Below are 40,841 nucleotides of genomic sequence, written 5' to 3' on the forward strand. Positions count from 1 at the left end.
CTGCGATCATTTGTCCGTGCATTCCTGCTACCATTACAACCTCATAACAACCACTTAATGCAGCATTAACTTGAATCACGCGAGGATCAATCCTACGTGCTTCCTTATCGATTGCTTCTAATAAAGCGATTTTTTCATGTTTACTCATACCTTCAATGGGATTTAAACCTTGATAACGGTTTACCGCGGCACTTTTTACATGGATGGATTGAGTTGGCATAGAACCCGTCAGTGCAATGGAACGTGCTGCATCAGCTGCTCGCAACATCGACGGCAATAAAATATCATCGCAATAAGCGAAGCCTGTTTTATCACCACTAACTGCCCGAATACCTACCCCTTTATCCAAAGAAAAACTACCACTTTTCACTACTGAATCCTCTAGATACCAAGACTCATAATGGCAACTTTGAAAATAAAGATCTGCATCATCAATATGATGATTCATCATGGTTTTAAATAATTTTTCAATCCCTGTCTCATCCAAAGCAGCAGGAGCCAATAAAATTTTTTTCGCTGTAATCAGTGCTTCTGTCATTTAATTACCTATAATAAAATATTTATCAAATTTAAACTGTACTAAGCAGGCTTTATATCTATAAGTTTAATACATGATGGTCTAAACAAGGGAATTTTTGGCGTAAATCTTGCTGATTTTTTAAATCAATATCTGCAGTAACAATACCAACACCTGTTTCTTTTTGTACAAGTACCTTACCCCAAGAATCAACAATCATGCTATGACCATAGGTAGATCGTCCATTTTCATGGACCCCACCTTGGTTTGCTGCCAATACATAACACAGATTTTCAATGGCTCTTGCCCGTAATAAGATATCCCAATGCGCAAGACCTGTTGCTGCTGTAAATGCAGAGGGAACAGTAAACAACTGAGCCCCATGAAACATTAATTGCTGATAAAGTTCAGGGAAACGTAAATCATAACAAACAGTTAAACCTATTTTTCCAATTGGCGTATCAACAAGAGCAAGCTCATGCCCACGCTCAATAGATGAAGATTCCATGTAAGATTCGTGGGGTGATACGTGAACATCAAATAAATGAATTTTATCATAACGCGCGGCGCATTTACCTTGTTCATCATAAACAAGGCAACTGGCGCGAACCTTAGATCCTGAACTTTTCAGAGGAATAGTCCCGGCAATTATCCATAAACCTAACTGCTTTGCTAATTGGCTAATTTTTTGTTGGATTGGGCCTTGGCCATAGACTTCCCCTATCTCCAATTTGTCCGCCTCATGTAATCCCATAAATGCAAAATTTTCAGGCAAAAGAATAAGATCAGATTGAGCCTCATGTGCTTGGAGTACCAGTTTTTCTACTTGTTGCAAGTTATCAGTGACTTTTGCTGAGGAAACCATTTGTATTAATGCTGCCCGCGCCATATAAATCCCCAATTTATGACATCAAACTGTCGAACTAATGCCTATTGTAGACATAGGATACAATAATGTAAAACATAGCAAAACTGAGCGTTGCTTGTTTTGAGTTATACTGTATGCCTGAATTTATAATTTATTTCACTTTATAAATAGACAATTATTTATTCACTAGCCTATCCTCTAAATTTTGTCTGGCGCAAAATAGTTCGCTAAGTTCCGTGATTTACTTAAAGAGTCTTAGAATTAATGAGTATTATTGAATTTAAAATAAAAATAATAGGTTTTAGACTTGAAATATGGGAAACTTACCCTTAGATATGCTAGACTAAATATATAGAAAAAGAGGAGATCTAAACAATGAATCAAAATAATGTCACTGTACTTACGAGACGTAATGAATCTGTACTCGCAAGCAACAAAGTATTGCGTAATACTTATCTATTACTGAGTCTAACCTTTTTCTTCAGTGCTTTTATGGCCTATATCTCCCTTACAAGTGGCGCTCGGCCGATGAACCCCCTACTTATGATAGTTGGCGTTTATGGGTTAATGTTTTTAACTCAAGCATTGCGCAATAGTGTTTGGGGCTTAGTAAGTGTTTTTGCTTTCACCGGATTTCTAGGTTATACGCTAGGTCCAGTGCTTAATTTTTACATCAGTAGTTTTACAAACGGGCCGCAATTAATCGCTACTGCTTTAGGCGGTACGGGTATGATTTTCTTTGCATTATCAGGTTATGCACTAACTACTAGAAAAGATTTTAGTTTTCTTGGTGGATTTCTTTTTGTAGGTGTAATGGTAGCATTTTTAGCAATGATTGCAGGAATTTTCATTCATATTCCCGCATTACAACTAGCTATTTCTGCCGCTTTTATTCTCATTTCTTCCGGATTAATTTTGCTACAAACCAGTGAAATTATTCATGGAGGAGAAACAAATTATATTTCAGCTACAGTAGGTCTTTTCGTATCTATATACAACTTATTTGTGAGCTTGCTTAACATATTAAGCGCCTTTTCTGGTCGCGACTAGTTATCAGTCTCCTCTACCTGAATCCCGGTTGTTTATCGCCGGGATTTTTTTTATCTGAATAGTTCATTTGGAAATACTAAATATAAAATTATAGATTAATTGCACTGAAAGAGTTCGTTAAGAACTTTTCTAAACGCCCCATTATCTTCTCAAAATCAGCTTCATTGTTACTTAGTATCGCTATTGTAAAATCATATTCAGAGGAAATACCCTATTGCTCACGATATTTTTAATAAAACCGTCTAATTGGACTTATATTAAACAACTCGATCAGATTAAATTGTTTAGAAATACTTATCGTATAATAATCCTTATGCTAGACGTTAGTGGAAAATATACACGTGATTTGCTGAGATGAAATCAGTATTGATTAATTGATAACATTTTAATACGATGAAATAGATGGTGATCTTTTTATTTATCATTTTTAACATCTAAGAGCCGTTGACAACAGCCCTTAATATATTTAATAGGACAACATGTGAAAAAAATAATCTCGTTCTTTTTATATAGCATAACAATACTAGGCTATGCTCAAACCTGCCCAACAGTAAATGAGTTATTGGTGAAAGGAGGTACAAATTATTATGTTGTTCCACCACCTGGATGGAACCTTGTAGTAAATGATAAAAGCCCTGGACAGAAAGATTTAGTTTTCAGAGTGGCAGCATGGGGTGATCATAAACATCCAAGCGATAAAGTTAGATGTCATTATTACCACAGCGTTTCAGCGGAGCATGTTCAGCTCGAAACTGTAGCGTTTATAGAAGAATCAAGAGTTCCATGGGGTGGAAACGATCACTATCAATTATGTGTTAGCCGTTCTGATAATGTAAATGAATGCCGATTTGGTTAGGTACTGAATCTTAACCATTCAAATAACGAAAATATCCCGAAAATACGCACAGAGCCACCTACTATGCTCCGTATATTTTAGCCTGGGTACAGCGTAGAAAAACCTTAAGTTCGGCTGTACCCAGGCTATCAATGCATCCAAACAAAGTGAAAAATCCTGCAGAGATCTGTTCTCTGTAATTTAACCCCAAATTTGACACCTATACGTAAAAATGGAGGGTTTAAAAAGCAACAGACATTGCTACTAGAGGCTTCTTCTTATAACATAATCTTTAATAGATCCATCCGCTGCTAATTGAAAACCAGCGACTCCCGCTACTGTACCTGCCGGAGCCCTGATTTCTGCAGGAAAATCGGGTAAAGTTCGTACATCACGTCCAGTAAGTGCGGCACTAAGAGTAAGTTGTTCACCAACCAATTGCACTCCATCGCCAGAATCCCCAGTAATCCGAATTACAATCACGTCAGTTGTTGACATAAAGTCTTGCTTCTTGCATTAATTGGCGCATGTGCCTTACTGCCTCTTTCATTCCACAAAATAAAGCCCTAGCAATAATAGCATGGCCTATGTTAAGTTCATGCAACTCTTTTATAGCTGCAATAGACTGCACGTTATGATAGTTGAGCCCATGACCCGCATTGACAATCAGATTTAAGTCTGCTGCATATTCTGCGGCGCGCTTAATTCGCTCTAATTCATACTGTTGCTGCTCAACCCCTGTTGCATCTGCATAACATCCTGTATGTAATTCAATTACAGGAGCACCTATTTCTGCAGCGGCCTTAATCTGTTCCAAATCAGGATCAATAAATAAAGATACTTCACTGCCCATCCCTTGCAAACGCCTCACGGCCTGTTCTACGATTTTTTGATGAGTAATAATATCTAAACCACCTTCAGTGGTTAACTCTTCTCGTTTTTCAGGAACTAAGCACGTGTGTTCAGGAGAAATCTCTTCGGCAAAATGAAGCATTGCCTCAGTAACTGCTAATTCAAGATTCATTCGCGTTTGTAGCACTTGTCTAATTAAACGAACATCGCGGGCTTGTATATGCCGTAAATCCTCTCTCATATGCAAGGTGATCCCATCTGCGCCCGCTTCTTCTGCATCAATCGCGGCTTGAACAGGATCTGGATAACGAGTACCACGCGCCTGACGTACAGTAGCGATATGATCAATATTAACACCCAATAATATCGGCTTATTCATTCTACACCTTAGCTATTAAAATTAAGAGTATACGGTCCATCCGGAGTTAAAGACAAGTTGATTCAATATCAGCTGCACGCTTCGTGACGTGATAACTTATTTAGCTTCAGCAAAATACAAAGCCCGCGATTTAATCTCACGCCCTCCTACGAGATGATCTATAGCCTGACGCATAATTATTTTTGCTGATTTAAGATAAGTTGCTTCACTTAAATCATCTTGTGCCAACGCAAGAATATGATCACCAGGGATGCCTCCACTATCGATAACAAATCCTTCACCTGCAACAAATTGATAATATAAATCAGCAACAATTAAATTTTCGGTTCTAGCTTCCTGTGTTAATGAAAAAGAATAACCACAAGTTCGCAGCAAGGTCCATTCAAAACGTCTTAACAGAGCTTCTAACACCAATCTATCTTTTGTTGAGACCAAGTTATTTAAAGTAAATAAATAAGCATCAAACAACATCGAGTCAGAATAATTGGGACTTAGAGCATAATAAAGAACTTCATTGATATATAAACCTGCAAAAAGAGCATTGCCTATAAGTGGCAATGTTGGTGAAATGCTTTCAATAGATTGTATGTAATATCGCTCATAACGCTCAGTAATATTGAGCCATAAAGGAGTAAAAGCTTGTAAAAGTGCCTGTTTTTTAGGAGCACGCCCCCCTTTACAAAGGCATTGAATTACCCCCAATTCACGCGTCAAAAAACTAACTCGGGCACTGGTGTCTCCAGACCATTGTTTGTGTAACACCCATGCCTGTATCGTTCTAATGGTCATAGCCGAGTTGTTTTAAAATCCGCTCATCATCTGACCAGCCCGACTTCACCTTACACCAGCATTGAAGAAAAACCTTCTTGCCTAATAATTTTTCCATATCTATTCTGGCAGTGGTTGCTATTTCTTTTAACTTTTGCCCTTTATCACCAATAATCATGCGTTTATGATTATCTTTATCAACTAATATCAATGCATGAATACGTATAAGCGTACCCTCATCCTTAAACGATTCAATATCTACAGTGACAGAATAAGGCAATTCTTGCCCACAGAAGCGGAATATTTTTTCACGTATAAGCTCCGCACACAAAAATTTTGTGGATCGATCAGTTAATTGATCATCTGGAAACAAATGCGGCCCTTCAGGTAAATAAGCCTGTAATTTTGCCTGTAATTCATCAACCTGCATCCCTGTTTTTGCCGATATAGGAATAATTGCTGCAAACTCGTGTTTTGCACTCATTTGCTCCATCCAGGGCAACAATTGATCTTTGTCATCAATTTTATCCACTTTATTTACCACCAACAGGCTGGGTACTTTGGCTTGTTTCACCAAACTTAGAACATATTCATCTTCGTCCTTCCAATGAGTACCATCAACTAAAAAAGCGATCACATCTACATCACGTAATACACTAATCGCTGTTTTATTCATCATACGATTCATTGCTTTCTTGTTTCCTTGGTGAATACCAGGTGTATCCACGTAAACAAATTGATAATCACCTTCAGTACATATACCTAAAATACTGTGCCGCGTTGTTTGCGGCTTTCTTGAGGTAATGCTTAGCTTTTGCTGCAAAATACAATTAAGTAATGTTGATTTGCCCACGTTAGGCCTACCAACTAAGGCGATATAGCCACAATAACTTGTCATTAATTAGATCCCTACTCGTATAACCATTCTGTTTGTCCTACATTACTATTAAGTAAAGAGGTACACTTTTTTAAATCTACATCCCACAGCAGCTCTAAGCAATCCTTTTTATCTCTCAGGACTTGTCTGCAAAATGTCAATCATAAAAAGAACAGCTATTCTGTTTATTTTTAAAACATTGTATCAGTGACCCTATAAAATTTCTAGTTATACGGTTTGAGCCCACTTGATATTTCACTAAAAAACCAAGTATCCTGTGCACTATGTGAACAACGGAAAGTTCTATGCCTGATTTTGTAACTACGAATGGCCACACTCAAATTATTGTTCCCTTAACTATTACGCCCCATCGCCATCAGGCATTGCCTACGCTAACAGGCAGTCCCTTTAGCTATGAAGCAGGAACAGTATTATATGGCCATTATAATATGGAATACCTTCTCCCTCGAGGCGACATACTTCGTTTAATCGCCAACCATAATCAAAAAACTGTACAGCTTATGTTATTCACACATCAACCGGACTTAATTCAACTTCTTCCGGGAGATCGACCTTCTTCATTAGTAGCAAATGTAATAAGTAAAATTCATCGCTACTGTATACGATCTGCAAGTTACAGCCATCCCCTGACATCGATACAAGAACAAAAACTGAAACTCGCTAATGAATGCATTAACTCATTGAAAAAATTGTTGAAAAAAGAACGGCGATTAAACAGTCAAGATCATGAGGGTCACGAAGCATTAAGAAGAAAAGTAATTGAAATTATAGGATATTGTTCCGATCAAAATCGCTTATTAGCAACATATCCTTTAATATCAGAAGGATATCTAGGCAACATTCTTTATGAGGCTCATAAAACAGCGCAACATTATTCCTTTAATCGTGTTTATTCAGTATCACGACAAGATCAAATGGATTTTAGCAAAATAATAAAATCAGGTACACAACAAGAATTACCCTGTCTTGTTTGGGATAGTGAGCTCCATATAGGACATAATAATAAAGATTTAGATGATGCTTTAAGAGTGATTTGTGATTACTATAAATTACCCCCAGCAACCAAGCTAAGTGATGTTCCAGCAAACAGATTTGCACAACTCACAACATTTTTCAGTAAATTATGGGATGATGGTCATGATTGGATCAATTACTTGGCTATGGACACTAAACCCGAGCATAAAACAGAAATACAACAACGCCTGGATGGGGTTACTATAACTCAGATAAGTCCTTACTATCGATTACAAGGATTTCCACAAATAGGTTATCTTGATTTAAAAAGCCTAATCTACAGACTCACCAATATTTCCAGCGAACCAATTCTTGCAAAAAACATGAAACATGCAAAAAAAATAATAAGTCAATATCCTCATGGCAGCTGGGCAATTATTCCAAACCAAGAGCTTATTCTGATAAGACTAGAAAACAAAGTGGTGGAATTACGCTATTTTGTTCACGATAAACTTTTCTATCCATTACCAGAGGGACAAGATCTCTATACTCTGGGACAAATTAGTAAACGTCATCTCTATTTACCTGAGCGGGCGAGTCTAAAGCTCAAAGCATTTATTTCACGTATTCCAGGATTTTTCAATAAATTTTACAAAAATATGCACCAATTTATTGCCCATGATTTACAGGATGATTTTTTCAATCATATTCATGAAACACACATCCCAAAACCGATGAAACAAGATTCAGACGAACTCAATGAGCAAAGAGTTAAAATACGAAACTCGCTTATTTTAGCCCTTGAAAATAAAGGATTTTTAACCACAGGCCAAACTTTGGAACAGTTTATTAAGGAGCAAATTAGCAAAAGTCCCTATGTAATTGCTCGGCCCAATCATCCTCCAAGCCCCCATCCTTATGATAATCCTATACATCGAGTTTTAGGAGTGATACGCCATGCCGCAGGCTTTTTTATAGATATCAGTGAACAAAATCCCTTAATCGGCACTTTAGCAATGGCTGCATATGCATATGGCGGCGGCGCAATACTTGCTCCTGAATTACTCAAATCAATTTTAACGAAACTTCATTTACATGGTTTAATTGCTGGCATTGAACCCACCCAAAAATTAGCGCATTGGATGAGTCATGGTACCATTTCTGAAGCAATTTCGGCATCAGCAATCTACTGGCAAACTACGGTAGCGGGAGGTAATCTCGATAAGTTTTTTATTGAAGCAATCAGTGTACTCAAAGAAGATCCTGGAGAAATTGCGATTATTGCATCCTTAGCTCTTGGCTTAGGATATAGTTTGACCAAGCTTATACCCTCCTTAGGAGAAGAAATGGGTGATTTTCCTTATACCAACTATGCAGCCTTAGGTGGAAAAGGCGGTGCTGCTCTATATGATACTATTATGCATCCAGGAGATGATTGGTTTCTTGGTACCTGTAAATGGTTATGCAAAGGCTTTGTTACTTTAGGTAAATTATGCATCGCTCCTTTTTTTGAAGGCTATTATTATGGTTTGGATAACGGTTTTCTTAATGGATGGAAAAAAAGTGGGATTCTTCTTAAGAGTTTAAGCAAACAAATATTAGCGGCTAGTATTGATTTTGTTTTGGCCTTATTGACTATTCCACTACTTGAGTTAAGTGCTCTTTTAATTCACGTACCATTTCGCGGCATTACTAATTTATTTACAAAAACTCTTGCTATTCTTGGTAATATTAGTGCATCTGGTGAGCTATTAATCTCTTTTTCTACAAGAAAACCATCAGAAAACTTAATTGCTAATTTTAGATTTTCACCGCTTTATGGTTTTACCTGGCCTTTTGGACATTTTTCAGATAATCCATTTGTCAATGTTAGTATCAATCTCATTCGTGCGCTCTATTTACCACCATTACAATTAATTAAAAACCTAGTTATGCTACCTATTCTTGATGTTATTTCTTTCTCCACTCGATTATTTCTTACTGTTCTAGATCCGATAACTCGAATAATTACCTATGCTTTAGGCAGCGTATTAATTACAATAGGCGAAGCTTGGGATAATTCTTTCGGTATATTATTTGCAGCAAGTTCAAAAGGAATAGTCTCTGCATGTAATTGGATTGATAATAAGGCAAGCGCAGCAAAACAAACTGTATTATCATTCATTGAAAATCAAAGAGGTCAATTATATCACTGGGCTTTTGCACAAGAAGATCTTAAATCACACACTATGTTGGATGATGCAAAATATTATTCCAGCGATCCTAGACGCTACGAACTGATTCCTCATTCAAACAGTCATTGTTTATTACATGCATTATTAAATACCAATAATGAGATCCCGTTTAAAGATGAATGCCATCATACTCCATCTCATTATCAAAGGTTATTCGCAATAAAAAAATCGAGTAGAGAACAAATCACTAACGCTCAAAATCAATCAGTTAATAGTTGTACTTAGGGTGTTATTCTCAGTAAACACCACAGGGAGCTCATGTTTTATCGAGCAATATTGTGTATAATTAGATCAAGATGATGTGAATAGGATATAAAACTTATGACAACCGAACTTTTAGAAATCGCTTCTGAAGCTCCTCAGCTGACACCATTGGAACTAGAAACCATCAATCAAAAATTGGATAATGCGATACAATTAAAACAAGACTCTGGTGAGCTTCAATTAAAGCAAGATGCTAGTGAACTTCGATTGTCTTTGTCAGAAAGTGATATGGATCCTAATCCTTCAAGTATCGATCTGAGTAAATATGGTTTAAAAAATCCTGAGGATATAAAAATTTTTTTATTAACACCCGCAGGCGAAACAGTAATTCATGAAATTGGTACTGAAATATCTCTTGAGCGGTCTCGTGAAGAAGAGCTGCAATTTGAAATCCAGCAACAAATTATGGAGCAGGAACGGATAAGAGCTTTTTTATTTCATTGGCTATTAGAAGAAAAAGCTGAAGCCCAAAAAATCAAAGAAGAAATTATAATGGAACAACAAGAAAAGGTGCTTAATAAAGACGAACATAGCCCTTCAAGTCCACCTCCTAAACCTAAATCGGATTTTAATACTACATTAAAAGGTTATGATACCTCTATAGACCAACTATCAAAAGAACAACGGATACTTAGTGAACGTATAGAAAAGTTAGAAAAGGAACAACAGTTACTTGGCGAAAAATATGATGATTATGAAAAAAGTCTTGATGAGTTTTATGAGTCCTCCCATATATATACAACGGGTACTGAAGAACAAATCAATGAAGAAATAGCCAAACTTAATAAAGAAAAAGATGATCTTACTGAAACAATTAATGCCACAGATAACCAACAGGAAAAACGCCCCTTAGAACACAAGTTAAAAAAATGCGATCACAAAATAAGAAACCTAGAAGATATACGATCGGTTCTAAAAGGTGAAAAACGATTTGCTGATGCGGATGGACGTTTTGAGGATGAAAATGGAAACCCAATTACCTTCAAAAACGCAGCTTTCGTTCTTTCTAAAAATCAAAGGGTAGAAAAAGAGAACAATAAATGTTATCTCCTGGAAGAGGGACAAACATTGAGTGCGATGAGTGAAGTGGAAAAAACGAAATCCCACCAAATGTATACACATGCAAAAAAAGATCTCCAAATTGTTAGACATGGCCTACATGATGCCAAAAAAGAAGAATTGCAACTAAATGCATTACAACTCGCAAGAGATAAAGCAGAGCATAGAATGCTCCAAAATCAAATTAATTTAATGCAATCGGCTCGGGCAAAGTTAATACAACAAGCACTAACGCCAAATCCTCATTTAAATGTCCCACAATCAACCATGACCCCACAAAAAGTAGCGTCAATTTCTAAGAGTCATCCTACTACAGCACCCAAACCTTCACCAACGCCCCCTCGCCCCATGGATGAGGTCTTTGGTAATTTTGTAAGGAACTCTCCGAAGCCTATGACTTGGGGAATGTTATTCAAGTTTGTGGAAGAAATTCCTAATCCCAATGCTAAAAATGAAGCAACTAAAGTTTTAGTCGATCAGTACCAAAAGGATAAGGATCTGGATGAAAATCCTCAAAATACCCCCCAGAAAGAAAATTTAGCAGATATATTGAAACATCCAGAAAAATTTAAATCATGGTTAAAAAACACATTAAGTGCAGCCCCAGTCCCTGATGCAACGATGCAAGATCTATTGAAAAATATGGCTAGTAGCTCCCAAAACCCATATGATCCTGACGTAACCTCATTAAAGAGTCCATTAGAATTACAACAAGAACCACAACAAGAACCAAGCAACGCGCCTATGAAGCAATAAAGAGAATCATGTAGCCTACAAAAACAAAATCTAGGCTACAACTAATTTTGTGGCCTAGAAAATTTACTTATTTTTTATAAAATGAATGAATTTGTTAATTTATTTGAATAAGAATAACAATATACTTGCCATTACAAGCCAACTCTTCTAACATTGGGTTTTGTGTCTTAACCAATATGAAATATTGTTTACTACAAATATAATTATCGGCGGAATTCACCATGATCTTAGATAAATTACTGGGCAATCAATCTGTAATCATATCACTGGATGTAGACAATTTTTTATTTGAAAGGTTAGAACAAATTCGAGATGCCGGATTTAGTTTAGTAGAAATTAACTCTACAGATCAAAAATTATTGGAACAGGCAATCAAACATTGCCCATCAATTAGAATTGGCGCTGGTAATATTATTGATACACAGCAATTGGAAAACGCTTATCAGGCAGGTGTACACTTTGCTACAAGCCCTGGTTATTTACCCGCGATAGCACAAACAGCAAATGTTTATTCAATGAATTATTTACCTGGAGTTGCAACAATTTCCGAAGCGATGGCGGCAATGAGCCTAGGGTATATGCATGTTCGTCCTTTTCCAGCCGATCTGACTTTTTGCTCACTCTTAAATAAATGCCTCCCTAACTTAAGATTATTCCCAGCCGAAATTGAATGGGAAGAAGCAGAACATTTCTTAAACTTACCCGCTGTAGCCGCAGTAAGTATCCATAATCCTGATGCCAAACAACTAAGTGCGCTTACAACAAGCATTTTAGCATAAAAAGGGTATTATATAAATCCGGGGTCCAACATTGTGCACATAGCCTATTGGACATATAAGTGATTAAATAACACTTGGTAATGACTAGTGCATTTGTTTTTTGATGTTTTGTTTGAAATTCACAGTTAATGTAGAGATCTCATTTTTATTAATTCTCAGAAGTAAAAGTGCTTAACTCACTTGATTTATTAACCCAATTTACTAAATTATCAACAAAGATACGGATCAGTCGTTCGTCCGCACGCTTTTTTAAAAAGTGACAATAGAAATCAATCGTGGGTGTATAATTAGCTAGTGTTAATGGAATAAGATTAGGATTCAACAATCTTTCAAAAATAATACACCAGCCCATTCCATGCTCCACAAGAGCAATATTATTATAAATAATGTTGGCCTCGGATCTTATTTTCAGTGTCAAATTTTGTTTTTCAACTTCTTTATCGACAATTTTACGTATCATAAAATTTCTTTCCATAAGTATTGCATCAAACTCTACCAATTCCGCCAAGGATAACGCCTCTTTGATCTTTGCCAATGGATGTGATTGCCCAACTACAAATATAAGTTTTTCACCCCACAATCGAATGGATTTAATTTCAGAGGTATTATTCACAAATGGCGAAATAATAAGATCAGTTCCCCCTTCCTTTAAACTATGAGCTACATCTTTATCGGCTATGAGATTAGTGTTAATAAAATAATTTAAGTCTAGAGAATTCATATAAATCATCATGGGAGGGACAATAGTTTTTGCTATATATGCAGTGGTACCAAGATTCAATAGCAATTGTGGTTGATTTATATATTTTCCTGTATTTTTGAGTAATTCAGCATTAAGATGCATCATTTGCCGGATATAAGGCAATAATTGTTTTCCCTTTTCCGTCAGCTCAGTCCTCAACCCAGAAGAAATAAAAAGTTGGCTATTCCATTCCGACTCAAGTTTTTTAATCCTTTTACTTAAAGCAGGTTGAGTAATATGTAGCTTTTTGGCTGCTAGCGAAATGGAATGAAGTTCTACAACTGCTAGAAAGGATTGCAGGTCGGTAATGTTCATTGCTTTAAATATCCTTTACGATACGCTTAAATTAATACTAGGACAGTTTTTATTTTTGTACAAAAAACATACGAAATTGATTGTAGCTCATATTTAAGAATGATAATCAAACCGAAGCAGCCAAAACAGCTTCTCAACTGCACACGATAGAACTATAAAATATTTAATAAGCTCTGTACTAATGCCATTAATGAAGCAAGACCTGTATTGGAAAAGCATCGTGGATAGAAAGATTTCTTTGCCAAGCTAATAGTGGGGATCGCAACTTTGGAGATTGTACCTGAAGCTTTGGCAATAAAAAGCGAGATACAAACAGGAAGTTTTTCATTCAGGCTGTTAAGGACTACCAGTCAAAAAAATGTCTATGAATTAAACTCACCCTCATAGAACGGCCCCTATCCCTATCTTGTTACACAGATAGGGATATCTTTTACGCTACGAATACATCTAAGTTCTAATTATTTTTTATTTATTAACATATCCAAAACAAAAAGTCCGGCGCCAATACAAATAGCGCTATCTGCTATATTAAAGGTAGCAAAATGATAGTGCTTATAATAAAGATCTATAAAATCAATGACATAGCCATGAAGTGCCCTATCAAATAAATTACCAATGGCTCCCCCTAAAATAAGGCTAATGCCTGCGGAAAGTAAACAAGTTTGATTTTCAGCTTTGTACAGCCAAACAGCAAGAATAATACTTACAATAAAACTAAAGGCTGCAAAAAACCATCTATGCCAATCTCCTGCTCCACTTAAAAAACTAAAAGCAGCGCCAGTATTGTAAGCCAAAGTAAGATTAAACATTGGGAAAACAGGCAATGGGTGATACGGAATTAAAAATATGCCAACTAAATATTTGCTTAACTGATCACCAATGATCACAGCTAAGCTCAGCATAAACCAATACCACTTTTTCATATAAATTGCCTCATTTCCTCTTGGCCTTTAATATTTCCTACACAGCGTAAACATAGATCAGGATGCTGCTTATTTTGGCCTACATCAGAACGTCTATGCCAACAACGTGCGCATTTTTCATACTGGCTTGGTACAACAGCAATGGAAATGCCATATTCGGTAGTTGCTAATCCAGTCGGAGCCAAATGCGCAGGATGTACTTTTGCTTCTGAAGTAATTAATAAAAAACGCAACTCTTCGCCCAAACGGGTCAATTTAGGTAAGATAGTATGATCAGCATATAAAGTAACTTCAGCAGCCAAAGCAGAACCAATCTCACCTTTTTGTCGAGTTTCTTCTAAAGCCTTATTCACTTCATCACGAATTAAATGCAACTCGTCCCAATCTTCCATATTTACTGAATCAACTTTAGGCCATGCATCATACCAAAGTTCGGTAAAGATCGATTCTTGTTTATAGCCTGGTATATAACGTCCAATTTCTTCCGCAGTAAAGGACAATATCGGTGCTAGCCAAAGAGTAAGTGCTCTGATCATATGATACATAGCTGTTTGACAAGAGCGTCTGGCTCTACTATGTTTTGCCGATGTATATTGCCTGTCTTTAATCAAATCAAGATAGAAACTCCCCATGTCAACTGCGCAAAAGTTATGAATCTTTTGATAAATAACATGAAATTGATAATTATCATAAGCTTCTATAATTTCTTCTTGAAGTAGCTGACAACGCTTTAAAGCCCATTTGTCGAGCTCCAAAAGCTCGTGTGCTTCCACACAATTTTCAGCAGGATCAAAATCAAATAAATTGGCCAATAAGAAGCGAGCGGTATTACGAATGCGTCGATAAGCATCTGCATTACGCTTAATAATTTCATCTGAAATACTCACTTCATGACGATAATCCGTAGATGCTACCCATAAACGTAATATATCAGCCCCGTACTGATTAACAAGCTGATCTAAAGCTACATAGTTTCCTTTGGATTTTGATAGTTTCTTACCCTCTGCATCTACAGTATAACCGTGCGTTAATACAGTCTTATAGGGGGCCACATCATACATCGCCACCGAAGTAGTTAATGAAGAATTAAACCAACCGCGATGTTGATCAGAGCCTTCAAAATAAATATCTGCAGGAAAAGATAGATCTTTATTTTGTTGCAATACAGAGAAATGAGTAACACCCGAATCAAACCATACATCCATGGTATCATTGATTTTTTCGTAAAACTCCGCATCATCACCCAACAACTCTTTAGCGTCCAACTCAAACCAAACATCAATTCCTGAGTGTTCAATAAGTAAAGCAACTTTTTCAATCAATTCAAGCGTATTAGGATGCAATTCACGTGTTTTATGATGTACAAATAAGGGCATAGGAGTTCCCCAAGCCCTTTGTCTTGAAATGCACCAATCAGGTCTATTTTCAACCATATTATAAATACGCGCTTTCCCCCAATCAGGTACCCAGTTGACCTTATCAATTTCTCTGATAATGTTTTGTCTTAATTGATTTTTATCCATAGAAATGAACCATTGCGGGGTAGCAAGAAAAATCATCGGAGATTTATGCCGCCAACAATGAGGATAACTGTGTTTAATACTCTCTTTCGCTAAAAGAACGCCTTTTTCTGCTAAAGCTGATAAAATATTTTCATTAGCCTTTAGCACATGAAGTCCAGCAAACAGCGCAACATCTTCTGCAAAACAACCATTTGTTTTAACTGGATTTACTAAAGGTAAATTGTAGGCTTTACCAACTAAGTAATCATCGGGGCCATGAGCAGGTGCCGTGTGCACACTTCCAGTACCTGATTCAGTAGTAACATGCTCACCTAAAACTACAGGAACAATACGCTCGTAAAGTGGATGGTTTAATTTTAAATGCTCAAAAACACTTCCTTTTACAGAACCAAGAATCGTGTATTGGCTTATACCATAACGCGCCATAGCGGATTCAACTAAATCTGTGGCAAGAATCAAATAAAACTCGCCGCCATCTACTAAAGAATAATCGATTGCTGGATGCAAGCACACTGCTTCATTAGCAGGTAAAGTCCAGGGAGTAGTTGTCCAAATAGGAAGACTAAGGGGCTTAACCTCTACTTTTAATTGAAAAGAATGAATAAATTCTTCAGGATTTACGGCAAAAAAGGCAACATCTATAGATGGTGAAACTTTTTCATCATAATCAACCTCTGCCTCAGCCAGTGCCGAACCGCAATCAATACACCAATGTACTGGCTTGAAACCCTGCAATAAATGACCATTTTTGATCATCAAACCTAAAGCACGGACTATATTGGCTTCATAACGAAAGTCCATAGTAACATAGGGATTATACCAATCACCAAAAACACCAAGCCGTTGAAACTCATCGCGTTGAATATCAATTTGACTTGCAGCATATTCACGGCATTTTGCTCGAAAATCTCGAGCAGATACTTTATCTCCAACTCGACCTATTTTTTTTTCTACATTGAGTTCTATAGGCAATCCATGACAGTCCCAACCAGGAACAAACGGTGCATCATATCCACTTAATGATTTGGATTTAACAATAATATCTTTAAGAATTTTATTTAACGCATGTCCGCAATGCAAATGGCCGTTCGCATAAGGAGGCCCATCATGTAAAATAAACTTTTTATTTCCTACTCGAGCTTTACGAATTTTTTCATAAACTTTTTTTGCTTTCCAATCAGCTAAGACCTCTGGCTCTCGTGTTGCCAAGCTAGCTTTCATTGGAAATGAAGTATTAGGAAGATTTAATGTATCTTTATATTCTGCCATAAGAGCTCACTCTGCGAAATCGTTAATTTTATAGTAATTATTTACCTGGAATTATGGAACAGCTGACCGCTCACTCAAGTTTTGTGGTGAATAGTTATAAGTCCTAAGATATGCTTTAGCCGCTTTAATATCCTCATGAATCTGCGCGAGCAAAGCATCCACTGAAGTGAATTTAACCTCATCCCGCAATTTGTGCAAGAAAAACACTTGCATTAACTCACCATAGATCGATTGATCAAAATCAAACAAATGAACTTCCAGAATATTTTTACTACCATCTACTGTAGGACGACGTCCCACATTTGCTACTCCATATACCATTTTAGAGACAACACGAACTTGAACAACAAATACTCCATGCAAAGGCAAAGAGTAGCGATGAAGGGCAAGATTTGCCGTAGGAATACCCCACTGGCGTCCACGTCCATCTCCATGCAATATACGCCCACAAATACTGTAAACTCTGCCAAGATATTTTGCCGCCGTATTCAAATCACCTTTCTGTAAAGCACTCCTAATCTTTGTTGAACTAATTCGATCTTCATTAATACAAAAATTAGAATAAATTGCGACATCGCAGGCATATTCTTTACTGAGTTTTTTGAGTAGACCAATATCACCTTCTCTATTTTTACCAAAACGAAAATCTTCACCTACAAGAAGATGTTTCACATTTAATATAGAAAACAAATAATTCCGAGCAAAACATTCTGCAGATGTTTGTGCCAGATCATTATTAAACTTAAAGCAATAAATATAATCAATCTGGCAACAGCGTAATACCTCTAGTTTTTCTCTTAAACTTGAAAGCCTTGCTGGTGCTTTCTCTTTCTGGAAATACTCCCTAGGCTGTGGTTCAAATAGAACAAGAACCAAAGGCAATTGTAAGTGATTTGCTTTAGCTCTTAAAGTTCTGATGAGATTTTGATGACCTAAGTGCACCCCATCAAAATTACCTATAGTGGCTACCACGCCGTTATTAAAAGCAGAAAAATGTTGAACGCCACGCAACAATTTCATAAGTAGATTCATCATATAAACCGGAATTAAGTAGTATACCGTTTTTCTAGTCTCTTGAGAAATACAATGAGGGACAAACTTCAATTTAGAAAAAATTACGACCTAATGAAACTAAGGATCTCCCATGACTTAAGAAATCCCTAGTTCAAATAATAATGTACTTATTAATGAGTTTGTTTCTCTGGAAGAACAGCTCGAACAATTAATACATCGCACTCAGCACCATGCAAAATAGAGTTTGCTGTCGATCCTAATAGTAAAGAAAGACCGTGTTTTCCATGACTCCCTGTAACTATTAAATCAATATTTCGCTCTTGTGCTACTCTTAATATTTCATTTTTAGTAGAACCAAATTCTATGAATCTATGTTTTGCATCTACCCCTAATTTTTCGCCTAATTCATTAAGCTCTTTTTCAGCTTGCTCCCGGATAGACATTTCAACTTCTGCAAATCCAGCAAAACCAGGATAAGCATAAGCAGGAATAGGCTCTACGACATGGACAAGTATTAAATCAGCCCCATTTTCATCAGCAATCTTTTTTGCCTTATGCGCTGCTATAATACCAACTTCATCAAAGTCAGTAGCAAACAATACCCTCTTATACATCATTTTCTCCTTAAAATTCTTATACTATTTAAAGACTAGCAGATTTAAAACTAATTGCATTATAAATGGAGACTTAGCGAGAGTACATGGTTCATGTTTTATTTTCTTAACTGACTTGACTCAATCTATATTTTTATTTTTTAATCGAATATGCTCTTCTGCCTTAGCAATTGCCTTTCGAATCGCCTGAGCCTCTTCAGATTGTGGCGGCACTATATGTAACAAACGTTGCCAATAATCTATTGCATCTTCGTACGCATGACTGGTAAATGCATCCATGGCTAACATAGACAATGCATCAGGTTGATTTGGATTAATCTTTAATAGCCGACTAAAGATTTCCGTAGTTTGTGCCGTAAATTGATAATTATTGAGCACCCATAGACTATGGGCATAATTCACTGCATACTGTTCATTTGTTGGATCAAATCGATAAGCTTTTGCAAAAGCATTGACCGCATTTTGTTTTTCATTTTGGCTACTGTATAAACGACCCAAAAGATACCAACCCTTGGCGCTTTTTGGATTGTCATCTAATTTTGCACGTAATTTTTCAATTAACTCTTGTGGGCTCTTAATATTCTTAAGTACTTCATTCGCTTTTTTCTGCGAGTCAAGGAGATGGACATATTGTTGCCACGAATCAAAATCCCCCCAATAAAAATAACCTAAAAATGCAGTTACAAAAACAATTGGAATCAGCAAGAAACTAGCAAGAAAACGACGCCTCAATGGATAAATTATAAAAATACTTGCTAGTACAGTTAATCCAAACAGTAAACCTAGTAACCACCACTCATTCATAATAACTCACTTTATAATACCCTGGGTCAGCGAAATATATATACACTCACGAGCAAGTTACACTTGCTTATTCTCACGAGTCACTAAGCAAGTTCGCCAAAAAATAATCAACCCTAGCAATAAAAATAAAAAAGGACCATACCATAATAAAAGGGTAATTGATTTCACTGGTGGCTTAAATAAAATAAAATCACCATAGCGTGCTGTCATATAATCACTGATTTCACTATCACTTTTACCCTCTTTAACCATTTGGTAAACTTGATCACGTAAATCTTTAGCTAAGTCTGCATTGGAGCCTGCTAAGTCTTGATTTTGACAAACCAAGCAACGTAAATCTTTTAAAAGATGATTAAATTGGGCTTCTTTTTTTGCTGAATCAAAAGGATAACTACTGTTTGCCCAAGTGTATGAGCCTAAAAAAAGGAAGAGACAGCCCCAAAGAAGTTTCGTAAGAAGTTTATTCATCAAGCCAGCTCCAATTGCTTCATTAAGGGAGCAATTTCTTTTAACCAAATTTCCTGGGTTATAACACCCGCATGGCGATAACGAATAACTCCGTTTTTATCAATCACAAAGGTTTCAGGTGCTCCATAAACACCTAAATCAATAGCAACTTTTCCTTTTCTATCTTGAAAGACCTGTTTATAAGGATTCCCCCATTGTGACAACCATTGCAATGCATCAGCTGATTTGTCTTTGTAATTTAATCCGTAAATGGGTATTCCTTGGCGTGCTAATTGCAGCATAAAAACTTGTTCATCCACACAAGCCGCACACCAACTAGCCCAAACATTTAATAAAACCACTTGATCGCGAAGTTGACTGGAATTAAAGAAAAATTTCGGATTTTGCAATTGCGGTAAGTGAAAATCCGGTAAGGACTTCCCGATCTGAGTAGAGGGCAACTCATGGGGGTTAAGAGATAACCCGCGCCAAAGAAAAACACTTAGCAGTAAAAAAAGAAAGATAGGAATCGCTTTCCAACACATTTTTATCATGCGCTAAGCTCCTCGGTGCCTACTATTACTGAACGCCGTCTTTGATAATATCGTTTATCGGTTAAGGCAAGAAAACCACCGGCTAAAATCATAAAACCACCAAACCAAATCCAACGAATAAAAGGTTTATAATAAAGTCGTACAGACCATGAGTCATTGGTCAAAGGCTCTCCTAAAGCCACATAAATATCCCTAAATGGCGTAACATCAATTGCAGATTCTGTCATAGCCATTTGGCCTACAGTATAAAGTCTTTTTTCAGGATAAATAACTCTCGCTTTGCCATTATAGCTTATTTTAAATTGAGCCCTGGTTCCTTTATAATTTGGGCCAGTAAGCGGCTCTTGGTGCATAAACTCTATAGCGTAACCAAGCAAATATGCTTTTTTTCCTGGCGTCATCTGCACATCATCTTCTACGCCATAAGCAGTAGAAACAGCAATACCAATCACCGTAGCGGCAACACCCAAATGAGCCAGCACCATACCCCAGTATGCTTGTCCTACATGGGATAAACCACGTTCAGTGACACGTTTATATGCTGCCTGAGCAGTACTTAAAATCACCCAAAAAGACAAACACAATCCCATAAACGCTGAAGTATCAAATTCTCTAGTAACCATTAATAAACAAAATGGGAGCAATAAGCTCAGCGCGGCCGTTCCTCCAAATTTTTTTAATACTAGCCGCCAATTATCTTTATTCCATTTTAGATGAATACCAATTCCCATTAATAACAACATAGGAACCATCAAGGGAACAAATACAGAATTAAAATAAGGAGCACCTACAGATAATTTACCTAATCCTAACCCCTCAATAAGAAGTGGGTAAACGGTGCCCATTAAAACAGTCAGCATTATAACCACTAAAAAAACATTATTTAATAATAAAGCACTTTCCCGAGAAAAAGGACTTGGATTCCTTTCTGAATGTAGTGTTTGTGCCCTAAAAAGAAATAATACTAAAGAGCCACCAATAACAAAGAGTAAAAACCCTAAAATATATAATCCACGTTGGGGATCAACAGCAAATGCATGTACCGAGGTTAGAACACCCGAGCGAACTAAAAAAGTACCAATTAGGCTTAAAGAAAAAGCTGCAATAGCAAGTAACATAGTCCAAGCTTTAAATTGTTGTCGTTGTTCTGTCACTGCTAGAGAATGCAATAAAGCGGTCCCCACTAACCAAGGCATAAATGAAGCATTTTCAACAGGATCCCAAAACCACCATCCTCCCCAACCTAACTCACGGTAAGCCCACCAACTTCCTAATGTAATCCCAGCTGTTAAACAACACCATGCCGCCAGTGTCCAAGGCCTTGTCCATTTTGACCAACTTGCCTCCACTTTGCCGGCCCAAAGAGCTGCAATTGCGAAAGCAAAAGCCACAGAAAAACCAACATATCCCATATACAACATAGGGGGATGAAATAAAAAACCGGGATCTTGTAATAATGGGTTCAAATCACGCCCTTGTGTATTTAAAACTTGAAATTGACGTAAAAAAGGATTGGATGTGGTCAATAAAAAAAGAATAAATCCAATACTCAACCAACCTAAAACTACTAAAACCCGTGTACGCATTTCCCTATCAAGGCCAGAACTGCAAAAAGCAACCAACAAAGTCCAAAAACTAAGGATTGCAACCCACAATAGCATGGAACCTTCATGCCCCCCCCACACTGCACAAAGTTTATAAAACCAGGGCAAGGAAATACTTGAATTACTCACCACATATATCACTGAAAAATCATCCTGCAAAAAGCACACGGTAAGCAATAAATAAGACAAAGCAATAAAGAAAAATTGACAAACTGCATATGCCGGCGCGGCATTCATCCAGTCATTACGATTCAATTGCACACCAGCTAAAGGAACCACAGCTAACAAAATGGAAGCAATTAAAGCCAAAATTAAAGAAAATAGTCCTATTTCTGCAATCATGAACGCACCTTTTGGGATAAAGCAGCCTTTACTTCAGGCGGCATATAATTGGCATCATGTTTCGCCAGTACTTGTGAAGCACGAAAATGTTGATTATCAATAAGTTGTCCCTCAGCCACTATACCTTGCTCCTCTCTAAATAAATCTGGAAGAATACCGGTATAAGTTACAATAATTGTTTGATCAAAATCAGTTACCTTAAATTGTACGTCTAAACCCTGTTTCGCACGGATAATCGATCCCTTCTCTACCATACCGCCTATACGAATAGAATGGTGGTGCGGGGCCTCTCCAGTGATAGCCTGAGTTGGCGTATAAAATAAACTGATATTTTGTCTTAGCGCATATAAAACTAATGCAGCAGCTATAGAGATAATGCCCAAAGTGAACAGTAAAATGATTAACTTGCGTCTGCGTGCTGAAACCATTTCTATCGCTTAAACCATTGTTGTAATTTTTGACGTGTTTGTTTTCTTTTCCATTTCATCCCTAATAAATTCATGACTAGTACCACACTCACTAAGCCATAAGCTGACCAAACATAGATAGAGTATCCGCCCATAGTGAGCCATTCTAAAACTTGATTCACTTAAATTCCTCCTTAAATTGAATCTTGACCCAAGACTGTCTTTTTTCTCGAAACAATAACTCTTGACGTGCTTTCTCTAAAATAATCCATAGGCAATAGAGAAAAAAGCCAGCCAGTGTCAACAATAAAGGGTACAACATACTGATATCAATCTTAGGTTTAGCAAAAATAGATAAAGTAGAACCTTGATGCAAGGTATTCCACCAATAAACAGAGTAATGAATAATCGGCAAGTCAATAATACCGACCAAGGCCAAGATAGCAATAATTTTATCACCATCTTCCTTATTTTTTGCCGCCTGATATGTAGCCAAAATGGCTGCATAAAGTAAAAAAAGTGCCAATTCAGACGTTAGGCGCGCATCCCAAACCCACCAAGTGCCCCACATGGGCTTTCCCCAAATACTACCAGTGGCTAAAGCTAAAAAAGCCATATAAAGACCAGCTTGGGCAACAATGTGAATGAGGAGACCCGCTATTTTAATACGCCAAACTAAAAGCAATACTGCTAAAAAGCCCATCCACATATAAAGTGCCATGGATAAAAACGCACTAGGAACATGAACATAAATAATACGAAAAGCATCTCCTTGTTGGTAATCAGGTGGAGCAAATGCTAATCCCCAAATTACGCCCACGATGAGTAGCACTATGGAGCTTACGGCTAAACTAGGCGTAATACGTCCAGAAAATGTATAAAAAAATTTTGGCGATGCCAACTGGTATAAAAATTTCCACATAGGAATAATTGAAATCAAAAAAACCGGATTTTAGCACGTATCCTGATTTTCTCAAAACACGATAAATAAATTATTCAGCATAACTAATACGCATTATCCCCGCAATTGCATAAGGTAAAAAACCAATGGCAATCACAGACATCGCTAATAACAAAGCCAAATAAGCACTAATAGGCATGCCTTGCATCGCTATATTCAACGTTCCGCTTGCAAAAATCAATAAAGGTAATGTGAGTGGTAATAAAATCAATGCCATTAAAACGCCTTTTTGATTGCCAACTCCAAAAGCAGCAACCATGGCGCAAAGAAACAATAAAGCTGGAGTTCCGCAAATAATAGTAAATGCTAATACCCACATCTCCCATATACTTAAAGAAAACAAGACTGCGACTACAGGACATAAAACAAGCAGTGGCAATAAATGAAATAACCAATGCGCAATCACTTTTGCGCTAACAAGCAAGGGTAACGAATAGCCTGAAATGAGCCATTGCTCAATAACACCATGCTCATAATCCTGTTGAAATAAACGTTCTGCAGAAAGCAATAATGATAAGAGGATTGCCATCCAGACTAGACCAGGAGCTATGGTACGTAATAATGTGATTTCTGGTTTTAAAGTAAGAGGAAACATAAAAAGAAAAATTAAAAAAAACAAACAAGAGTTCACTAAAAAGCGTGGCTGACGTACTTGAATCAATAATTCACGTTTACATTGTTTCAAAAACAAGGAACAGGTAGAACTCACAAGCAATACTCCTGATAGTCAGAATGATGAAGAGATAAATGCTGATGTGACGTTAATAAAACTGCCCCCCCTTGCTTTCGATGGGCCTCTATTTTAGACATAATCACTGCAATCGATCGATCATCCAGCGCAACTAAAGGTTCATCAAGAAGCCATAATTTGGCATCAGACATCCACAAACGGAGCAAGCCTACTTGCCTGCGCTGCCCTGCTGATAATAGCCCACATGGAAAATTAAGATAATGTTCTAATTTAAAAATTGTGGCGAGCGCCTCTATTTCTTCAATTTTTTGGGATATAGGAGATGTATGAAGGTCGAAATAACAGTTTTCTCTTAAAGTTAGATTAGGATTAATTCCTGTCTTATGACCAACAAAACGCAGTTGTTGTTGATAAGCAGATCGATCTTTATCTATATTTTGTCCAAAAAATTGAATTTCACCATTCTGAGGACGATATAGACCTGCGATTAATTTTAATAAAGTCGTTTTTCCTGCTCCATTTGCCCCACGTAGATGAAGTAATCCACCTGTCGACAAATGAAAAGATACATTATTTAACAAAAGTTGATCCTGATAATCAAAATCAAGATTAATCACATTAAGCATAGGTAAATGATACACTGTAGGTTTTGCCAACTGTCTGCAAATTGCAATAAGAGAAATGAATTTATTGAATTTTAATAAATCCTAGAGCTACTTTACTGCACGCAGAACCACAAATTATCCAAGGATAGTACTAAATCTAAAAAACAAAACAAGTTTTTTAGTGCAATTAGGATCTAGGTATAAGATTTGTACGGCATAGAATACTTAATATCTTCTATGCCGAATTTAATATGAGGAATTAATGTGTGGCGATTGTATTCCTGTTAGCGCTGGTTAGTGCAAGTTCGTCCATAGCCTTAGATAAGCCAGATTGTCTCCCTTTCGCGAAGATGCCTATCCCTGCAGCCAACACACCTACACCAACAGCTGCGGTTACAGCACCTGCAACTACACCAATGCCAGTAACAGCCAATGCGACACCTACAGCAGCAACCGCTAATCCTAATGCAATCATCAAACCACCAAGAATTTTCATACCTGTAGAAGGTTTACCTTGTACAGTCTTAGCTTCGGTTTGGTAATTTTTAACTGTCATTTCGCCCTTTAATAAAGCTTGAGTATTATTTAAAATTTTTGTTAGATCGACAATTGAGTCTTTACCTTGAGTTTTTAATGCCTCGATTTGGCTAACGACTTTCTGCGCATGCTCTCTAATTTTACTATCCAAAGTATCTTGTTGTAACTGTTCTTTTAATTTTTGTAGTGATTTCTTATACTGGACTAAAGGTGAAGTAGATGAAAAAAACTCTACTAGTGGGTTCAATATAACCCCTTTAAGATTAGAAATATCAGTTTCTCGAGGAAATGTCGTTTTTATGCGATCGGAATCAAAATGGCTTTCAGCCAATTGAGGATATCGAGCCATTTCATAAGCAAGAAACGCCTTTTCTAATGTTGAATTACGCATAAAGGTGTTTGCACCTGTGTCTGGGGCCCTCTGGATGATGCGATGAGTTAAAGTATGCAAAATCTCGGGACTTAATTCTTCACCAATTGTTTCGACAAAATCCTTAATCGCATCCATTTGCGTGTGGTTCGAATCAGTAACTGGTTTATTTGGATCAACGTAGCCATTTGCAGGGGCACGTTTAAAAGTATTTGGCTGAAGCAGTTGATCTAATGTTTGATCAGAAATTGTGCCATTTTTTAATGATTCACCATATTTCTTCATTAATTTACGTGTTTGTTGCAAAGGCATACCATACTCCTAAAATCCCAAATACAGGTCAAATTATATACAATTTAACTTAAGAGAATATTATCAACTCACAAATTTTAACAAATTCGCATTGCCTCAAATTACCTGTTGGCTAGGTAGTTTCAGAATAAGCATGTAAATTCTGAATTTTCGACAAGTCTGACTGAAGACAAGTGTAGCGATTAACAAAATAAATATAATTCAAAACACAGAAATTAGCATATGGATTTGTTATATACACTCTGAATAAAATTGATATAATAGGCCGACTATACATACAGCAATTGAAGGAAAATAAGCATGAGTAAATTAGATTTACTAAATCAGCTATTAGAAAAAGAAGTAATAGACTTTTCCATGGTGTTACGAGGGAATCGACATGCGCATCTACTTTTTAATGAGAACAGGGATGGCTTTATCCATGGTTTAAAATGGAAAGAAAAAGATAATGGCTATATACTTACCGCTGAGCTTTACGATCATCTTGATTACGCTCTTGCGCCAGTGAACGCATTTCCTGAAGGTATGAGACAATATTTAAAACGCTCATACGACTTTGGAAGTAACTATACATCTCTGACATGCAGTAAGGATATCCCAGAAGAATTGTTACACGAACTTATTGATGCCAGCTATCAACAGCCAAAAAGTGTAATATAGGTGCTTGGGGGCACCGATTTCATCAGATTGAATACCATTTACCCATTTCCGGTGTGCTGTCTCTTGAGCCCAATGTTCTTGTTCGCAAGCACACTATAGCAAAGGCTAATTCAATTGGATTCGAATATGAATCCAATACTCTGCAAGAAAATGGACTAGGTAGCACTGAATCAATTGACACAAACTCAAAATAGTATGGAGTAATAGGTTATTCTTTAATGTAACTCATTAAATAAAGTATTGTCTGGAATAAATACTTATTTAGTTTCTTTACTAACCAAATTTCCAGTTATAATTCCTTCCTGCATTTGAGCTGCAATATCTTTAAAACCCGACGGTGAATGAGGTAACAAAATAGTACTGGATTTGTCATTAGCGCCAATTTCTCTTAACGTATCAAAATATTGGGTCATTAATACTAAGTTCATTATATCCGCTGCTGTGATATCAGAAACGGTTTTTTGAAAATCATCTACAGATTGACATAAACCATCCACTATTGCCTTTCGCTGGTTAGCAGTACCCTCTCCCTGTAGTTTCTTACTTTCTGCCTCAGCTTCAGCTCTTTTAACCATTAAAATTTTCTCTGCCTCTCCTTTGGCTTGAGCCGCTACCTGTAAGCGTTGTTGTTCATTAATTTCATTCATGGCATTTTTAACTTTCTCTTCTAATTCAATATTGGTCACTAATGCCTTTACAATTTCAAAACCAAATTCCTGCATGGTTTGAGTCAGCTCTTTACCCACAGCATTTGCAATACTGTCTTTCTTCTCAAATACATCGTCCAAGATCATGCTTGGCGTTTCGGAGCGAACCAAATCTAATACATAAGCAGTAATTTGCTGCGCGGGATTTTCAAGCTTATAAAATGCCTCATAAATTGCGTCCGATTTAATGCGATACTGTACTGAAACTTGAATTTGAACAATGACATTGTCTTTTGTTTTTGTATCAATTTTTACATTCAGCTGCTGCACTCTTAATGATACTTTCCCAGCAATCCATTCAAAGAACGGGATTTTGAAGTTCAGTCCAGCATGAGCAACCCGATTAAATTTCCCTAGTCGCTCTATAAGCACAGCCTCTTGTTGGTTTACTATGTAAAGCCCTGTGACTATTATATAGCCAACAATTATTATAAGAATTAGCAAAAAAATCATTATATTCCCTCACACCCATTAATAGTATTTTCCTGTGTTTTTTGATACATCATTGCATCCATACAACATCACATGCCTTTTTTAAATATTAGTTCATATAATCAACGGGTGATGGAAAGCTAATATAATTTTTAGTTAATTGCTTCTCGTTTTGTTGATTTGGATTGGCGTTTTGACACCAGTCATCTGATTTAGGATGCTTTGCTCCTTTGGCATTGGTTACAATGCACGATTGCTTATTAACAATTTCTGCCTTATTGGTGGGGCATTGTGCAGGTTCCCCTGTACATGGAGCAAATTTTTCATTGACGATAAACGCATACTCATTATCATTTAAATCTGTAAAACGAACCTTAATTGGATAATCAGTAACTGTACCTATCCTAAACCCAGCTATCTGACTATTTGTTGGCATCATAACGTCCTGCTTATCTTGCTGACAATTTGGATCTCCTGCTTCTTGATTCAATACACACACACCATATTTTTTAATCAAAGGAGTATTTACTTTGTCGACCATAGAAAGCGGTACTCCTATTGCCACAGAAAACCCATCGGCATAATTAAACTGCTGTTGATTTTCAAGACCTTGAGTTCCTCCAACTGTAAAAATCAATCCGTCTCCTAGCTCACTCATAAAACCTACTGCATCATCAACAGAGAATCCATAGGCATCCATAGAAAGATAATTTTTATCATGAATCAATTGCACGTAAGGGTTGAACAATAATTCAGGGGAAATATTAGATCCTTTATAATTATACTGTAAATCATGAATATACATGGATTGAATCTTAGCATGATCCCATCCTGGAATCTTAGTATCAGCTAATGGATTAGCTGCGGCACCGCATCCTTCGTTAAAGGGCACCCAACCATAAATATGATTAATCGCTTCCCAGTAATTAAACGGCACTGGTTTAGAGCCAGGATTCAAATTACATTTCCCATCAGCATACATTTGCAAATATTGTTGATGATTTTGTCTGAAAAACTGCTGTACTGCCTGGAGATTTGTTTTTAACTCTTGCGGGCAATCTATTTTTTGCGTCACGTACTTGCTAATGTCTTCATCCCAGTTAACACAAGAACCCCATAAATTTTGCATTCGTTGGACAGCCTCACCAAAGTGAAGTGATTTTTTTTGCTCTTCAGTACATTCTCCTTGAATACAAGCCAATACAGTCAATACAGGAGGGAAGCCCTCTTTGGGTTTGACTGGGACATTGTCTTCTGGAGGTAAAGTGCCAGATCGTTGTGCAAAAATATTATATCCACCCGGTAATTTTAATTCACTCAAATTATAAACTGGCCAACCTTGCCCAATAGGTGTTTTTAAAAATGAATCAAGATGTCCGCGAAAAGCACTCAAAGACTTTCCTGATCCACTATACCCAGTATAGGGATTATTTTTAGGTGCTATGGCAATAGGCATGTACACATGATCTACGTATGAAATATTGTATCCCACATTCTCCGGTTTTAATAAGCGCAAAGACTGTTTCGGGGGTATAATAGAATCTCCAAAAGTATACTCGGATAACTGCGCATATATGTTTTCTGGAAACTGGACATCACTTGAATAGGTGCTCAGTTTACATTCAGTATTTTGCCCCTGACAATTGACATTAGAAGGAGTTGTCAATTCGTCGTCTTTTTCATTACGAAGTCTGTCATTTTTATCGGCCAGCACCACACGCCCACCATTCCACCAAGTAATGTAGCGCCCTTTCGATAATTCACTATACAATGGTAGTGTAATCGTAACCGACGATCCTGGAGCAATTCCTGTATTTTCATTCACATATAATTTATAAACATAATTTGTTGGATAGGGTTCAGTCGTACGAAAACAACCTTGAAGCCACTCATTTACAGCATTTTTACTGGTTGCTAAGACAGGATAAATTGTTGTCTCAGAATCATTATAAATGGTTATTGTCTTTGATTTGAACGTTACTGGATTATTATTATAATCTTTGCATTCAATGTCCTCAGCTGCAGAAATCTTAGTAAACAACGACAAGAGAAAAAATCCAGAAAGAGCAATCATCTTTTTCGACATCACAAGATTCCTTGTATTTAGGCATATATTAAGTACAAAAATAGCACAATCAGTTTTTTAATAAATTCATAAAAATACAATTAACACTTCTTTAACAAAAAGATTAGTTAATTTGTACTTAATAAAGCAGAAGCTCTTGATTTAGTGAACAACATCATTTAGTTATTATGTATGCTATTTTTATATTAAAGGCAAAGTAATGGATAACTTTCCCCACACTCAAAGTCAAATTTACTTAAATCATGCTGGAATTAGCCCTTTTTCTTTCAGTGTAAAGGAAGCAATTATAAGTTATGTTGAAGAAAGGCATATAAAAAATATTGATAATTATTTGTCATTTCAATCTATCATAGAAAATGTTTACAAAAAAATTGGTGTACTATTACACACTGATCCACTACGCATTTGTCTTACACCAAATACAAGCACTGGCTTAAATATATTAGCAAATGGCTATCCTTGGAAAAAAGGAGATAGGATTCTCCTCAATAATCAAGAGTTTCCAGCCAACATTTATCCATTCTTAAACTGTCAACGGCATGGTGTTGAAATTGATTATATCGATAATAAGACCCCCATAATTGATAGTTCAGATATTGAAAGAGCCCTAAAACCTAATACCAAATTGTTATCAATTAGCATGGTACAATTCCTTAATGGGCACGCGATTGATCTTGTTAAAATAGGTAAGATATGCAAACAAAATAACACATTATTTTGTGTAGACGCGATACAAGGCTTAGGAGCCGCTGATTTAGAGGTTGAACAAATAGGCATTGACTTTTTATCCTGCGGTAGTCATAAATGGCTAATGGCCCCCGAAGGGCTCGGTTTTATTTATGTGACAAATGAATTACAAGAAAAACTAATACCAAGTTACGTAGGTTGGTTGGGCGTTGAAAATCCATGGGAACTTTTAAATTATGACTTAACGTTCCAAGAAAATGCGAGACGTTATCTAACAGGAACTATGAATCATATTGCTATTGCAGGGTTAAATGCTTCCTTAGAACATTTAGCGTCAATAGGATATGCGCGCATTAGGGAAAAAATAGTAACAAACACTCAATTTTTTTTAGATAACTTCCCACAATTGCACTGGATCACCCCACAAGAAATGCGGCTAGGTATAGTTACATTTAAGCATCCTGATGCTGAAATAATTCATCATGAATTAAATATACTAAATACTACAGTTTCAGTTAGAGAAGGACAATATCTTAGAATCTCACCACATTATTACCATCAAAAAGAAGAGCTAGAAAAGGCGGCCATTTATCTAGAACAAGTATTAGATAAGCTTAAATAGCGAACGGTTCTTAAAGGCAATTTTGTAGTGAGGCCTATAACTGCCCTAAACTTTAGGAACCTAACATAGCCCGCATATGAAAAATTTTCATAATTCTTATGAAAAATCCTCATTGGTACATTTTAACCCATTAATGATAAATTTAATCCCATTGGAAATAAATATGTTCTATTTGATCATATTAATCCCATTTGAAAGAAACATATTTTTGGTTAACATAAAGAGGGTATCATGCCGAATCAGGAAATAGAAAAAGCACAGAATGAAATTATTGCATCTTTTAACTCTAATCCTAAAGAGGGTATTCAACAAATAAAAAATATATGCGGTATTCATAATATTGCTTCAGCGGAACAGATTGCCGATTTCTTTCATAGACAACAACACAAATTAGATTTAAATGCAGTTAGTGATTATTTGAGTAAACCCGATAAAGAAAATCAGGAAGTATTACAAAAGTTTACGAGTCAGATTAATTTTAGAGGACAAAGTTTTACAGAAGGTTTTAGAGTTTTTTTAAACACAGTGAAGTTGCCCTCAGAAGCACAAAAAATTGATAGATTAGTTCAAAGTTTTGGCGAAACTTATCATCAGCAGAATTATAAGGGTCATATTGCTGATAAAGATGCAGCATATATTTTAGCTTATCAAGTCCTGATACTTAATACCAGTTTACATAATCCAAAATTGCGACCAAAAGATAGATTGCCCCTAGAGTCCCTAAAAATATGTCTACACGGATTAAATAATGGCAAAAATTTTGAAGATACTTTTTTAAAAAAAATATATGAAGAAATTAAACACAAACCTTTTGAATTTAATTTAGTTAAAACTGCTCCTGGATATCAACTGACATCCAGTACTCTCACTAATGATCCTGTGCTTAAAAAATTGGATTTATTGTTTCAATTACCTAATAGCAATATTCAAGAAATTTTTCCAGAAATAGATGATACTATTAAAGTAACTTTGGATAAACCAAAAGTATGGTTAAAAGCGTTCACGGGATATGAAGGTACAATAAAATTCGCTACTAAAACAGGCAAAGAGTTAGTAAATATGCAAATTTATAAACCAAGTTTCGTTTCGAAGTGGCTATTTGGAGAACAACCTAAAGTAATTATTCAACCCGTTTATCAAGATGAGCATTCTAAAGAAACAATTGACTTAGCAGCAAAAATAGCAGTTCATTTTAAATCACCCGTAAATAGTTTTAAAGCTACATATGATTATGAGTTAAGTGATTTAATTAACGCTTATGATCAACAACATAAAGAGCTAACCCGCAAATCGTTTATCCCTCAATTCGAAAAACATATCTTCTTTCAAAGAGCTTCTTTCAAAGAAGATATCGCAGAAAAAGAATTGATGAAATCAAATGTATTAAATAATCAAAGCTAACATGCAGCACACTTGTGTGCCGCATGCATGTATTTTATTCTCAAAGAAAACTTAGAATAAGTCTCTGCCCGCTATATAGGACGATAATGCATAGGATTTTTTATTAAATAAACGGCAGAAATCGGTAAAAAATAGTTTCGCTAGTACCATTGACTTAGGTAAATAGTGTTTGCTGTCTAAGTGGATGCTATGAATATCTTCGGATTGTAAATGGCGGCGCAAATGCTCTAAATAGTCTGGATGTTCTAACCACCGCTGCATCAAATGAGCATCGACTTCCAAATGAAATTGGAGTCCTATACTATTACGATAACAAAACGCCTGCACGCATTGTTTGTTTTTTAAAAGAACATCAACACCAGCAGCAGGCTGGCTTGCAAATTGATGCCATTGAAAAACATGCATTGGCTTATCAAACAGTTCAAATAACTCATGTTCACCACATTTATCTACTTGTATCCATCCAAACTCAGGTTTGTCTAAGGCATAACAACATCCACCCAAAGCGATATTCAGCAATTGAGATCCTAAACAAATACCAAGTATGGGGACTTCTTTAGCAAGTGCTACTTGCAATAATTCTATTTCATGAATTAGATGAGGATACAAATCCAGCTCGTTAGGATGCATAGCACCGCCTAATATAACAATGCCATGATAACGATTCATATCCACTCGTTGGTGAGGATCTCTGCCAAAATTGACATAACGTATACGCAGCTTCATCCTCTTTAAGGTATGAATAATGATACCTAAAGGTTCATAAGGAGAATGTTGTAAAACAAGAATTCGTGCCATCATCAATTAATTCAATTAGTTGTTTTAAGTATAGCTTGACGGCCTCTGTAATTTAAACTTATTTGAATTAATGTTTTAATGTTAAATTTTTGATCAATAATTGAAGTTCTAATTTTTACTTAATTTTCTCTTGTTATAATGTGTGAACACATATCTTGTTTAAATATGGAAAAGCAATATGATTGAAGCAGCTGAAAAAGCCCTTTTAGAGAACAACGAACAAAATTTAAAAAATGAAATCGATGAACAAGGTAATACTTCTCTTCACCTTGCTGTACAGAAAGGTTCTTTAAAACTTGTAAAAAGCCTACTTGCTAAAGGAGCTGATATTTCGCTGCAAAATAAGGATGGCAACAGTGCCTTACACCTGGCAGTACAAAAAGGTTATTTTAATATTGTTTATGAAATGCTTGGAATATCGCAAGCAGCAAAAGATAGAAAAAGAAAAGCAAAACGGACTGATAAAGATCGCAGCGATAAATTAACTATACTTAAAAATTCTGAGAGCAAAGCACTGGCGTTACTCAATGTCCCTAATAACGAAGGTGAAATACCACTTCTTATTGCAGCCAAGCTCAAAGATGATCTGATCTATAAAAAGCTCTTACTGCTTGAATCAGCACCTGGTTATACAAAAAGTCATATTGATAAAGCGTTAAGTCTGCGACAAAAACATGTAGGAAACTTGAAAAATAAAAGTTTCTGGTCAGCAGTTTTGGAAACATTTTGTCCTTCCGCATCTATAGCTGAGTTAACCGAATCGTTTGCGTATACTGGATTATTGGCAGGAGCAAGTGCGGCGGTGGGTTTAGGCTTGAATATTGCTTTTGCTGTTATTTCCATCCTCGGATTTAGCGCCATCATGTATGCAAACTATAAAAAAAATGAATCTGAAAAAAATGCGGCTGAAGAGCTAGAAGAGCTACAAGCGGAACAAGCTTTTTTACAAAGCATTAGAAAGAGGATCAAGCATCTTTCTTCACAACAATCGTTAGCTACTGAAGATAAGAAAGAATTGGCATTGATGAAAGAAGAGTTAACAAAATCCATTCAAAAACCAAGGCTTGTAAAAGGTGATGAAAAAAATGCGGCTGATTATGTAACTAGAAAAGATAAAATACTTGCTGCGTTAAGTTCATTTGGCAGTTTTTTATGCACTTACTCCGGTTTATTAGGTATCACAGGCTTAGGCTTAGGCATCGCCGCTACAATTATGGGTACTAGTTTATCTGCTCTTATTGTTGCTACAGGTCCTATAGGAGTAAGTGCCGCTCTGGGAGTTGGGTTAATATTGGCTGGAGCACTTGCCTTTTATCATTATCAAACCAGAAAGCAAAGTTATATGGTATTTGGAGAGCAGCGAGAATCTATCTACAAGCTTCAGTACACTATTTATAAAGAACAACAAGATCTTATTCATGGATCTGATAAAGTCCTTACCCACATTGATGAGCTGCTGCAGGGGCCATCTGCAAAATCTAAAGAATCTAAGATTGAAAAACCTATCCTGGAGAAAAATACATCTGAGTCTGTCCTAGATAAGTACAATCATGGGCATAAGCCAGGCGAGATTTGTTCTATAGAAATAAAACAACTAAGTAGTAATGGCTTTATGAAGCAATCCCAAAACTTAACGAATAGGATAACGACTAAAAGCCCTAATACTGTGGATGAGCATGTAGAATCGTCTAAAACAGCAAGCATCACCTAAATACATGCTGATTATAGAGAAATAAGCAATCATTCAGTTAATACTATAGCCATTGAATTGGTGGGGTTCACCTTTTGGACTTGTTTTACTTACTTTAAACAGACTATGATTGATTAATGGTGCACCAATCTCATGATGCTCACCGCTTGCAGATTTTATTTGGGACTGATAAGCTGTATGATTTTTTAATCGATCTTTTAAATAATCAACAAGCTCCTCTTGCTTACTTCCAATTGCTTTATTCAGAGCTATTCGCACTGTATTTTTTTCTGGGGCATTTATTTCACATAAATATCGAACAATTTCCTGTTCTTGGAATTTAACCGCTGATATAAGTGCATTTTTAATAGTGGGTTGATCAAGTGCTTCCATTTTATTCACACAGAGATATTCAACAATCTCTTTTCTTCCCTTTTTAACAGCAAGAAGCAACGATTCCTTTAGAGACGATTTGCTTGGCAGACTCATTGGATTACAACATAAGGATGTAAACACCTCAGTATGATCATGATTAATCGCTTGATATAAAGCTTGAGTAATCGCATGCCGACTTGGTTTATTAGAAGAGGTCATCGAACAAAAATACTCAATTAAATGAAGATTTCCTGTTTTTGCTGCACTTATAACCCCGTGCTCAATCAAAGATTGCTTTGGGGGATTACAGAAGTAAATGACTAAATCTGTATGTCCGTTAATAATGGCTTCTTCAAATCCATTTTGGAACGTAGATTGAGATATTAATTTTTCGGGTGAATTATAAAAGCACTGAACTGATGCCAAAAGACCTAACTGACACGCTTTTATAAAAGCACGTTCTATTATTATAGAGCGTGGAGCATTAGACGATAAATTGCAAAGTGTTTGTATTATTTTTAATTTTTGATTAAAAGTCGCTTGTTCAAATGCTTTTTCGACAGTAAATAATGTAGGTTTATTTACTCCAGTTTCAGCAATAAATGGAATAACATCAATAGCCTCTGCTTCTATTGCCAAATTAAACAGACTATTGATCACTGATTGTTTTGGCAAAGCAAAGGGAGATTGATAGAAATAGGTAACAACATTCAAGTGGTTATTGGTTATAGCTTCTTCCAGAATCGTAGCTATTTCAGCAGTAGATGGCAGGTAATCATAAGTATCATAAAGAAATTGGATAATATTTACTTGGCCTTGCTGAGCAGCACAACGCACAATTCTCGTTATTTCATCTTGAGTTAAAAGCGTTTTATCAAGTCGCGCAAGATAATCTACTGTGCTCCATTGATTTTCTTTTGCTGCAATTAGAGCTGCTTTATTAAAAAACTCTGGGGCAAGTTCATCCTCAAAAAGCTTGATTAAACCAAGATTACCGTATTTTGCAGCTTTGAGAAAAACGGTTTTACCTTCATATTCTTTTTTCATCCAATCTAACCGCCCTACTGGATGAGTTTCTAATTTTTCAATAATCTGCTTTCTCAGTAATTCATTATCTATGGTCGCAAGAATTTCAATAAGTATTCGTTCGTATTCACTAACTGCATCCGAAGTTACAGGGCGCAACGACAGTGCCTCAATAAAGGCATCTAAATCAAACTGTTTTCCATGATGGAGAAACGCAATTTGAGCAATTTTTGCTTGAAACTCATATTTATTGCCAATATTAAATTTCGTTTGTGGTTTGATAAGTGCAAGTGCATTAAATTTCCATGTCGCATCAAACCAGCTATCCTCAATAATCTGGTAATTACGACTATTAAATGAGGACTCTGCTGTTTGTTCCAGAATGCAATCATTAAATTGCTTTGTGATTACTTCATAACGTTGAAACAGTAAACGATCACTACCTGAGTATTTTTTAAGCTGACTCAGCAATTCTTCATCATCAAGCAGATGTGGATAGCGGATCAGATTATCAATAAGTGCTTGAAATACTAATGATGTTGAAGGATGTTTTTTTCTCAAAAAAGCCATGAATAAAGCAGCCAATTGATAAACGATTCCTGAATCATGGGGATGTTTTATAGAAAATTGCTGAATAAGCTCTGCACTGTTTTTTTCGTTAATTACATCAAACAGTTTAGGCTTATAAGGTATTAAATATAACACAGCCCCTTCATTACTAGACAATAGTTCTTGGATACTACTATCATCAATTAAATCAGCTAAATTTGTTAAGACCAACGGAGAATATTCAGATGCAATTAAATGAATAATTCCTGAAAGTTCTTCAATAACAACTTGTGGTTTATTCAGTGCCTGTTTTAATGTTTCCTTCCATTTTGGATCAATATATTCACTTGAGTTAATTACTACTTCAATTAAAAAAGGAAGTCCAAAAAATTTATGTAGGTTTAAAAAATTCTCTGGTTCTTGTGAAAATTGAGATGAATTTTGACATGGAGCAATTGTTTGAAGTTTACGTTCTTGAAACACGCCATTAAGTGAATATTGTTGTAGCCCACGTTCATCACTAGCCGTTTTCTTCACTGCGTCCAAAAGAGTCTTCGCTTGGGGAAAACGCTCCAACAAAGCATATAATCGAACAATTTCATTATCCTTATCATGTAAGGTAAAGAAATGATATTTAAGAAAATCATGGAGTAAGTAGGTTTGTAATATTTTTTTAGCGCCAACTCCGTGATGTAATAACCAAAGTATTAATGCGGCAAATTGTTCCGTATCACCTATATATTGTCTGAATAATCCCACGAGGCCTAAGGGATTTTTTTGATGCGAGAACAACTTATTTAAATCCAATAAATTTCTTTTAACCGTTTCAACATCTTCATCAATTTTTTTCTTGCATAATGTAGGGGTCGTGTGGAAGAACCACCAAAAGTGTTAATTCTGAGTGAAGCCGCCAACTAAGCTGTAATTTAAGCCAAAGATGGAAGTCTAAGCTTACGTAATGTGAATTAATTAATCCAGAAGATAACCGTATCAAAAGCCATCATTCAATGTAAATTTTTTGCAAAATAAGTTGAATTAGAAAAAAAATAGGCATCTTTTTTGTATAATCTCCGGACAGAGTAATATAAATTTAACTCTATGCTAAGAGAGCTTACACTGTATTGATTGTCCCCCTATTAAAGAGGTTTACCATGCATGTTGTTTTGTTATTAGGATCATCAACCGCAGGAAAATCATCCCTGTGCAGAGAATTGGTTACAACACATGGGTGGAAATCTTCGAGCATTGATGAAATGGTGGATAATATTGTTAATATGAGTCCGAGTGATCGAAAGTTATTCATGTTTGAGAAACTTGATGCAGCTGGTGTTATACAAAACCTTCAAACATTAATGACTGAAGAGGAAATGTTAACATTATGTAGTACCGGAGTACTTACTATATCCAAAGGCAATCATCTAATTACAGCCCAAGGATTCCCTAATCCCTTGCTTCCTAACCTCGAAGACGTCCTAAAAAAGGCGGGATTTATAGAAAGTGAAATATCTAAACTGGCTAAAGAGTTACGTTTTGTTACCAAAATCGATGATCCTACGGTGATGCTTTATGATGAGGTGTTCGATAAGGGCAATTCTGGGCAATCCATTGTTATTGATCTAGTGCCAAACCCAGATGAAAGTGCCAAAGAATGTTTAGAATATTTTCAAAAGCGTGCACAGCAATATAGTGAAGAAAACCCAAGCGAAACATTAACCACTTCTATTGTTTTTGCTTATTGTCCTGTGCAGAAATTAAGTGAGCGTATTCAAGAGAGAAATCGTAAAGCAGACATCGATAATCCTATGGATAAACGGATAGGATTATTTCCATTTCATCAGTTAGCAACGTTAGTCACGGCAGATAAATTATTTGATGATTCTTCTGAGCATGTTCTCTCAAGAAATGAATTGTTTTATATGGTCAATAAACATGCCAATACAGACAAAAATGGTGACTCCTTATTTTTAGAAAACCCTGTTGATCTTGACGCACTACAACAAAGTTACCAAGAAGAAGTTCAGATAGTAACCATCTCAGATCGTGTGGTCAAACTGCAGGTTAACGATGATTCGCTGGAATTATCCTCCGATGATTTACCACGCATAGGCTCTAAAAAAACTATTGAGGAGTATAGTAAGCTAGCAAATAAGTTTGGTTTTTTTGAAAATCAAGAACGTGCTTCGCTTAATATTTCAGAGGGCATAGACTTTGATGCTGTTATTAATACAGCAAAAGGAAATCCTGCAACACTGGCCAACGAATTTTTAGAGAAATTGGAAAAAAGTAAAATATCCTCTGAACGTGTTTCAACACTATAACGGATCTTGGTTAGGAACCCCCAAAAATGCTCAACACACTATATTATCAGAAATAAATATATTTACTCGCATCTGCCACAATTTATAGGATGCCCATTTTTATTTTCCAGCAATTGATTTAATGCACCATCGTCACGCCATCCATAAGCAAACTTAATAAAAAGTTCCCACTAATGCATACTTTTTACCATTCAGGCCAGATTTAAATTCTGATAGTTGCTTATATCTTTTATCTGAAAGAATACCACCCAAATCAAACAAAATTTCTCCCCGTAGCTTTGCTTCATTGATTGCATACCATAATAGAAAATTATGTGCGTTAAATTTTCTACCTATCTCACCATTCCACCCCAACAAATAACTACATGATTTACCATGAGTTACAATGATTATCCCTGAGGCAGGGACATCTTTATATTTTGCGATTAAAATATGAATAGTACCACTGCCAATCATTTGTTCATACAGAACCTCTATTAATTCTCGGGCAACCCCAATAATTTTTTTTTGTATTTTAAATTTTTCATACTGATCGAGCAGCCAATCTAAATCAGCACGCTGAGTTGATTTTTTTAACTCCAAATGTTTCATTGATCTTTTTAATGAATTTCTCCAATTGGCCTTCATATTTTGAAGTAATTTTTCTTCATTCTGTAATAAATTTACTTTGCTCGACTCCCAGCGTGATTTAGTGGCGAGTCGAAAACCCATAGAGCAAAGTGAATCATAATATACTGTTTGAAATGGTAATTCTGGTTTAATCAACAACAATTGAGCTTTCCAAAAATTCCATCGAGCACGTATTTTTATTAAGATTGGAATTGCATGATTAACTTGATAGCTATCATCTAAAAATAATGGGCCTCGCTCAAGCCTAATATACCTTAAGAAAAAATATCTTTTTTTAAAGATCTGAAAAAAACCTATAATTGTTTCATTGTAGTAAATTAAATATCGTTCAATTCCCCAACCTATTTTGCTCAAAGCCTCGGCATAATCCCAGGATTGCTCCAAATTTGCGTTTTCAATGGATAACATTAATTTATCCCACTCCTCCTTCGATAAATTATTTTTTTTAAACTGGTAAATGGGGGCATGAGAATTAGAGAAAAATTTATTGCACCCATTTAAAAATAAACATAAATTCTTATTGCGCTGGCTGACTGGCTGACTGGCTGACTGGCTGACTGGCTGAGATTTAGTCGCTTTATAAGCTATGTCAATAATAAAGTGGACTATTCTA

The 40,841-nt window shown here is 36.1% G+C and carries 35 protein-coding genes and 1 pseudogene; 10 read left to right on the forward strand and 26 right to left on the reverse strand.

The annotated features are described in order from the left end of the window. A partial coding sequence (locus tag Lsan_RS11150; RefSeq protein ID WP_272947150.1) for a PmbA/TldA family metallopeptidase occupies positions 1-538 on the reverse strand: 538 nt, incomplete at its 3' end. Between the two features lie 58 nt (positions 539-596). Beyond that, positions 597-1,406: a carbon-nitrogen hydrolase family protein gene (locus tag Lsan_RS11155; protein ID WP_058514469.1), complete on the reverse strand. Its 810-nt coding sequence runs from the start codon at positions 1,404-1,406 to the stop codon at positions 597-599. A 354-nt stretch (positions 1,407-1,760) separates the two neighbouring features. On the opposite strand from Lsan_RS11155, the gene Lsan_RS11160 reads away from it, so the two are divergent. After that, a complete protein-coding gene (locus Lsan_RS11160) occupies positions 1,761-2,435 on the forward strand; it encodes a Bax inhibitor-1/YccA family protein (RefSeq protein WP_058514470.1) in 675 nt (224 codons plus the stop codon). Between the two features lie 481 nt (positions 2,436-2,916). After that, positions 2,917-3,291, forward strand: coding sequence for a hypothetical protein (locus tag Lsan_RS11165; RefSeq protein WP_133134308.1), 375 nt, complete (start codon positions 2,917-2,919; stop codon positions 3,289-3,291). Between the two features lie 288 nt (positions 3,292-3,579). Here the strand turns inward: Lsan_RS11165 and Lsan_RS11170 are convergent. The 4 genes and pseudogenes from Lsan_RS11170 to era all read right to left on the reverse strand — a co-directional run. Continuing rightward, positions 3,580-3,768: pseudogene (locus Lsan_RS11170) on the reverse strand (2-oxoacid:acceptor oxidoreductase subunit alpha); the annotation flags it as partial. After that, positions 3,755-4,501: a pyridoxine 5'-phosphate synthase gene (pdxJ, locus tag Lsan_RS11175; RefSeq protein WP_058514473.1), complete on the reverse strand. Its 747-nt coding sequence runs from the start codon at positions 4,499-4,501 to the stop codon at positions 3,755-3,757. The pseudogene Lsan_RS11170 and the gene pdxJ, both read right to left, overlap by 14 nt. Positions 4,502-4,597: 96 nt before the next feature. Further along, entirely contained in the window at positions 4,598-5,290 is a 693-nt protein-coding gene (recO, locus tag Lsan_RS11180; RefSeq protein ID WP_058514474.1) for a DNA repair protein RecO, read from the reverse strand. Continuing rightward, complete coding sequence (gene era, locus Lsan_RS11185; protein ID WP_058514475.1) at positions 5,280-6,167, reverse strand: GTPase Era; 888 nt, start codon at positions 6,165-6,167, stop codon at positions 5,280-5,282. Before era ends, recO begins: the two co-directional genes overlap by 11 nt. A gap of 284 nt (positions 6,168-6,451) precedes the next feature. Here era and Lsan_RS11190 point away from each other — a divergent pair, with 284 nt between their 5' ends. The 3 genes from Lsan_RS11190 to Lsan_RS11200 all read left to right on the forward strand — a co-directional run bounded on the left by Lsan_RS11190 (position 6,452) and on the right by Lsan_RS11200 (position 12,213). Next, positions 6,452-9,580, forward strand: a complete 3,129-nt coding sequence (locus Lsan_RS11190; RefSeq protein ID WP_058514476.1) for a hypothetical protein — start codon at positions 6,452-6,454, stop codon at positions 9,578-9,580. A 96-nt stretch (positions 9,581-9,676) separates the two neighbouring features. Next, positions 9,677-11,434, forward strand: coding sequence for a hypothetical protein (locus Lsan_RS11195; RefSeq protein WP_058514477.1), 1,758 nt, complete (start codon positions 9,677-9,679; stop codon positions 11,432-11,434). A 221-nt stretch (positions 11,435-11,655) separates the two neighbouring features. Beyond that, a complete protein-coding gene (locus tag Lsan_RS11200) occupies positions 11,656-12,213 on the forward strand; it encodes a bifunctional 4-hydroxy-2-oxoglutarate aldolase/2-dehydro-3-deoxy-phosphogluconate aldolase (RefSeq protein WP_058514478.1) in 558 nt (185 codons plus the stop codon). Between the two features lie 148 nt (positions 12,214-12,361). On the opposite strand, the gene Lsan_RS11205 is transcribed toward Lsan_RS11200, so the two are convergent. From Lsan_RS11205 to Lsan_RS11275, 15 genes are all read right to left on the reverse strand, one after another. Next, positions 12,362-13,270, reverse strand: coding sequence for a LysR family transcriptional regulator (locus Lsan_RS11205; protein WP_058514479.1), 909 nt, complete (start codon positions 13,268-13,270; stop codon positions 12,362-12,364). A 458-nt stretch (positions 13,271-13,728) separates the two neighbouring features. Further along, positions 13,729-14,193, reverse strand: coding sequence for a signal peptidase II (lspA, locus tag Lsan_RS11210; protein WP_058514480.1), 465 nt, complete (start codon positions 14,191-14,193; stop codon positions 13,729-13,731). After that, on the reverse strand, positions 14,190-16,985 hold the full coding sequence (gene ileS / locus Lsan_RS11215) for an isoleucine--tRNA ligase (protein WP_058514481.1): 2,796 nt from the start codon (positions 16,983-16,985) through the stop codon (positions 14,190-14,192). The genes lspA and ileS overlap by 4 nt, the downstream gene beginning before the upstream one ends. Before the next feature lie 51 nt (positions 16,986-17,036). Continuing rightward, a complete protein-coding gene (ribF, locus tag Lsan_RS11220) occupies positions 17,037-18,005 on the reverse strand; it encodes a bifunctional riboflavin kinase/FAD synthetase (RefSeq protein ID WP_058514482.1) in 969 nt (322 codons plus the stop codon). A 164-nt stretch (positions 18,006-18,169) separates the two neighbouring features. Next, positions 18,170-18,613 (reverse strand): universal stress protein, encoded by a 444-nt coding sequence (locus Lsan_RS11225; RefSeq protein ID WP_058464467.1) that lies wholly within the window; start codon positions 18,611-18,613, stop codon positions 18,170-18,172. Positions 18,614-18,733: 120 nt separating this feature from the next. Then, positions 18,734-19,417, reverse strand: coding sequence for a tetratricopeptide repeat protein (locus Lsan_RS11230; protein WP_058514483.1), 684 nt, complete (start codon positions 19,415-19,417; stop codon positions 18,734-18,736). Between the two features lie 57 nt (positions 19,418-19,474). After that, positions 19,475-19,885 carry a cytochrome c-type biogenesis protein gene (locus Lsan_RS11235; RefSeq protein ID WP_058514484.1) on the reverse strand — a complete coding sequence of 137 codons (411 nt, stop codon included), beginning with the start codon at positions 19,883-19,885 and terminating at the stop codon, positions 19,475-19,477. Further along, on the reverse strand, positions 19,885-20,418 hold the full coding sequence (locus Lsan_RS11240) for a DsbE family thiol:disulfide interchange protein (protein ID WP_058514485.1): 534 nt from the start codon (positions 20,416-20,418) through the stop codon (positions 19,885-19,887). The genes Lsan_RS11235 and Lsan_RS11240 overlap by 1 nt, the downstream gene beginning before the upstream one ends. Then, positions 20,415-22,364, reverse strand: coding sequence for a heme lyase CcmF/NrfE family subunit (locus tag Lsan_RS11245; protein ID WP_058514486.1), 1,950 nt, complete (start codon positions 22,362-22,364; stop codon positions 20,415-20,417). The genes Lsan_RS11240 and Lsan_RS11245 overlap by 4 nt, the downstream gene beginning before the upstream one ends. After that, positions 22,361-22,792: a cytochrome c maturation protein CcmE gene (ccmE, locus tag Lsan_RS11250; protein WP_058514487.1), complete on the reverse strand. Its 432-nt coding sequence runs from the start codon at positions 22,790-22,792 to the stop codon at positions 22,361-22,363. Before ccmE ends, Lsan_RS11245 begins: the two co-directional genes overlap by 4 nt. A 2-nt stretch (positions 22,793-22,794) precedes the next feature. Then, on the reverse strand, positions 22,795-22,953 hold the full coding sequence (ccmD, locus tag Lsan_RS11255) for a heme exporter protein CcmD (RefSeq protein ID WP_058514488.1): 159 nt from the start codon (positions 22,951-22,953) through the stop codon (positions 22,795-22,797). Beyond that, on the reverse strand, positions 22,950-23,693 hold the full coding sequence (gene ccmC / locus Lsan_RS11260; protein ID WP_058514489.1) for a heme ABC transporter permease CcmC: 744 nt from the start codon (positions 23,691-23,693) through the stop codon (positions 22,950-22,952). Before ccmC ends, ccmD begins: the two co-directional genes overlap by 4 nt. A 70-nt stretch (positions 23,694-23,763) precedes the next feature. Next, positions 23,764-24,441 (reverse strand): heme exporter protein CcmB, encoded by a 678-nt coding sequence (ccmB, locus tag Lsan_RS11265; RefSeq protein WP_058514490.1) that lies wholly within the window; start codon positions 24,439-24,441, stop codon positions 23,764-23,766. After that, positions 24,438-25,049 (reverse strand): cytochrome c biogenesis heme-transporting ATPase CcmA, encoded by a 612-nt coding sequence (gene ccmA / locus Lsan_RS11270; protein WP_058514534.1) that lies wholly within the window; start codon positions 25,047-25,049, stop codon positions 24,438-24,440. Before ccmA ends, ccmB begins: the two co-directional genes overlap by 4 nt. Positions 25,050-25,287: 238 nt before the next feature. Further along, positions 25,288-26,247: a hypothetical protein gene (locus Lsan_RS11275; RefSeq protein WP_058514491.1), complete on the reverse strand. Its 960-nt coding sequence runs from the start codon at positions 26,245-26,247 to the stop codon at positions 25,288-25,290. Positions 26,248-26,547: 300 nt separating this feature from the next. Between Lsan_RS11275 and Lsan_RS11280 the strand changes: the two genes are divergently transcribed. After that, on the forward strand, positions 26,548-26,907 hold the full coding sequence (locus Lsan_RS11280; RefSeq protein ID WP_058514492.1) for a hypothetical protein: 360 nt from the start codon (positions 26,548-26,550) through the stop codon (positions 26,905-26,907). A 257-nt stretch (positions 26,908-27,164) separates the two neighbouring features. Here the strand turns inward: Lsan_RS11280 and Lsan_RS11285 are convergent, their stop codons facing one another. Continuing rightward, on the reverse strand, positions 27,165-28,067 hold the full coding sequence (locus Lsan_RS11285; protein WP_058514493.1) for an SPFH domain-containing protein: 903 nt from the start codon (positions 28,065-28,067) through the stop codon (positions 27,165-27,167). Between the two features lie 88 nt (positions 28,068-28,155). Continuing rightward, the gene (locus Lsan_RS11290; RefSeq protein ID WP_058514494.1) at positions 28,156-30,132 is read right to left on the reverse strand and encodes a hypothetical protein; all 1,977 of its coding nucleotides are present in this window, start codon (positions 30,130-30,132) and stop codon (positions 28,156-28,158) included. Positions 30,133-30,331: 199 nt separating this feature from the next. On the opposite strand from Lsan_RS11290, the gene Lsan_RS11295 reads away from it, so the two are divergent. Both Lsan_RS11295 and ralF read left to right on the forward strand, forming a co-directional pair. Then, positions 30,332-31,441, forward strand: a complete 1,110-nt coding sequence (locus tag Lsan_RS11295; RefSeq protein ID WP_058514495.1) for an aminotransferase class V-fold PLP-dependent enzyme — start codon at positions 30,332-30,334, stop codon at positions 31,439-31,441. A gap of 231 nt (positions 31,442-31,672) precedes the next feature. Further along, positions 31,673-32,842: a T4SS guanine nucleotide exchange effector RalF gene (gene ralF, locus Lsan_RS11300; RefSeq protein WP_058514496.1), complete on the forward strand. Its 1,170-nt coding sequence runs from the start codon at positions 31,673-31,675 to the stop codon at positions 32,840-32,842. Positions 32,843-32,893: 51 nt separating this feature from the next. Here the strand turns inward: ralF and Lsan_RS11305 are convergent, their stop codons facing one another. Next, entirely contained in the window at positions 32,894-33,643 is a 750-nt protein-coding gene (locus Lsan_RS11305) for a type 1 glutamine amidotransferase (protein WP_058514497.1), read from the reverse strand. A 175-nt stretch (positions 33,644-33,818) separates the two neighbouring features. On the opposite strand from Lsan_RS11305, the gene Lsan_RS11310 reads away from it, so the two are divergent. After that, positions 33,819-35,351, forward strand: a complete 1,533-nt coding sequence (locus Lsan_RS11310; protein ID WP_058514498.1) for an ankyrin repeat domain-containing protein — start codon at positions 33,819-33,821, stop codon at positions 35,349-35,351. A 33-nt stretch (positions 35,352-35,384) separates the two neighbouring features. Here the strand turns inward: Lsan_RS11310 and Lsan_RS11315 are convergent, their stop codons facing one another. Continuing rightward, positions 35,385-38,087 (reverse strand): ankyrin repeat domain-containing protein, encoded by a 2,703-nt coding sequence (locus Lsan_RS11315; RefSeq protein ID WP_237762112.1) that lies wholly within the window; start codon positions 38,085-38,087, stop codon positions 35,385-35,387. A 344-nt stretch (positions 38,088-38,431) separates the two neighbouring features. Between Lsan_RS11315 and Lsan_RS11320 the strand changes: the two genes are divergently transcribed. Then, a complete protein-coding gene (locus Lsan_RS11320) occupies positions 38,432-39,598 on the forward strand; it encodes a hypothetical protein (protein WP_058514499.1) in 1,167 nt (388 codons plus the stop codon). A 153-nt stretch (positions 39,599-39,751) separates the two neighbouring features. Here Lsan_RS11320 and Lsan_RS11325 read toward each other — a convergent pair. Further along, the coding region (locus tag Lsan_RS11325) for a lipid II:glycine glycyltransferase FemX (protein WP_237762113.1) at positions 39,752-40,841 on the reverse strand (1,090 nt) is incomplete at its 5' end.

The organism is Legionella santicrucis, from assembly GCF_001468135.1.
Lineage (GTDB): Bacteria > Pseudomonadota > Gammaproteobacteria > Legionellales > Legionellaceae > Legionella > Legionella santicrucis.

Bases quoted from the DNA above. Each gene is read 5' to 3' on its own strand.
- Lsan_RS11155 (WP_058514469.1), bottom strand. From the start codon at position 1,406: ATGGCGCGGGCAGCATTAATACAAATGGTTTCCTCAGCAAAAGTCACT.
- Lsan_RS11160 (WP_058514470.1), top strand. From the start codon at position 1,761: ATGAATCAAAATAATGTCACTGTACTTACGAGACGTAATGAATCTGTA.
- pdxJ (WP_058514473.1), bottom strand. From the start codon at position 4,501: ATGAATAAGCCGATATTATTGGGTGTTAATATTGATCATATCGCTACT.
- recO (WP_058514474.1), bottom strand. From the start codon at position 5,290: ATGACCATTAGAACGATACAGGCATGGGTGTTACACAAACAATGGTCT.
- era (WP_058514475.1), bottom strand. From the start codon at position 6,167: ATGACAAGTTATTGTGGCTATATCGCCTTAGTTGGTAGGCCTAACGTG.
- Lsan_RS11190 (WP_058514476.1), top strand. From the start codon at position 6,452: ATGCCTGATTTTGTAACTACGAATGGCCACACTCAAATTATTGTTCCC.
- Lsan_RS11195 (WP_058514477.1), top strand. From the start codon at position 9,677: ATGACAACCGAACTTTTAGAAATCGCTTCTGAAGCTCCTCAGCTGACA.
- Lsan_RS11200 (WP_058514478.1), top strand. From the start codon at position 11,656: ATGATCTTAGATAAATTACTGGGCAATCAATCTGTAATCATATCACTG.
- Lsan_RS11205 (WP_058514479.1), bottom strand. From the start codon at position 13,270: ATGAACATTACCGACCTGCAATCCTTTCTAGCAGTTGTAGAACTTCAT.
- lspA (WP_058514480.1), bottom strand. From the start codon at position 14,193: ATGAAAAAGTGGTATTGGTTTATGCTGAGCTTAGCTGTGATCATTGGT.
- ileS (WP_058514481.1), bottom strand. From the start codon at position 16,985: ATGGCAGAATATAAAGATACATTAAATCTTCCTAATACTTCATTTCCA.
- ribF (WP_058514482.1), bottom strand. From the start codon at position 18,005: ATGAAATTGTTGCGTGGCGTTCAACATTTTTCTGCTTTTAATAACGGC.
- Lsan_RS11225 (WP_058464467.1), bottom strand. From the start codon at position 18,613: ATGTATAAGAGGGTATTGTTTGCTACTGACTTTGATGAAGTTGGTATT.
- Lsan_RS11230 (WP_058514483.1), bottom strand. From the start codon at position 19,417: ATGAATGAGTGGTGGTTACTAGGTTTACTGTTTGGATTAACTGTACTA.
- Lsan_RS11235 (WP_058514484.1), bottom strand. From the start codon at position 19,885: ATGAATAAACTTCTTACGAAACTTCTTTGGGGCTGTCTCTTCCTTTTT.
- Lsan_RS11240 (WP_058514485.1), bottom strand. From the start codon at position 20,418: ATGATAAAAATGTGTTGGAAAGCGATTCCTATCTTTCTTTTTTTACTG.
- Lsan_RS11245 (WP_058514486.1), bottom strand. From the start codon at position 22,364: ATGATTGCAGAAATAGGACTATTTTCTTTAATTTTGGCTTTAATTGCT.
- ccmE (WP_058514487.1), bottom strand. From the start codon at position 22,792: ATGGTTTCAGCACGCAGACGCAAGTTAATCATTTTACTGTTCACTTTG.
- ccmC (WP_058514489.1), bottom strand. From the start codon at position 23,693: ATGTGGAAATTTTTATACCAGTTGGCATCGCCAAAATTTTTTTATACA.
- ccmA (WP_058514534.1), bottom strand. From the start codon at position 25,049: ATGCTTAATGTGATTAATCTTGATTTTGATTATCAGGATCAACTTTTG.
- Lsan_RS11275 (WP_058514491.1), bottom strand. From the start codon at position 26,247: ATGCCTTTGCAACAAACACGTAAATTAATGAAGAAATATGGTGAATCA.
- Lsan_RS11280 (WP_058514492.1), top strand. From the start codon at position 26,548: ATGAGTAAATTAGATTTACTAAATCAGCTATTAGAAAAAGAAGTAATA.
- Lsan_RS11285 (WP_058514493.1), bottom strand. From the start codon at position 28,067: ATGATTTTTTTGCTAATTCTTATAATAATTGTTGGCTATATAATAGTC.
- Lsan_RS11290 (WP_058514494.1), bottom strand. From the start codon at position 30,132: ATGTCGAAAAAGATGATTGCTCTTTCTGGATTTTTTCTCTTGTCGTTG.
- Lsan_RS11295 (WP_058514495.1), top strand. From the start codon at position 30,332: ATGGATAACTTTCCCCACACTCAAAGTCAAATTTACTTAAATCATGCT.
- ralF (WP_058514496.1), top strand. From the start codon at position 31,673: ATGCCGAATCAGGAAATAGAAAAAGCACAGAATGAAATTATTGCATCT.
- Lsan_RS11305 (WP_058514497.1), bottom strand. From the start codon at position 33,643: ATGATGGCACGAATTCTTGTTTTACAACATTCTCCTTATGAACCTTTA.
- Lsan_RS11310 (WP_058514498.1), top strand. From the start codon at position 33,819: ATGATTGAAGCAGCTGAAAAAGCCCTTTTAGAGAACAACGAACAAAAT.
- Lsan_RS11320 (WP_058514499.1), top strand. From the start codon at position 38,432: ATGCATGTTGTTTTGTTATTAGGATCATCAACCGCAGGAAAATCATCC.